Here is a 57671-nt window from a genome sequence, read left to right on the forward strand (position 1 = left end):
ATTTCGCCAGCAATCTGTCGCAGTCCAAAATATTGCCACCGACCCATTATGGCAAGATTACCGCCATTTGCTTGTGCCTCATGGTCTACTGGCCTGTTGGTCACCGCCTATCCTCTCCAGCCAAGGGGCCGTCATTGGCATATTAGCCTTTTATTACAAACAGATACGAGGCCCGAGTAAATTTCATCGCCAGTTGGTCAAGTTAATTGCCAATCTGTGTTCCCTAGCCATGGAGCGGGAACTATCACGCAAACAAATTCAACATCTTGCTTTTTATGATTCACTGACCGGGTTACCAAACCGCAGCCAGTTTCTGGTTTATGCCAAACAAGCCATCGCCCAGGCCGCAGAAATGCATCACTCACTGGCGGTATTGGTGATTAATCTTGACCGTTTTAAACAGGTTAATGACTCGCTCGGCCATGCAGCTGGCGATGAACTGCTCGCTGCCATTGCCCTGCGATTGCGCGACAGTCTGCCCAAAAATGACATTATTGGCCGCCTGTCGGGTGATGAGTTTATTATCATTCTCTCGGCATGCAGCATGCAACGAACCACGGTGAGAGTGGAAAGGATGCTCAGCCTGTTGTCCCAACCATGTCAAATAGCCAACATGAATATCATTCCCTCAGCCAGTGTGGGCATCAGCTTGTATCCCGAAAATGGCATGGAGATGGATACATTGATAAATCATGCTGATATCGCCATGCATAAAGCGAAAGATAAAGGACGCGGCCATTTCAGTTTCTTTAGTGTGGAAATGAATATCCTCAATCAACAGCATCAAGATATGGAAGATGCCCTGCGCCATGCATTCCATATTGGCTCCCTTGAGTTATTTTATCAGCCGCAAGTGATGCTAAAGGATGGCCATCTGTATGGTGTCGAGGCCCTGAGCCGTTGGAATCACCCCATTCTGGGCAGTATCCCGCCGCAGCGTTTTATTCCTATTGCCGAAGAGAGTGGCCTTATCAATGAACTGGCGCTCTGGGCAATTGAGACCGCCTGTCGCCAGTTAGCGGACTGGCGTTTACGCGGTATTGATGTCCCGTCAGTATCCGTCAATTTATCCCCCACCAATTTCCATAACCCGGGCTTAGCTGACATGATTTTGCATATTTTGCGGCAATATCATTTACCGCCGCAGGATCTGACATTGGAAATTACTGAAGATATTTTGATTGAAAACAACCCCACAATTTTCACCACCATCGAAAAAGTTCATCGCCTCGGCGTTCGGCTCTCAATGGATGATTTTGGCACCGGTTATTCCAGTCTTAGCTATCTGCGCCGCCTGGATCTGGATGAAATCAAACTGGATAAAAGTTTTGTCCATGACCTTGAATATGATGAAACCAGCCGCGCTCTGAGTGAAGCGGTGATTCGCATTGGCGAAAGCTTGCAACTGTCAGTGATTGTCGAAGGGGTGGAAAATGAAGCTCAGCGCACATTATTAAGCCGGCAAGGCTATCTGGTGGGCCAGGGATTCCTGTTTTCTGCACCATTATCCGCGGCCAAACTGGAGGAATGGTTAGAAAATCACATGACAAGTATCTGATGAATAAAAAGAGATAAACCATGAATTGTAGTAATCTATCGCCAGACTTAAACACTAATAAGTGACGTTGTCACTATCGTTAGGTTGGCGGCAGTCAACCTTTTCATCTGTCAGCAAATTCTTTATCCTTGCTGCCTTTGTCATCTGGATGTTGTTTTGTTGTTATGCAAAAATTTCTTTTCCTGCTGTTAATCCTGATTTTACTTGGCCCTCTGGGCATCGACCTGTACCTACCGGCGATCCCCGCCATCGCCAAGGGCCTCAATAGTAGCGAATCATTGATTCAATCCACTATCGCCCTGTTTATTCTGGTACTCGGTATTGGTCAACTTATTGCGGGGCCGTTGGTTGATAAATATGGCCGTAAACCCATTGCTATCCTCGGCCTCATCCTTTACATGCTGGGTGCGGCCATGGCTGCATTAGCGCTTAGCCCGGCCATGTTTGTCAGCTCCCGGTTATTACAAGGTGTGGCGGTCTGCTGCACGGCGGTGGTGGCATTCAGTGGCGTACGTGACCGCCTTAATGGCAATGAAGCGGCTCGCGCCTTTGGTTTTCTCAATGGCACATTGAACATCGTACCGGCGTTGGCTCCCTTATTGGGCGGTTTACTGGCCGAAGCTTTCGGTTGGCGCGCCCCATTCTGGTTCCTGGCACTGTATGGGCTGATAGTGCTTATTCTGATCATTGTTTTCCTACCGGAAACGCGCCCGGCAGATACACAACCGGTGAAGAGTTTGCCCATAAAAAACTATCTGCGAATTTTGCGTGATGACCGCTTTTTGATTTTCTCCCTGGTCAATGCCGGGGCCATGGGTATGGCTCTGACTTATGTCTCGCTGGCACCTAATGTCCTGATGGTCGGCGCGGGGCTGAGCCCGCTACAATTCTCATTGGTGTTTGGCGCGAATGGCTTTTGGATTATGGCCGTGAGCTTCTTCGCCAATAGAATTATCCAAAAAGTGGGCCGCCCAGCCTGCCTGATGACCGGCAGTGTATTGATGGCCATTGGCTGTTTCGCGCTATTATATGGCCTGCAATTAGCGCCCGCTGTGCAGCAACACTGGCTGGTTTACATGTTGCCAGTCGCCAGTGCTTGTGCCGGTTTAGCCTTTATGATGGGGCCGGCGACCAGCTACGCGCTGGAGCCTTATGCCAATGAAGCCGGTGTGGCCTCGGCCTTGGTAGGATTTGTGCAAATGGCAGGCGGTGCCGGGTTGGGTCTGTTGGCGATGGCTTTGCCGATTGCCCCTAAATTGTCACTGGCCATCGTGATGCTGGCCGGTTGTTTACTGGCCTGGCAGGCGCGTCGTGCCAGCAAACATGTACGCGGTAAGCTACAGAAAATAAACTAAAATCTCACTCTGTGCGCTTGGTCACGACACTGACTCTGGCGGCCAGCGCACACATCAATTCATACCCAACAGTGCCGGCGGCTTGCGCCACATTATCGATAGGCACATTTTCGCCCCATATCTCGACTTTACTGCCAATCTGCGCCGGTGGGCAGGGGGTTAAATCGACCGTCAGCATGTCCATTGAAATGGACCCTACGGTGTGGGTCAAAACGCCGTCTACCATTATCGGGGTTCCACTGGGCGCCAGACGGGGGTAGCCATCGGCATAACCGCAAGCCACCACACCAATGCGCTGCGAACTATTAGCACGATAGCGGCTACCATAGCCCACACCTTGCCCTGCAGATAAGGATTGCACCGCAATAATTTCACTGTGCAACCGCATCACTGGCCGTAAGCCCAGCCCGGCAATATCAGCCGTATCGCCACTGGGCGACGCGCCATAGAGAATAATCCCCGGGCGCACCCAGTCGTGATGGCTTTGCGGATAACGCAAGAGTGCCGCCGAGTTGGCAAAGCAACGAGCCGCTGGAATATGGCCACTGGCCTGTTGAATCTGAGCATATTGTTCATCGGCACCAATAACATTATCCGCATTAGCAAAGTGGCTCATTAAGGTCACTTCGGCCACATTGCTCAAACTTTTTGCCCATTGCCACACGGCCTGCGCCTGACCAATAGGAAAACCTAAACGATTCATACCGCTATTGAGTTTCAAGTAAATATTCAGCGGAGCCGTCAGGCGAGCGGTTTTAATCGCCTCCAGTTGCCAATCGCTGTGGACAGCAGTGGTCAGGCGGTAGTGATCCAACAGCACTAAATCTTGTGGCTGAAAAAATCCCTCAAGCAATAAAATAGGCCCTTTCCAGCCCTGTTCTCGCAGCAGGATGGCTTCGTGTAAATCCAATAAGGCGAATCCATCGGTTGCCGCCAACCCCGGCCAAACCCGCGCTAATCCATGACCATAGGCATTAGCTTTAACGACCGACCAGATTTTAGCGGTGCCGGCACGTTGACGAACAAGACTCAAATTATGGTGTAGCGCAGATAAATCTAACGTGGCAGATATTGGGCGAGGCATGCTTATTCCTTCCAAAGCCGTAGTCAGTCAGGCACAACCGATTGCCGCTTTCTCATCGGGTTGTGCAGCACGAATAAAGGTGTTAACGCACAGGATGAATGTCGTGTAATCGCGTCACATTCAGTGGCCGAAAACCGACGCGATAGCGTGACACTGCCAGGTCATCCGCCAAGATAGCCGGTCGCCTGCCATACATTATATCGGCCAATAATTGGCCGGAACCGCAGGCCATGGTCCAGCCCAAAGTGCCATGACCGGTATTGAGATAAAGGTTTTTAAGTGAAGTGCGGCCCACAATCGGTGTGCCATCCGGTGTCATCGGGCGCAAGCCGGCCCAAAACGTGGCCTGGCTGATATTGCCGCCATGGGGATACAAATCCCCCACCACCATTTCCAAGGTTTCTCGGCGCGCTTGTTCCAGTTGCAGGTTGAACCCGACAATTTCTGCCATGCCGCCAACCCGAATGCGGTCATCAAAACGAGTGATGGCAATCTTATAAGTTTCATCCAGCACCGTGGAAAATGGCGCAGAAGCCGGATCAGTGATGGGAATAGTGAGGGAATAACCTTTTAGTGGATAAACCGGAATAGACACCAACCCCGCCAACAAGGCGGTAGAATAAGCGCCAAAAGCCACCACATAAGCATCGGCTTTAATAATATCATCGCCACACAATACACCCGCGATGTTATCCCCCTCCACCAGCAGTTTATCCACTGAGCGATTGAACATAAATTTCACCCCAGCCTGCTCAGCCATTTTTGCCAGCCGTTCAGTAAACAGCTTGCAGTCCCCAGTTTCATCATTAGGTAGACGCAAACCACCGGTGAGTTTATGTGCAACTTTTGCCAATGCGGGTTCCACGGTGGCTAATTGACTCGCAGTTAATAGTGAATACGGCACGCCAGCATCATCTAATACCGCAATATCTTTGGCGGCATTATCAAATTGCTGTTCAGTGCGGAATAATTGCAGTGTCCCCCCCTGACGCCCTTCATATTGAATGCCAGTATCTTCGCGCAAGTCTTTTAAACAATCACGGCTGTACTCAGCCAGCCGCACCATGCGACTTTTATTAAGCATATAGTGGGATGTGTCGCAGTTTCTTAGCATTTGCCACATCCAGCGCAACTGGGCGGCACTGCCATCAAGATGAATAGCCAACGGCGCATGGCGCTGGAACATCCATTTGATGGCTTTCAATGGCACACCGGGGGCCGCCCAAGGGGCCGCGTAGCCGGGAGATATCTGGCCCGCGTTACCGGCGCTGGTTTCCTGAGCCGGGCCATCCTGCCGGTCAATCACCGTGACATCATGGCCATCTTTCGCTAAGTACCAAGCACTGGCTACCCCCACCACACCACTACCTAAAATGACCACGCGCATATCATCCCCCCACACCCAATATGCATCAAAAGCATAATATTCTGTTGACAGAAAATTAACCCAGCAGAAAAAACTGTCCAACAGATTAATTATAGACTGTGACTTTATTCACAATTAATTTACGTCTTAATGACTTTTCACTTCAATAGTGGGAAAGAAATAGCGATAAAATGCTATTTTTAGCCGGTTATCCAAAGGAATAACTGAAAAAACCGCTCATTATCGCTATTAACAGCATTAATAATCAGCATATTGTGCAAGATGGTTTTATTGGTTTTATATTCCGTAAAATTAGTATTTATTCAGAATAATAATCCGATTAAATCTTTTTTAAGATTATTGATTCTGTTGCTTAGAAATAATCTAAATTAAAGTATATCAGCGCCATCTTAATGCCGGTGATATCAAAGATGGCGGATATTCATTGACATAAGGTCTTGCCATGCCTCAATTTGTTCATATTGAGCTAGGATTATTGAAGTGACCAGTATTTTGCAGGGTTATAAAACCGTGAGGATGCGCTAATGACAACTTCAACATCGAAACACACCGCGCAAGATAAGCGCCTGACTGACGGCCCGGACTGGACATTTGAATTGTTACAGGTCTATCTGGATCAAATAGACCGGGTGGCAAAACATTACCGGCTCGACACCTATCCGCACCAGATAGAGGTCATCACCTCAGAACAAATGATGGATGCCTATTCAAGTATTGGCATGCCAATCAATTATACCCATTGGTCATTTGGTAAGAAGTTTATTGAAACCGAGCAAAAATATAAACAAGGCCAACAGGGATTAGCCTATGAGATTGTGATTAACTCCAATCCTTGTATTGCTTATTTAATGGAAGAAAACACCATTACGATGCAAGCCTTGGTGATGGCTCACGCCTGCTACGGTCATAATTCTTTCTTTAAGAATAACTATTTATTCCGTGCCTGGACGGATGCCAGCTCGATTGTTGATTATTTGTTATTTGCCCGTCATTACATCAGTGAATGCGAAGAGCGCTATGGGGTGGAAGAAGTTGAGCGCCTACTGGATTCTTGCCATGCGCTGATGAATTATGGCGTTGACCGCTATAAACGCCCGCAAAAAATTTCATTGGTTGAGGAAACTGCGCGTCAAAAAAGCCGAGAGGAATATCTGCAAAGTCAGGTCAATTCATTGTGGAAAACATTGCCACGTAAAGACCGGGAAGAAGTGCAAGCCCAAGCTCAGCGCTATCCAAGTGAGCCACAAGAAAACCTGCTCTACTTTATGGAGAAGAATGCGCCGCTGTTAGAATCCTGGCAGCGAGAAGTGCTGCGGATCGTGCGTAAAGTGAGCCAATATTTTTATCCGCAGAAACAAACCCAAGTAATGAATGAAGGCTGGGCCACTTTCTGGCACTACACTATTTTGAACCATCTGTATGACGAGGGGCGGGTCAGTGATCGGTTTATGATGGAATTCCTGCATAGCCACACCAATGTTGTGTATCAACCGCCGTATAACAGCCCCTATTACAGTGGTATTAACCCTTATGCCCTTGGGTTTGCCATGTTCCAAGATATCAAACGTATCTGTCAATCGCCTACCGAGGAGGACTATTACTGGTTCCCAGATATTGCCGGGAAAGATTGGCTGGACACCTTGCACTTTGCCATGCGCGACTTTAAAGACGAAAGTTTCATTAGTCAGTTCTTATCACCGAAAGTGATGCGCGATTTCCGACTCTTTACCGTGTTGGATGATGATAAGAATAACTACCTGGAAATTTCAGCTATTCATAATGAAGAAGGCTATCGTGCTATCCGCAATGAATTATCTGCTCAATATAATTTGAGTAATCACGAGCCTAATATCCAGGTCTGGAATGTTGACCTGCGAGGAGACCGCTCTCTGACGCTGCGCTATATTCCTCATGACCGGGCACCACTGGATAAAAGTCGCCAGCAAGTGATGAAACATATTCATCGGCTTTGGGGATTTGATATTCATATGGAGCAACTCAATGATGATGGCACGATTGAACTGCTCGACAGCATTCCACCCAGAGTGAATAAACTTTAATACCGGCACGATACTTCGCTGATATTGAACTAAAAAGGGGCACTTAGGCCCCTTTTCTTACTTTACGTCACCGTCTAACGGCGCGCTTCAGCCAAGTCGCTTGGCATAGTGCCCTGCATGCTGTGCCAGATTGCGCCGCTCTCTTTACCATAGGTGCGTAGGCAATCTACCACTTGGTCATGGGCTTTCTCATCACACAGCACCGACAACCGACTATAAAACGTCAATGCCAACTTACGCGCTTCTGGATTTGAGAAATAATACCGCCCGACACGTGTATAAAGCCCTTTCAATCCATTGAGGATCAGGCCGTAGATAGGGTTACCTGAAGCAAAAGCCAAACCACGGAAAATACCGTAATCCAGTGCCGTGAAAGACTCGGCGCTATCATCAACCGTTTGCGCTTGAGCCAGAATTTCCTGCGCCTTTTCCGGATGATTGCGAATAGCCGTGCGGACAAAGATGGTGGCGATATTCGTTCGGACAGCCAGTAAGTTGTCTATCAACTGTGGCACGCTGTCGTGGTCAAGCCGCGCCAGTGTTTCCAAAATATTAAGACCAGATGTCTCCCAAAAGTTGTTTACTTTCGTCGGTTTACCGTGCTGAATAGTGAGCCAGCCATCGCGGGCTAACCGTTGCAGCACTTCACGCAATGTTGTGCGGGTCACTCCAATCAGCTCTGAAAGTTCACGCTCCGCGGGCAAAATTGTGCCTGGAGGGAAGCGATTATTCCAAATACTTTCAATAATATACTCTTCCGCGAAACCGGCAGGACTTTGCGCCTTTATAACCATATTTTTTGACGTTCCGTAGCGATACATATCAGCAATTTAGTGCGCTCATCATACCAGACGACTGAATGCTGATATAGCGCCAGAGTCGAACAAATGGTGAAAGCAGTCATAAAGTTGCAAAAATTGCACAGATGGAATGATGAACAGATTATACATATTGCTTTTAGGCGAATAACGTAAAGTAAAATATAACTTTGGGCAGTAATAACATCATAATAATTTACTAAGGAGACCGTAACTCACGATGGATATGACCATTAGACAAGCTGTGCTTAGGAATTTTCTGGGTGGCTCACCCGATTGGTACAAACTGGCCATTATAGGATTTCTCGTCATTAATCCATTGATATTCTTCTTTGTCAGCCCTTTCGTTGCTGGTTGGATGCTGGTTATTGAGTTTATCTTTACATTGGCAATGGCACTGAAATGTTATCCCCTACAACCTGGCGGTTTATTGGCTATTCAGGCCGTCGCTATCGGCATGACCAGCCCGAATCAGGTCGCAGAAGAGATAGCGAATAACCTTGAAGTCCTGTTGCTGCTGATATTTATGGTCGCTGGCATCTACTTTATGAAGCAGCTACTGCTGTTTATTTTTACCAAGCTGCTGTTGAGTATCCGCTCAAAAGTCATGCTTTCATTGGCTTTCTGTGTGGCAGCTGCTTTCCTTTCAGCCTTCCTCGACGCGCTGACAGTTATCGCCGTGGTCATTAGCGTGTCCGTCGGTTTCTATACTATTTATCATCATGTGGCATCAAATCATGCGGATAAAGATATCAATGATGACAGTTGGATAGATAGCCAGGAAAATCGCAAAACACTGGAACAATTCAGAGCATTTTTGCGCAGTCTGATGATGCATGCCGGTGTAGGGACGGCCTTGGGGGGGGTGATGACCATGGTAGGGGAGCCGCAAAACCTGATTATCGCCAAAAGTACGGGTTGGCATTTTGGTGATTTCTTCCTGCGGATGCTGCCCGTTACCCTACCGGTGCTGTGCTGCGGGCTATTGGTTTGCCTACTGGTGGAGCATTTTAAGCTATTTGGCTATGGTGCGCCGCTGCCCGAGCGCGTCCGTCAAGTTTTAACCGAGTATGACCAACAAGCCAGCGCAAAGCGCAGCCGGCAGGAGAAAGTCAAACTGCTGGTTCAAGCGCTGATTGGGGTTTGGCTGGTGCTCGCCTTGGCATTGCATTTGGCCGAAGTCGGTTTGGTCGGGTTGTCAGTGATAATCCTCGCCACCTCATTGTGCGGCATTACCAATGAGCATGCGCTCGGCAAGGCGTTTCAGGAAGCATTGCCTTTCACCGCCCTACTTACCGTGTTTTTTGCTGTGGTCGCAGTAATTATCGAACAAAGTTTATTCACCCCCATTATCCAATTTGTGTTGCAATCTTCGCCATCAGCCCAGTTATCCCTGTTTTATCTGTTTAATGGCCTGCTCTCTTCGGTGTCTGATAATGTTTTTGTCGGCACCGTGTACATCAATGAAGCACGAAAAGCCTTTGAACTGGGTGTTATCTCACTGCAACAGTTTGAATTATTAGCCGTCGCTATCAATACCGGGACGAACCTGCCCTCGGTTGCTACCCCAAATGGGCAAGCCGCGTTCTTATTCCTATTAACCTCTGCACTTGCCCCGTTAATTCGTCTATCCTATGGGCGCATGGTCTACATGGCATTGCCTTATACTCTGGTGATGACCGGGGTTGGCCTGCTCGGCGTTGAATACTTGTTAGTGCCGATGACGGAGTGGATGATGCAAAATGGCTGGATAAGTTTGCCTCATATCGCTGCGGGGGTTAGCATTACACACTGATTGCTTGCATTATAGTCTGCGCCAGCCCGGCACTCTTTCTCTCACGATGAGGTTAAGATGGCTGGCAAAACAAACCAATATCTCACCCCAAGCAAAATTGCTGCGCGTGGTGGTGGCAAGACGCGAGAAATAACTGATTTTTGCCTAATTTTACCCTTGGGTAGCTGGCAGCCAAGATGAATTGGTTTACACTGCCAGTACAATTGCTTACTGCATGGAAAATAAAGATATGTTGCAATTTCTTAACCGCTGCTCTAAAGGGCGCGGTGCTTGGCTATTAATGGCCCTGACTGCACTTGTATTAGAATTGGTGGCGCTCTATTTTCAACACGTGATGCTGTTACAGCCTTGTGTTATGTGTATTTATGAACGTGCCGCATTATTCGGGATTCTGGGTGCATCACTGCTGGGCGCTATCGCACCTAAATCCCCCTTGCGCTATCTGGCTATTCTTATCTGGATTTACAGCGCCTGGAGAGGTGTTCAGTTAGCTTGGGTACACACAATGCTACAATTACATCCATCGCCATTCACAACCTGCGATTTCTTTGTGAGCTTCCCCGCATGGTTGCCACTCGACAAATGGATGCCGGCCATTTTTGTTGCCAGTGGCGATTGCTCGGTAAAACAGTGGGAATTCCTGTCGCTGGAGATGCCACAGTGGTTAGTGGGTATCTTTGCCGCTTACCTGCTGATGGCCGTATTAGTGCTTATCAGCCAGTTTGTTAAGCCGAAAAGACGTGATTTGTTTAGCCGATAACTTTCATACATATCTTTATCTATTTAAGGCGCCTAAATATGGCGCCTTTTTTATCTTCATAAAAACCAAAAGGCTGCCATTTGGCAGCCTCATTTCACCCTCATCAAGAAACTATGCTTTGGTATGAGTGCAAATATATTGGCTGACTTGCTCACCATCAACAATCGCCAGACGAATTGGCATGGTAGAGATGTTAAGAGCAGCAATAACCTGTTCTTGGTTATTGGCCTTCTGGAAGATTAATGACTCTCCCTGCCCTTCAGGATTAACTTTAACAAACTGAAAGACTGACTTATCAATGGTCAGTTGCTGATTCGGCCCATCCAATACCGCGGAAAGGCTCCCCCCCTCTTTCAATTCGCAGTCAAGATTAATTAATGACGCCCCTGCGGCCTGAACCTGATGTGAAACACTAGCTAAAGTAGCGGAGATGCCGATGATGACAGCGGCTAAAGTTGAATATTTCATTTTTAAGTTTCTTGGTTAAATTTCGCCGTCAGTATGCCATATCTGACTTATTAATGGTGACGAGTTATCTGGCCCACTGTGGTTTATTCAAAATATGGTCTTGCCAGTCAATGACCTCACTCTCCCGCACTGCAATGTGACGAACCGAAATCCGCTCACCATGCATGGCGGATTTTGAGCCCGTCAGTAATGGGTGCCAATGAGGTAAATCATGACCTTCACCAATTAAACGATAAGCACAGGTCGGCGGTAACCAATCAAAAGTCACCAAGTTTTCGCGGGTTAACTTGATGCAATCTTCTTCTAATTCAAAACGGCGCTCATAATGACGACATTGACAGGTTTTAATATTAAGCTGATCGCAAGCCACATTAGTGAAATAGATCTCATCAGTGTCTTCATCAATCAATTTATTCAAACAACATTGCCCGCATCCGTCGCACAGAGATTCCCATTCGCTATCAGACATTTCAGCGAGTGTTTTTTGTTGCCAAAAAGGAAGTTGTGACATGGCGGTATCCGGTATAGTTAATAAACGTAGGGTTAAATGAGCGGGTCGTTATAGACGCTTTAGCTACCAGATGCAAGTTTTGCCGCCTGAATAACAACACAAGCGGCATAGATTGGCTTAGATTATACGGGTGTTCAACGTCTTACCATTCAGCATAATTTTTAGCATATCGCCGGAGATAATCGGCCCCACCCCCTGCGGCGTGCCGGTCAAAACAACATCGCCGGCGCGCAACGTAAAGAAGCGGCTAATGTAACTTATCAATGGAATGATAGGCGTAATCATATCGCGGGTATTGCCCTGCTGACGGATTTCATCATTAATGGTTAGAGATAAATCGACCTGTTGGGCATCACCAAATTCAGCGACCGGTATAAAACCCGAAATCGGGCACGAACCATCAAATGCCTTGGACTTTTCCCATGGCTGGCCCGCTTTCTTCAACCCGGATTGTAATTCACGCAATGTTAAATCCAATGCCACACCATAGCCCGCAATAGCGCGAGCAACACGGTCTTCACTGGCTTGTTTTAACGGCGTACCAATCAAAACAGCCAATTCAACCTCATGGTGCACCGCACCAAACTCTTTAGGAATCGAAACCGGTTGGCGAATATCACACAGAGCCGTTTCAGGTTTAATAAACAACACCGGCTCGGGTGAGGCGGCCCCCCCCATTTCTTTAATATGTTCGGCATAGTTACTGCCCACGCAAACTACTTTATTCACTGGAAAATCCAGTAAAGCCCCTTGCCAGTCTCTATGTTGATACATACTGCCTCTCTTGAATTGACATCCTGATAGACACTGCACCGCGGCCAACACCAAGCGACTTGACCACAGAAATTATTGCCCCATGCTATTGACCATCATACTGTCTGCCATCATACCAATGCTGATAGCGAAATAGTAAGAGCGGTTCCAGTGCATAATGGCTCTAAAGTTATCATAAACCAGAAACGCGCGCCCTTGCACATCATCGGGCACGATAACCCAAGCACGCCAGTCAGGATTAGCCGCATTACCCTTAGCTACAACACCGAGTTGCTGCCACTGCGCGACTGTTTTGGCTTGGCTATCTTTCAAACCGGCAAGAGCAAGATTGAAGTTCACTGGCAACTGAGCTTCCTGACCCCAACCGACACCCGGTTGCCAACCCTCAGTAGACAGATAGTTAGCGGTGGAAGCAAATACATCATCAATATTATGCCAAATATCGACCTTCCCATCACCATCACCGTCCGCACCATAGGTGAGGAAAGAGCTCGGCATAAACTGGCTTTGCCCCATGGCTCCGGCCCATGATCCTTTCAATTGCGGGTCATCAACGCGACCTTGCTGAATAATCTCCAGCGCCGCCATCAACTCTTGGGTGAAAAACGCCTCTCGCCGCCCTTCAAATGCCAATGTCGACAAAGCAGAAATCACATCCTCTTTACCTTGAATCTGACCAAAACTGCTTTCCATCCCCCACAGCGCCACAATGTAGCGCTCCGGTACCCCATAGCGCGCGGTGACTTGGGATAACTGGGGTTGGTAGCGCCGATAAATTTCTTGGCCCTGCGCTATTTTAGTCGGCGTCAAAACTTTGGCGAGGTAATCATCCAATGTGACTTTCTTTTCTAACTGATTACGATCAGATTGGACGACTCTATCAACAAAATGAATATTTGCGAAAGCAATATCCAAGGTGGCATCACTGATACCCTTCGCGCGGGCTTGGGCTTTCAATTGTGCAACATACGCCGCAAATTGTGCGGGATCCCGCCCCTGCTCGGATAACATTTTTTTGCTGTGATTCACCGGGGATGGGCCTGCTGCAGATTGCGCTGCAGCAGTCAGAGCAGGTATCGGCGCTGCGGTATTCTTATTGGCACATCCCATCAATATCACCGCCGCCATGGTGACTGTCATCATTGATAATTTCATCGACGCGCTCCTTTATAAAATGATAGCCAGTGAGGAAGTTGGGCGCTTAAAATCAGTCGAGTGTCACACTGTGACATCCCGCTCTTTATCATGATGGCTGCCATCAAGCTATTTTGATACTGCATCGGCGCTAGGCTTTCGTTGCACCCAAATGCATTTTCAATAAACTTTCTGGTGGCGGTGGCACTTGCAGGTAAAAACCCTGTTCAACAAGTGCGTTCTTCACTTTCTCGATATCCGCTGTCGCTAAACTTTTGCGCTCATTGAGTGCAAGCAGCATCGCAAATTGTGGTTTGCCAAAACTGGCCAGTAGCTCGGCAGGCACTCGCGAAAAATCATCTTTCTTTTCAATATAAAGATAGGTCTGATCGCGTTTCGAACTTCTGTAAATAGCACAAAGCATATAAAGGACTCTAGTCGAAAAATTCAATAACCATAGCTGGCGATGATAACACGCTCAGCTATGTTACATCGCTGAGATATCAATAGATGGGGATATCGATGCCGATATGGTCAGCGCAAGGGTCTGGAACTAAGTAGGAATTGCTAGCATTGTCTGTGCGTGGGCGTTGCTGTTGTTGCTGCTGCTGGCATTTCTGCTGCTTTTCATTTTCACGCCTTACGGCTTCAGCATCTATGCGCGCTTTTTCTGCATCCAATTGCCGTTGCCACGATTGAGCGTCAACACCGGTCGAACCCAGTGCCTTGCGTTTTTCCAAATAATCTTTAGAAACCTTACTATTGTTTGGCGCTTCAGCGTGATAACTAAAGTCAGCCCCGGCTTTGAGTGGGGTTGATAGGGTAATAACACAGATAAATGATAGCGAGATGAAATTCCTTTTCATCATTAATTTCCTTTAGATTGATTAATGCAGAAAACACAAATTATCACAAAATGATTATCATTCTCAATATTGAATTACTAAAAATCGCTCTAATTCACGTCGTTTTTAGTAAAAAAATAATCCCCGTACACTTTATGACTCATTCGTTTTGCCGATATGCTGCGCAGATTTACACATTACTGAGTGGGATTTCTCCGAAATAATATTGTGAGATATTTCACTACGTAAATAATAACAACATTCCTCCCCTGCGATTTCACCCTCATAAAAGCGATAATATGGTCGCGCATTCCTCTATTTTATAAAAAACAACTTCGCTTGATAAAAAAATGGCCACATTTGATAGAAATGAGTGCCTTTTATGGGCAGCACTAAACGGGTATTAAGTCAGTCTCATTGTTGAAAAAACAAACAATTCAATTACAGTAGTGATATTAGCCAAATATAGACAGGCCAGGGCTAGCGAATAAGCTGAAGTTATGCTGTAATTTCTTGCAAGATTGACGTCAATGCAGCGTTGGGATTTCAATATATTGATACGGATAGATTTCTTTTTATATTACCTATAACATGCTTGGTAAGATCAGAATATTGTACCCCGAATGATATTGCGGGGATTAAACGCAGCTGAAACTGAGTCAGGATAGATGTCACAATCGCCAATTGAGTTAAAAGGCAGTAGTTTTACCCTATCGGTCATTCATTTACATGATTCCCGACCGGAGGTAATCCGTCAGGCATTACAGGAAAAGGTAGAGCAAGCGCCCGCTTTCCTGAAAAACGCCCCTGTTGTGATTAACGTTGCAACGTTACCTAACGGTGCTAACTGGAAAGATCTCCAACAGGCTGTCAGCTCAGCGGGTCTGCGTATTGTTGGCATCAGTGGTTGTCAGGATGAACGTCAAAAACGGGCAATAGCACGGGCAGGTTTACCGTTACTGAGCGAAGGGAAAGGCCAGAAAATGGCCCCAGAGCCCATTATCAGCCCGCCGGAAAATGTTCCTACCAAGACACGAATCATCAACACGCCTGTCCGTTCTGGCCAACAGATTTATGCCCGTAATTGTGATTTGATTGTTATCAGCAGTGTCAGCGCCGGCGCTGAATTAATTGCCGACGGCAATATTCATATCTATGGAATGATGCGAGGTCGTGCGCTAGCAGGTGCATCAGGTGATGCTCAATGCCAGATTTTTTGCACGCATCTGGGTGCTGAGCTAGTCTCTATCGCAGGGCAATACTGGTTGAGTGATCAAATCCCCAGTGATTATTTTGGTCAAGCTGCGCGGTTGCATCTGCTGAATAACGCATTAACTATACAACCTTTAAATTAAGCCCTTTTGACAAGGAATCCATTTCATGGCACGCATTATTGTTGTTACATCGGGTAAAGGGGGCGTTGGCAAGACCACATCAAGCGCGGCTATCGCAACCGGCTTGGCCCAAAAAGGTAAAAAAACCGTGGTTATCGATTTCGATATCGGTCTGCGGAACCTAGACTTGATTATGGGTTGTGAACGCCGAGTGGTTTATGATTTTGTTAATGTCATTCAAGGTGACGCCACTTTGAACCAAGCATTAATAAAAGATAAGCGCACAGATAATCTGTATATTCTGCCCGCTTCTCAAACTCGGGATAAAGACGCCCTGACTAAAGAGGGTGTTGAAAAGATTTTAAACGATCTTGGCGAAATGAATTTCGAGTTCGTGGTGTGTGACTCACCCGCAGGTATCGAAAGCGGTGCTTTGATGGCGTTGTATTTTGCTGACGAAGCGGTCATTACGACAAACCCTGAAGTTTCATCTGTTCGTGACTCTGACCGTATCCTTGGGATATTGTCATCCAAGTCACGCCGTGCTGAAAATGGCCAGGAACCGATTAAAGAACATCTGCTGTTGACCCGCTACAATCCAGGGCGTGTTAATCGCGGCGATATGCTTAGCATGGAAGATGTCCTCGACATTCTGAGGATCCCACTGGTTGGCGTTATTCCAGAAGATCAGTCCGTACTGCGCGCGTCGAACCAAGGCGAGCCGGTGATCCTGGACAAAGAGTCAGATGCTGGTAAAGCTTATGACGATACCGTTGACCGTTTGCTAGGAGAAGAACGTCCCTTCCGCTTCATCGAAGAAGAGAAGAAGGGCTTCCTGAAACGCCTTTTTGGGGGATAAACCATGGCTTTGTTAGACTTTTTTCTGTCCCGCAAAAAACCGACAGCCAATATAGCCAAGGAACGGCTGCAAATTATCGTCGCAGAGCGCCGTCGTGGGGACAGTGAGCCCCATTACTTGCCTGACTTGAAACGCGATATTTTGGCGGTTATTTGTAAATACATCCAGATTGACCCTGAAATGCTGCATGTTCAATTTGAGCAAAAAGGGGATGATATTTCGGTGCTAGAACTTAACGTGACATTACCGGAAACGGAAGAAACGCCTAAATGATTTCTTCGCGATAACTATCCCCTGTATTTATTTACAGGGGAAATTTCTTTTTTTGGCTGTATATATAGCCAGGCTTATTTTTGTTAGATATACACCCGCCAGAGCTAATAATCTTTAACCCTATTTCTGCTATTCATAAACGGGTTATCAATTAAAATTCAAATACCCAGAGTGAAGTTCCCCCCACCCTGAATATCAATTAATATTGTTGTAAAATTTCAGCCAATGGCGCAGATAATAAATCACCACGCCAGCCACTTAATAATTCAGGCTCACTCTCTGTGGATTTCAGTTTCCAATGCCAACTGAGTAATTGGTTTATTTGGCGACGTGACGCCAGTAACTCGCTACTTAACCCACTACGCTCACTGACGGACATAATGAGTGCTTTAATATCTTTAAAGACTTTCTTGTAACTCGGTTGATCAATCAGATTAATAACCGGCGGAGGCAATTGTTCGTCCGCAACAGCATTACCTTCAGCCACCAATGCCAGCAAAGTGCGGCCATGATAGCGAATTTCTTGCCCACTTAAACCCAAAGAATCCAGCTCACCCAACGAGGTTGGCTGATAACGGGCAACTTGCCATAAGTTCTCTTCGCGGACAACAAAGTTTACCGCCAGGTCGCGTTCACGAGCCTGACGCAAACGCCATGCAGCCAACTTTTGCAAACAAGCCAACTGATGGCCGCGTAACTGCCAAGCATTGGTGATTTCACGGTAGGCTAATTCTGGATCGAGTATTTCACTACGCCGGCGACACAGTAGCTCACACTCATCTTTTGCCGCGTCCATACGCCCTGCGGCTTCAGTTGCTGCCACTAATTTAGCCGCCAGCGGTAACAGGTAAAATACATCCGCAGCCGCGTAATCACACTGTTTTTCACTGAGTGGCCGGGCAATCCAGTCCGTGCGAGATTCGCTTTTATCTAATTCGATACCTTCAAACTCATTCACCAGCATGGCAAAACCACAAGATAATGTACGGCCAGTAAATGCAGCCAATACTTGTGTATCAATCATAGGGGTGGGCATTTGCTCAAAGGCATTCAAGAATACTTCCAGATCTTCGCTACCGGCATGGAGATATTTCACCACATTCAGGTCTTGTAGCAACTCACGGAAAGGTTGCCACTGGGTGATGGGCAACGGGTCAATCAGTGAAAGTTGCTCACCGTCATACAGTTGAATCAGGCCCAACTGAGGATAGTAAGTGCGGGTTCTAACAAACTCGGTATCCAGTGCAACGTGGGCATGGGTTCGAGCTTGTTCGCAAACCTGCTGCAAGGCACTGTCGGTCGTGATCAACTGATAATTCAAAACGTGATTCTCTATATAGTCGTTAGTTCTATGGCAAACACAACAACGCCGGTGATAACCGGCGTTGTTGATGATGATTGAGTGATTCCCTCGTTAAGCTAAGCGGCGTTTTGCTCACTCGACTTAGTCTTAATCTGCTCGTCACGCAGTTCCCTGCGCAAAATTTTGCCAACATTCGATTTCGGCAATTCGTCACGGAACTCTACTATTTTCGGTACTTTATACCCTGTTAGGTAGCGGCGGCAATGGGTTAGCAGCTCTTCCTGCGTCAATGAGGCATCTTTTTTCACGACAAACAATTTTACTGTCTCACCGGAGACCTCATTAGGCACGCCAACAGCCGCAGACTCCAGCACTTTCGCATGCAACGCCACCACATCTTCAATCTCATTAGGGTAGACGTTAAAACCCGAGACCAAAATCATATCCTTTTTACGGTCAACAATGCGCAAGAAACCTTGTTCGTCTAGCGTCGCGATATCACCCGTTGCCAGCCAACCCTCTTTCAGCACTTCATCGGTCGCATCTGGCCGCTGCCAATAGCCTACCATAACTTGTGGCCCACGCACCCATAGTTCGCCCGGCTGCCCCAACGCAACATCGTGCCCCTCATCATCAACTAGCCGAACATCCGTTGAAGGGACGGGTAGGCCAATACTGCCACTGTAATGTTTCAAATCATAAGGATTGCCGGTCACTAAAGGCGAACATTCGGTCAAACCATAGCCTTCCAGCAAATGCTTGCCGGTCAGCTTTTCCCACTTCTCCGCTACCGCCTTTTGTACTGGCATACCACCGCCGACTGAGAGCCGCAATGATGAGAAGTCTAACTTGGTGAATTCCTCATTATTTAACAGCGCATTAAATAACGTATTGACCCCCGTCATCGCCGTGAACGGATAGCGGCTGAGTTCTTTCACCATCCCTGGAATATCACGCGGGTTAGTGATTAATAAGCTGCGCCCGCCTAGCTCGATAAACAGCAGGCAGTTCATGGTCAACGCAAAAATATGATAGAGCGGCAGCGCCGTCACGACCAATTCATGGCCCGGCTGTAACAATGGCGCATAAGCCGCCTTAGCTTGTTCCAGATTCGACTGCATATTGCGGTGAGTGAGCATTGCGCCTTTCGCCACGCCGGTGGTGCCGCCAGTATATTGCAAGAATGCCATATCGGTATTGATGACATCCGGCTTCACATACTGCATGCGCCGGCCTTTCTGTAATGCGGTGCGAAATGAAATGGCATCAGGTAAATAGTATTTCGGCACCAAGCGCTTAATATATTTCACCACGAAATTGACCAGTGTACCTTTGGCAGTCGACAATTGGTCACCCATGCGGGTCAAAATAACGTGCTTAACTTGGGTTTTAAAAACGACTTTTTCCAGTGTGTGGGCAAAGTTAGAAACAATAACAATAGCCGCAGCCCCACTATCATTGAGCTGATGCTCCAACTCTCGCGGCGTATACAGTGGGTTAACATTCACCACAACCATACCTGCACGCAAAATACCAAACAAGGCGATAGGATATTGCAGCAGGTTGGGCATCATTAATGCCACGCGGTCGCCTTTTTGTAACCCCAGACCTTGCTGGAGATAGGCGGCGAAAGCACGGCTACGCTCCTCCAGCTTACGGAAGGTCATCACCTCCCCCATATTGATAAACGCAGGTTGGTCCGCATAGCGCAATGCTGCGTTTTCAAACATTTCCACCAAAGAAGAATAGCGATCCGGGTCAATTTCTGCGGGCACATCTGCCGGATATCGTTTTAGCCATACTTTTTCCAAGGTAGCGCTCCTGAATTATTATTGGTCGCCAATATATAAAAGCCAACGAACTTACATCAGAACTTTAACAATATTTTAACTCAGCGTACCAGTTTGCTTTTAAACAATTTTGAGGTTGAGATATAGGTCACTATTTTCTGCTGCTGAGACACCACAATCAGGCCATCTGGCAAATATTCACAAGTCGCGGTTAATAAAATCAATTTATCATCGTTTTTTATGATGTTATTTAAGATAACCATTTGATTGTAATAAAAAGGGCGCTGAATTCAGCGCCCTTATCTTCGTCACGGGTAAGTTTATGCTGCCAACCCACTATTCCGTCACAATAGTTTGTATCTGTGCCGGCCCCGGACTGTACCATCCCCCCCATTCCGGGCCCCACATGCCCGGATAGTGGTAACCCCAAGGGCCCATCACCGGTGGCATGATAACTTGCTGTTCAAGATGCCAGCGCTTATAACCTGTCGCATTCATCACCACAAAGTCATAAGGAGTCCTGCCAATCTTCCCGGCTTCAACTCCGGTAATCGGCCCGACAACCGTGACAAGATGCCCTCGGAAATCGACGGGATCCAGGAAACCATTCACATAAGCAATGACTCGCCCCTGTGAAGGCTCACCCAAAATGGGTCTAGCACCTGAATCTAGCGGCACACTGGCGATTTCCAGCCGGGTACGATGAGCCTCATTAGTAACATTAATGACTGAGCCACCAAAACGCGCTTCCTGACCAATAAATACCTTAGGATCAGTGCGCACCAAATTTAGATTTTGCTGCGGTGTAGCGGTTGTCCCCTGAATCGCGGGAGGGATGGTGACACAACCGGAAAGCAGCAAAACACCCAACCCCAGCCCGGCAGACAGCCATTTACGGCTTCTGTTTTTTATAGATTGAGTTGCTGACGTATTTGTCGTCATAGCATGCTGCTCCTTATCATATCTAAAGCTATGTTAATATTTTAGACGCTAAACAGGATGATAAGTTGCGCTACCTTAAATAATTCGCGTGGTGGGAAGGCGGGTATGCCCTTAATTTTTCAAGTCACCCCGCCATCAACCCATTCTAGCGGCCCGGCAGTTTTTTCCAGGTCACTTCATTGCGCAGATACACCGGCTCAGCATTTTCCACACTGACCACCTGCCCGGCTATCCAGGAAGATAATGCCAGTGGCAACATATCTTCGGCATGTGGCAAGGTTATTTGGCCGTCAGTCAGCACAATGTGGCTGTCGCTAATCAAATCAGGGTAGGTCTGCCAGCCAGTGCCCACTGTGGCCCAAGTGCCGCTCAACACCTGAGCGCGCACCAATGCTTGCGCTGGGGTCATCACAGCTTCAGTGGCTTCTCCCAGCCAATGCCCGGCATCATCGCGAGCAAACTCCCCCCAATAGACTTCGCCCATACGAGCATCTATCGCCGCTAATACCCGGGAAGCACCCATTAGGCGAAATGCCCCCTGAGCCATGGTTTGCAAGGTGGAAACACCAATCATCGGCAAGTCAGCACCCAATGCCAGCCCCTGACCAATCCCGATACCAATGCGCACCCCGGTAAAACTGCCAGGGCCGCGGCCAAAAGCAAGGGCATCGAGTTGTTGTAGTGACAGGCCCGACTCCGCTAGCACTTGCTGCACCATCGGTAAAATTCGTTGAGTGTGTTCTCGTGGGCAAAGTTCAAATAGCGCCTGAACTTCGCCGTTGTTCCAGAGTGCGACAGAGCAAGCTTCTGTTGCGGTATCTATCGCTAAAATTCGCGTGGACATGCCAACCTCGGCAGGAAAAGAGTATGAATTCAACACAGGGCGCGCATGATAGCACACCCTTCCTGGCTTTTCCCTCAATCACGCTGCTTGAGAAAAGCGATGGCTTTCGCCAGATCGCGGGTTCGTGGTGCAGGTGGCAAACTATTGAGGAACATCGCGCCATACGGGCGCATGACGAGCCGATTATCACAGATGACCAGCACGCCGCGGTCGTCAATGTCACGAATCAAGCGCCCCACCCCTTGTTTCAGAGTAATCACGGCATCCGGCAATTGCACATCATTGAACGGATCACCGCCGCGCAGACGGCAATCTTCAATACGCGCTTTCAACAACGGGTCATCTGGCGATGTAAATGGCAGTTTATCAATAATGACACAAGAGAGAGCATCGCCGCGCACATCAACTCCTTCCCAAAAACTGCTCGTCGCCACCAGCAGTGCATTACCGGCCGCCACAAACTGTGCCAAGAGCTGGCCTTTGCTGGTTTCCCCTTGCACTAACACCGGCAAGGTCATGCTGGCACGGAACTCTTCCGCCAGCCCGCGCATCATCTGGTGAGAAGTACATAAGAAGAAACAGCGCCCTTGGTTGGCATCAATTAACGGTTTTAGCATCACCGCCAGTTTACGTGCGGCCCCCGGCTCATTGGCGGTGGGCAAATTACGCGGCACACACAGCAATGCTTGATTGGCATAGTCAAATGGGCTGGGCAGTAACAGCGTTTGGGCATTGGTCAGCCCCAGCCGTGAGGTGAAATGTGACAACTGGTCATTCACCGATAAAGTCGCGGAGGTGAAGATCCAGCTGCCGGGCTTTTCTTCAATTAATTCGCGAAAACGGTCAGAAACCGAAAGTGGCGTGAGGGCCAAGACAAAATGGCGTGAATTGCATTCATACCAATAACTGTAACCCGGGGTGCTGACATCTTTTAATCGCTTAAGACGATTACGATATACCGTGGCTCTTTCAAAGGCTGCATCCAGCATGGCACTGCGCCCAAGTGACAGTTTCATCACGTCGTAACACAACTCCAGGGCATCATCGAGCAATAACAATGCCCGCTGAATCGCGGGCTGCTCCATCACATCACGCAAATTACCGCGATAGCCCGGATCCCCCAGAACTAAACGAAAATCTTGCGCACTTTGTGTCAGCCGGTCGGCACTTTTTTGTAACTGAGCCGAGTCCCGCACTTCAGTGCGATAAGCAATAATGATGTCTTTCGCCAGATCCATTAACTGCCTGCTGGTCAGTTGTTGGCCAAAATATTGGCTGGCAATATCAGGTATTTGATGGGCTTCATCGAAAATCATCACATCGGCGCTGGGGATTAGCTCAGCAAATCCGCTCTCTTTCACCACCATATCCGCCAGGAATAAATGGTGGTTAACCACCACCACGTCAGCGTCCATCGCCCGGCGGCGGGCTTTCACCACGAAACAATCTTTATACAGCGGGCAATCACTGCCCAGACAGTTATCATTGGTGCTGGTCACTAACGGCCAGACAAAACTGTCTTCCGCCACCTCACCGCAGGTACTGATATCCCCATCAACGGTTTCAGCTGACCAACCACGTAGGCGGACTAAATCCACTAATGTTTCACTGGCTAACTCCCCACCGGCCAGAGATTGCTGCTCCAGTCGCTCCAGACAGAGATAATTCGAGCGCCCTTTGAGCAACGCCAGTTTTCCTTTATATTTTAAGGCGGTAGCAACAGTGGGCAAATCACGGGAATAGAGCTGGTCCTGTAATGCCTTGGAACCGGTCGAGATAATCACTTTGCAATCAGCCCGTAAAGCCGGGGCCAAATAAGCAAATGTTTTGCCCGTCCCGGTACCGGCCTCGACGACCAGTTGCTGTTTGGTAGCAATAGATTCACTGATGGCCGCCGCCATTTGGCGCTGCGACTCTCGGGGGTTAAAACCTGTAATGGCCTGCGCTAATGCGCCGTCTGTTGCAAAATCGTCTGTCACGCGTTCTCTTCCGGGCGAAATCAGCGGTGATTATGCCAAGCCTCAGGCCGCGCGACCACACATTCTCGCGGCAAGCTATGTTACTCTAACGACGAAGCTAACATTGGCATTCACATAAGGGAGTGAAAATGAGTATTGAGCGAATTAATCCAGAAAAGCGTTGGTCCGACGCAGTGGTATTCAACAACACAATTTATTATACCAGCGTACCGGAAAATCTGGAGGCAGATGCCACGGCCCAGACCGCCAATACATTGGCGGCCATTGATATGATGCTGAATCAGCTCGGCTCAGATAAAAGCCGCATTTTGGATGCCACTATTTTTCTGGCAGATAAAGCGGATTTCGCGGCGATGAATGCAGCTTGGGATGCCTGGGTAGTTGATGGTAGCGCGCCGGTGCGCTGTACCGTCGAGGCTAAGTTGATGAATCCAAATTATAAAGTTGAAATCAAAATCATTGCGGCGCTGTAGTTATCAGAAAAAAGTTATCTACCGCCTAAAATAATAAGGGTAGCCATTGGGCCACCCTTAGTCGAATGTACTGAATACTGTTTCGCCCAGGACGAGGGGGTCAAGACAACTTGATCATCACCATGCCGGCCAACAGTAAAATCAGGCCAATCCAGCCTTTGTAGTTCAGGCGCTGGTTGAACAAAATCCACCCTGCGGCCACGGTTGCGGCAATACCAAACCCGCCCCACAAAGCGTAAGCCACTGATAATTCAATACCTTTTACGGCTTGCGCCAAAGCACTGAATGCCCCTAATACTGAAAACAGTGATAATATCCCCAACCACACTCGGCGAAAACCATCTGACATTTTCAGCAAAATATTGGCGATGATTTCCAAGATGACGGCCAAAACCAGGAAAGCAATATGGTAAAACTCAAGCTGTTGCATGATGCTCACCTGAATGGCGACTTGGGCTGTTTGGTTTCTTCGGTTTACGTGTTCCTGATTTCACTAGCATTATGCCGCCGACCAATGTCACTAAACCGGCAATTTTGAGGGGTGATAAACTCTCATCAAACCACAGCACACTAAAAACAGTAATAATCAGGATACCGATCCCTTCCCACAGAGCATAAGCCACACCTAATGCGACTTTCTTGACCGCCAGGGCCAGCAATATATAGGAGCCGGTTATCATTATATACATCACGATGTGGCCGGCCATCTCGCCACTGACACTGGCGTATTTCATGGACAATGTACCGATAATTTCAGCAACAATCGCCAGACCTAAAAATATCCAATAAATCATCATTCTTCTCCTAACACGCATAAACGCACGCTAAGGTCTATTTGTTACGGTTACCAATTCGCTCGACACATCCCACAGGATTTTGTATTGCAGGTTGGCCGTAAGAAATAGAAACTCACTTGGCGTATAAACTTTTATACCTTAAATCATTCGCGTTGCAGGAAGGCGGCAAGGGTGATAATCCCGTGGAACTTACTGGGTAAGTGATGCGGGTTATTGCACGCAGCCAGCGCAGATGCAGCTTGAAATATGACAGGTATGCTTAAAACGGAAGAAGAAAGACGCTATAGCTCGCTGCACCAGTGATGCTCACTGGCCAGAATGGCTGACAGGAAGAGTTGGCAGGTAGAGTGTTTGAAAGTAATTCCATTAATTTTCATCATAATATATCTCTTTTTTTTAGCCACACGCGCTTTAGCCACATTCTTGTATGCCAAACCCAGTGTGATACGCCTAAAACCCTCATCAAATTGGAATAATTAACTGCTCTATTTTTACCATAGCCAATTTTATAAAGCAAACTATCAATTATATAAATAGTTTATAAAAAGAGATTAAAAAATAATGAGTTAGTATTGCTAAAAAAACAAAACCCCTGCATAGCAAGGGTTTTATGTTGAGTGAAAAACACCCGGTTCTCCCATCAGTTCAGGGAGTTACACCAACTTATGCTGTAGCACCCGCCACCGCTTGTTTGGCGAGTTCAGTAATGCGCGCGTAATCACCTTTTTCCAGCGCATCAGCAGGAACCAACCATGAACCGCCGATACACAACACGCTTTTCAGCGTCAGATAATCGCGATAGTTGTTCGGCGTGATTCCGCCCGTTGGGCAGAAACGCACTTGAGAGAATGGGCCGCCAATGGCTTGCAAGGCTTTCACACCGCCATTTGCCTCAGCGGGGAAGAATTTAAACTCACGCAGGCCATAACTCATGCCCAGCATCAGTTCTGAAACAGTGCTTATCCCCGGGATCAACGGAATTGAGCCCGCGGTCGCGGCTTTGAGCAGTTCATCTGTCAGCCCCGGGCTAATCGCAAATTGAGCACCCGCATCAACGACATCCGCCAGTTGCTGAGGATTAAGGACCGTCCCCGCCCCTACAATCGCCTCAGGAACTTCTTTCGCAATGGCACGGATAGCCTCAACAGCACAAGGGGTGCGCAACGTCACTTCCAGCACCCGAACACCACCAGCCACCAGGGCTTTTGCCAGCGGCACCGCTTGCTCGAGCTTGTTAATCACGATCACCGGGACAACAGGGCCTGCGGTCATGATCTGTTCTGCGCTCGTTTTCCAGCTTTTCATCAGTTGTTATCTCCACTTATGCCGATTGGCATGTACTCACCCGAAGGTGCCAGTTGAAATATGGCAGGCAGAATATTCCCGCCGGCCATAAAGAATCACCCTGCGAGCCAGCTAACGGCTCTTTATTATTGCGCCTAAGTGAGGCGCTGTTATCAAACAATAAATAATTTATATCCTGAATAATTCGAGTTGCATGAAGGCGGCAACTAAGCAAACCCCTAGCAGCTTACACAAGTAAGCGACTGGGGTGAGCGAAGGCAGCCAACACGCATGCCGCTTGAAGTATGGCGGCTATTTATTCGAATTCATTCCATGAACGGCCGTCGCGCGTAATCATGGCAACAGACGCCACCGGCCCCCAAGTCCCAGACTGATAAGGCTTCGGTGCCTCATTATCAGCAGCCCATGCATCCATGATGGAGTCGACCCACTTCCAGGCTTCCTCAACCTCATCACGGCGCACAAACAGCGCCTGGATGCCGCGCATTGTCTCCAATAACAGCCGTTCGTAGGCATCCGCAATATGCTGTTCGTTAAAGGTTTTGGAGAAACTGAGGTCAAGCTTGGTAGTTTGTAAGCGGTGTTTATGCTCCAGACCCGGCACTTTATTCAGCACTTCAATTTCGATACCCTCATCCGGTTGCAGACGAATGGTCAGCTTGTTTTGTGGCAATTGTTGATAAGATTCACGGAACAAATTCAGTGCGGGATTTTTAAAGTACACCACCACTTCAGAGCATTTGCTTGGCAGACGTTTACCGGTTCTCAGATAGAACGGCACACCGGCCCAGCGCCAGTCATCGATATCCACTCGGATAGAAACGAATGTTTCGGTGTTGCTGCTTTTATTCGCCCCTTCCTCTTCCAGATAACCCGGAACTTTATTACCCTGCACAAAACCAGCCGTATACTGGCCGCGAACCGTGGTTTCTCGCACATTGGTGTGATCAATACGGCGCAGCGAGCGCAGCACTTTCACTTTTTCATCACGGATACGGTCGGTACTCAAATCTGCCGGCGGTGACATGGCAATCATGGTCAGGATTTGCAGTAAGTGGTTTTGAATCATATCGCGCATCTGACCGGCTTGATCAAAATAGCCCCAGCGCCCTTCAATCCCCACTTCTTCCGCAACGGTTATCTGTACATGATCAATCGTGCGGTTATCCCAGTTTGAGGCAAATAGTGAGTTGGCAAAACGCAGAGCCAGCAGGTTCAGCACCGTCTCTTTACCTAAATAATGGTCAATACGATAAACCTGACACTCATTGAAATACTCAGCGACCTGATCGTTAATCACTCGCGAAGAGGCTAAATCTTTCCCCAGCGGTTTTTCCATCACGACGCGGGCAGGCTCTTTATTCAGCCCCGCTTGACCCAAACCTTTGCAAATTGCGCCGAAAGTATTCGGCGGCATCGCAAAGTAGTTAATCGTAGTGCGATTTTTTTGATCCAGCATTTTGCCCAGTTTGGCAAAGTGCTTGCTGTCATTGACGTCTAAATTACAGAAGTCGAGACGAGAACTGAGCTTTTGCCACAATTCATCATCCAGCTTCTCTTTCATAAAGGTATCGAGGGCTTCCTTTACCACGGCTGTGTACGCGTCTTTATCCCAGTCGGCACGGCCTACACCGATAATCCGAGTATCAGGGTGGATGTGACCCGCTTTCTCTAATTGGTAAAGGGAAGGCAACAGTTTCCGGCGAGCCAAGTCTCCCTTAGCGCCGAAAATCACCAGATCACACGCCTGTGCTGCCTGGGCTGTATTAGTTACCGCCATGTTATTCTCCTCGTTGCAGGATATTTGTAATTTTCTTACATTACTAATGTACTCTCTTTGACTATAGCCAGTAAACCCAGATAAAAGCGGGCCAGAAAGGTTAAAAAATACGCGATAGAGTGGCAGGCCGCGTCAAATCAGGCCGCGTAACTTTAAAATGTAATTTTATGACGTTTTTGACAACTATTTACCATTATGAAAATTAGACACAGGTCATATTCTGGTGAAAAAGAGTCATTTCAGACCAGATGCCTCTGCCAACGGGTTCCAGCTCGTAGTATATTTTCATTAAACCGGCATAGATTTCTCCTTTAAATGAAATCGGTAAAACCCATGGGTGACTCTCGTTATATGAATACGCTGGAAAATATCCAAAATAATCTGGACCTTCTGAGCAAATCGGAAAGGAAAGTCGCCGAGGTTATCCTCGCCGCCCCACAAACTGCTATCCACTCCAGCATCGCCACCCTCGCCAAATTGGCGAACGTGAGCGAGCCCACGGTAAACCGCTTTTGCCGTCGATTAGACACTAAAGGTTTCCCTGATTTTAAACTGCATTTGGCACAAAGTCTGGCTAATGGCACACCTTATGTGAACCGCAATGTTGAAGAGGATGATAGTGTAGCCGCTTACACTGGCAAAATATTTGAATCAACCATGGCCAGTTTGGATATGGTGAAAAATAATTTAGATATTGCAGCCATTAATCGGGCCGTGGATTTATTGACACAAGCGAAGAAAATATCATTCTTTGGCCTTGGTGCATCAGCGGCAGTAGCGCATGATGCCATGAATAAATTCTTCCGCTTCAACATCCCGGTAATTTATTTCGATGATATTGTTATGCAACGCATGAGCTGCATGAATTCCAATGAGGGGGATGTCGTGGTATTGATATCTCACACTGGGCGGACAAAAAGCCTGGTTGAGCTGGCACAGCTCGCCCGTGAAAACGATGCCACAGTGATTGCCATTACCTCACGCGATACACCATTGGCCAATGAAGCCACATTGCCTCTGTTGTTAGATGTGCCGGAAGATACTGATATGTATATGCCGATGGTGTCGCGTATTGCTCAATTGACCTTAATTGATGTGTTGGCGACCGGCTTTACCCTGCGGCGCGGGGACAAATTCAGGGATAACCTAAAGCGGGTTAAAGATGCATTAAAAGAATCGCGCTTCGATAAAGGCTCGCCACGGGTCAACAGTGGCGAATAATGTCGGAAAGTGAATTGTGTCAAAAAGTAAATGGTCGCGAGAACAGAAGTCGCTTTGTTTTGTGTTAGCGCATCTTCTGCCATGAGAATTTGGCGTATTATTGAAAAATAATATCAGTCTGACACCCATAACACTGGGTGCAAGACGTGGTTAACAGCTCGCTTTGTCATGTAGTCATTGGTGTAAAGACGCAACCCACTTGGGCCATTTTATGCATCAATTGTTTTACAGTCGCAAGCGGATAACATAAATGACACTATGTTGTTGTAAAACATGGTTGTCACTACGATGTCACCGTAAAATTTGTAGCTTAATTACATTTTACTATCGGATTTATTATCCGCTGTTTTAACAACACCATGCTTCATCAGTCAACGGAGTAAGAGATGTCCAGACGGCTCAGAAGGACCAAGATTGTTACTACACTGGGGCCGGCTACTGACCGCGACAATAATCTGGAAAAGATTATTGCTGCGGGTGCTAACGTAGTCCGCCTGAATTTTTCCCATGGTAGTGCTGAAGATCATGAATTACGGGCCAACAAAGTCCGTGAAATTGCCGCCAGATTGGGGCGCCATGTAGCTATTCTTGGCGATTTGCAAGGTCCTAAGATCCGGGTATCTACTTTTAAGGAAGGCAAGGTTTTCCTTAACGTGCACGATAAATTCCTGCTAGATGCCAATATGGCAAAAGGCGAAGGCGATAAAGACAAAGTTGGTATCGATTATAAAGGCTTGCCAGCAGATGTCGTTCCCGGTGATATCCTGTTACTGGACGATGGCCGCGTGCAGCTAAAAGTTATTGAAGTTCAGGGCATGAAAGTGTTCACCGAAGTCACTGTCGGCGGCCCCCTGTCCAATAACAAAGGGATTAATAAGTTAGGGGGTGGCCTGTCGGCCGAAGCCCTGACTGAGAAAGATAAAGCCGACATTATCACTGCTGCCAAAATTGGTGTCGATTTCCTGGCCGTATCTTTCCCACGTACCGGTGAAGATTTGCATTACGCACGTCGTTTGGCCCGTGATGCTGGTTGCAATGCGCAGATTGTCGCAAAAGTTGAACGTGCCGAAGCGGTAGCAACAGACGAAGCCATGGACGATATCATTCTGGCTTCTGACGTGGTGATGGTGGCGCGTGGTGATCTCGGTGTTGAAATTGGCGACCCTGAGTTAGTCGGTATTCAGAAAAAGCTGATTCGCCGTGCCCGTCAGCTAAACCGTGCGGTTATCACGGCCACCCAGATGATGGAGTCAATGATAACGAACCCAATGCCAACGCGTGCTGAAGTCATGGACGTGGCTAACGCCGTACTCGATGGTACGGATGCGGTCATGTTGTCAGCCGAAACAGCAGCGGGTCAGTACCCGGCCGAAACAGTTGCGGCCATGGCGCGGGTGTGCTTGGGAGCGGAAAAAATCCCGAGCATCAATGTGTCCAAACACCGCCTTGATGTGCAGTTCGACAATGTCGAAGAAGCCATTGCGATGTCGACCATGTATGCGGCAAACCATCTGAAGGGCATCACTGCCATTCTTGCCATGACTGAATCAGGCCGTACGGCATTGATGATGTCCCGCATCAGTTCCGGTTTGCCGATTTTTGCTATGTCGCGCCATGACCATACCTTGAATCTGACGGCTATCTATCGCGGGGTAACACCAGTTTATTGTGATACTCATACCGATGGCATTCTTGCAGCAACTGAAGCAGTCAATAGATTGAAAGATAAAGGTTTCTTGGTGTCTGGTGACTTGGTTATTGTCACACAGGGTGATGTTATGGGGACGATTGGTACCACCAATACCAGCCGCATTATCCGTGTTGAGTAATATGATGTAGCCAAAAACCAAAAAGCCCGCGAATCAACCGCGGGCTTTTTTATTATTCTCGCTTATAGATCTTTGCGAACATACGGCTCCAGCTCGCCTTCTTTGCGCGTTTTGAGCAGTTTTAGAATCCAGGTATACTGTTCTGGATTCGGCTTAACCAACAATTCAACTTCTTCATTCATACGGCGCGCAATATAAGCGTCATCGGCATCTGCTAAATCATCCATTGGTGGACGAATATAGATATCAAGGCGATGCTCACGGTAATTGTAAACCGGGAACATCGGCACAATCGCCGCACGACAAACTTTCATCAACCGCCCAACCGCCGGTAATGTCGCCTTGTAAGTCGCGAAGAAATCAACAAATTCACTTTGCTCGGGGCCATAGTCCTCATCCGGCAAATAATACCCCCAGAACCCCTGACGCACAGAGCTGATAAAGGGTTTTATCCCACTTTCACGAGCATGGATTCGCCCACCAAACCGCAAGCGCGCACTGTTCCATAAATAATCCACTAATGGATTGCGTTGATGGTGGAACATGCCGGCGACCGGCTTGCCCTGCTCGGCTAACAACATGGCCGGAATATCAATCGACCAAGCATGGGGCACCAATAAAATAACATTGCGCTCTTGCTGTTGTAGCCCATCCAAGACCTCCAACCCATGCCAATGAACACGAGATAATACTTTTTTCGGATCACGGAAACACAGCTCAGCCATCATCATTAACGGCTGCGCGGCGGTCGCAAACATTTGATCGATAATATGTTCGCGCTCAGTTTCTGGCAGTTCGGGCATACAATAAAGAAGATTGATACGGGCACGGCGACGGGCACTTTTGGCAAATTTACCGGCCAGACGCCCCACTCCGGCTAATAATGGATCACGGAATTTCGCTGGGACGAAGGCCATCGCTGCCATTGCTCCAGCCCCTAACCACACGCCCCAAAAACAGGGATGTAGAAAAGATTTTTTAAATACCGGAATAAAACCAGCTGCGTCGTTTTTCTCTTTGTGCATCGGGAACTCTTGGAATGGGCGGTGAAAGAATAATATACCGCGGGGTATAAACGCGCCGGTAGCGTAAATTTAGGGCTACCGGCGAGCTATTAATCCAGTTGCAACTGCGGAATGACCTGCTTCGCAATAGCCAGATAGTCGCTGCGATCTTTACCACTTAACCCTTCTGAACGCGGTAATTTGGCGGTCAACGGGTTAACAGCTTGCTGGTTCATCCAAAACTCATAGTGCAGATGCGGCCCAGTAGAACGGCCGGTGTTGCCTGACAACGCAATGCGGTCACCACGTTTCACTTTTTGCCCTGGTTTCACCAATAACTTTTTCAAATGCATATAACGTGTGGTGTATTGGCGGCCATGGCGGATAGCAACATAGTTACCTGCGGCCCCACTGCGTTTCGCGATAACCACTTCGCCATCACCTACCGCAAGCACCGGCGTCCCGACTGGCATAGAGAAATCGACACCTTTGTGCGGTGCAATACGCCCAGTGACCGGGTTAAGACGCCGAGGATTGAAGTTAGACGAAACACGGAATTGTTTTATGGTGGGGAAACGCAAGAAACCGCGTGCCAGACCCGCACCTTGGCGGTCATAAAACTTACCGTCATCAGCACGAATGGCGTAATAATCTTTGCCGCCAGAGCGCATGCGCACCCCGACCAGTTGGCTTTGCTCACTGCGGCCATCCAGTATTTCGCGCGACATTAACACCGAGAACTGATCGCCTTTACGCAGTTTGGCAAAATCCAACTGCCATTGTAATGCTTTGGTCACCGCGCGAATCTCAGCGCCGGTCAAACCAGCTTTTTTCGCACTGGTCACAAAACTACCATCAAGCTGGCCGGTGAGGACCGTATTGCTCCACTCACCTTTCTGTAACTCTTTTGTTTCTTTGAAATTATTGCCAACACGGTCATAGGTGCGAGTTTCCCGACGAGAAACTTCCCAGGTCAGGCGCTGCAAATCACCCGCGTCATTCACTGTCCAGGAGATTTGTTGCCCAATCTTTAGATTGCGCAAATCGCGATTTTGTGTCGCCAACAGAGAAACATCAGAAATATCAATGCCATATTGCGTCAAGATGCTACTGAGGGTATCCCCGGTTGAGACAACATACTCATGAACGCCTGGCTCACTAACATCTTTGGCATCTAATTCGTCTTGTGGAATTTCATCATCTGGCGCGGGTTGGTCAATAGGTTCACTGGCTTCAGGCAATAAAATACGCGTTTGGCTGGTATCCAATACCACGCTCTTGGCGACAGGTTCATGCTCCGGATGATAAACAAAAGGCCGCCAAACAGCTGCGGCCAATGTCATGACAGTCAACGACCCCAGCATGATGCGGTGGGGTCGAGGGAGATTGTTATACGCCAAAGTGATAGTTCGGACTATCTGCTGCACTTATGAGTATCCTTTTAATCTTACTTCAAGCAGCTCACGTATTGGTTCGACAACTGAGACATAAAGTTCACATAGCTGTCCTTGCCTAATACTATGCCACTCCCCAAGGGATCCAATGTGCCTGAACGCACGTCTGTTCCTTTGGCGACAGCATTAATGACGGCCGGCCTGAATTGTGGCTCAGCAAAAACGCATACCGCTTTGTGCTCAACCAACTGTGTTCGAATTTGATGTAAACGCTGCGCACCAGGCTGAATTTCAGGATTGACTGTAAAATGCCCTAATGGGCTCAAGCCAAAGTGTTTTTCAAAGTAGCCATAAGCATCATGAAAAACGAAATATCCCTTACCTTGGGCAGGCTCTAGCATAGTAGCAATATTTTTTTCATTTTGCGCTAGTTGATCCTCGAATCGGCGCAGGTTTGCATCTAATTTGTCCTTATTTTGTGGCATAAGTTCCAATAATCTATCGTGAATAGCAATTGCAGATTGTTTGGCGATGACGGGGGACAACCAAATATGCATGTTATACTCGCCGTGATGGTGCTCATCACTGTGATTATCTTTAGCATGATCATGGTCATGCCCTTCATTCTCCCCATCATGTTCATCATGTTCGTCGCCTTTTATCAATAGAGGCATGACAGAGGGCAACTGAGCTAGGGCAATCTTTTTATTATCAGTGACTTGCGTCAATGGTTTCGATAAAAAGGCTTCCATTTCCGGCCCAACCCAAATAACCAGGTCAGCGCTGCGTAACCGCTGGACATCTGACGGGCGCAGGGCATAATCATGTGGCGATGCACCATCAGGTAACAAAACCTCGGTTGGCAGCACACCATCGGCGATGGCTGAGGCAATAAAACCCAGCGGGCGCACTGATGTCACCACCGCAGCAGAGGCAATACTCACGGGGTTGGCGATTAAAATTGCGCTGGCCAGCATAGCCCGCTGTAGCCATTTATTTTTATGTAACATAATGCGAATTCTCGACGTTTTGATGAGTTGAGCGTAATATTATAACATTCAATCGGTTCTGCAAACGTAATCATCATGTCCACATTGGTCACTCTCGATAAGATATCTGTCACTTTTGGTCAGCGGCGGATACTAAATGATATTTCCCTTTCTCTGCGTCCGGGAAGAATTCTCACCCTGCTTGGGCCAAATGGCGCAGGTAAATCAACACTGGTGCGCGTGGTATTGGGGCTCATTACCCCCACCAGCGGTACTCTGCTGCGTGAGCCGGGTTTGCGTATCGGCTATGTGCCACAAAAACTGCATCTGGATGCCACCTTGCCGCTGACAGTGAGCCGCTTTATGCGGCTGAAGCCAGGCGTCAAAAAAGCTGATATTTTGCCTGCACTTAAGCGGGTGCATGCTGCGCATCTAATAGACCAACCCATGCAGAAATTGTCCGGTGGCGAAAACCAACGCGTCCTTTTGGCCCGCGCCCTATTAAATCGACCACAGCTATTAGTATTAGATGAGCCAACGCAAGGTGTTGATGTTAATGGGCAACTGGCTCTGTATGACTTGATTGAACAGTTACGCAGAGAGCTAGGCTGTGCCGTCTTGATGGTTTCCCATGACCTGCATTTAGTGATGGCCAAAACTGACGAAGTCTTATGCCTTAACCAGCATATTTGCTGTTCTGGTGCGCCCGAGGTGGTGTCAACTCATCCGGAGTTTATCGCCATGTTTGGCAATCGTGGCGCTGAGCAATTAGCCGTTTATCGTCATCACCATAATCATCGTCACGATTTGCATGGAAAGATTATTTTGAAAAATAGTGGGAGTCGTGACGCATGATTGAATTACTGTTGCCTGGCTGGTTAGCCGGTGTGTTGCTGGCAACTGCGGCGGGGCCCCTGGGGTCATTTGTGGTCTGGCGCAGAATGTCCTATTTTGGCGACACACTCGCCCATGCATCATTATTGGGTGTGGCATTCGGTTTACTATTAGATGTGAACCCATTCTATGCCGTGATAGTGATGACTATGGTGTTAGCGCTTATTCTGGTGTGGTTGGAGCGCCGCCCGCAATTAGCCGTCGACACCCTGCTCGGGATCATGGCTCACAGTGCGCTGTCTTTAGGTTTAGTGGTCGTTAGCCTCATGCATAATGTCCGGGTCGATTTAATGGCCTACCTGTTTGGCGATCTACTTTCCGTCACACTGAGTGATATTGGGCTAATTGCAGTCGGCGTCACCGTCGTGTTGGGGATATTATGTTGGCAATGGCGAGCATTGTTATCTATGACTATCAGCCCAGAGTTGGCCCACGTGGATGGGGTTAATTTAGAGCGCGTTCGGATGTTACTGATGCTCGTCACGGCCCTTACAATAGGGTTGTCGATGAAGTTTGTCGGCGCGCTGATTATCACTTCCCTATTAATAATCCCAGCCGCCGCTGCACGTCGCTTTGCCCGGACGCCAGAACAAATGGCCGCTATTGCCATCGGTATTGGTATTATTGCGGTCACCGGGGGGTTAACCTTCTCCGCTTTCTATGATACCCCCGCAGGCCCTTCCGTCGTGCTCTGCGCCGCGGTGATGTTCATCCTGAGCCTGTCACAAAAAGCACGCGCATAATAACGTAAAAAATGGGGTTGATATTGTTGAACCCCATTGCAAATTCCCTCTATTTATTCTCCGATTTACGTCATTAATAATCATTAATTCTGTTTTTAATATTCCAATTAGTGTGATCAACCACAAATACAATAAATAGCCAGTGCAATACCCTGCATGATACATCAAGTAGCAAGCAATAATAACGGTATGCAGATTCTTTCTCGTCTCTGCATCGGCTTTATACACGCTAAATTTACGCAGCATCACTATTGCACAGAGGCGACCTATCATGGATAGATCAACCCCCACCAGTTTACTTCAGCAACCCAAACCGTTCTTTATGATCTTTTTTGTCGAGTTGTGGGAAAGGTTCGGCTATTACGGTGTTCAGGGGATTCTTGCTGTTTTCTTTGTCAAACAATTAGGGTTCTCGCAGGAACAAGCATTTGTGACTTTTGGCGCTTTTGCTGCCTTGGTTTACGGCTTGATTTCAATTGGTGGATACGTTGGCGACCATCTATTGGGCACCAAGCGCACCATGGTTTTAGGCGCAATAGTGCTGGCTATCGGCTATTTCGCCACCGGTCTCTCACTGTATCAACCCAACTTAATCTTCTTCGCACTCGGTACCATCGCCGTGGGTAACGGGTTGTTTAAAGCCAACCCAGCCAGCTTATTATCGAAATGTTATCCACCTAAAGACCCCCGTCTGGACGGGGCTTTTACACTGTTTTATATGTCGATCAACATCGGCTCTTTACTGTCATTATCATTGGCACCGGTTATTGCTGAGCACTTCGGCTACACCATTACCTATTACTTATGCGGTATTGGTTTAATTTTTGCCCTGCTGGTCTACTTCTGCTGCCGCCATATGGTGCGCAATATTGGCTCTGAACCTGATGCTAAGCCCTTAAATTGGCGCAATCTATTTTTGGTGCTGGCCGGCACGGCGGTGATGATATGTGTCTGCGCCTGGTTGATGAACCATATAATTATTGCCAATCTGGTGCTGATCGTCTTATCGCTAATTGTGGTGTTTATCTTTTTTAAAGAAGCAGTTAAGCAAGACCCACTGGGGCGTAATAAAATGTTTGTGGCTTTTATTCTGATGATTGAAGCCATCGTGTTTTATGTGCTGTATGCACAGATGCCCACCTCATTAAACTTCTTCGCTATCAATAATGTTCACCATGAAATTCTTGGGTTCAATATCAACCCAGTCAGCTTCCAAGCATTGAACCCATTCTGGGTGGTGGTCGCCAGCCCGATTTTAGCCTCAATTTATACTCGTTTGGGCAGCCAGAATCGTGACTTATCCATGCCCGCAAAATTTACTTTAGGCATGTTTTTATGTTCACTTGGTTTCCTGACCGCAGCTGCAGCCGGAATGTGGTTTGCTGATGCTCAGGGTCTGACATCCCCTTGGTTTATTGTTCTGGTGTATTTATTCCAGAGTTTAGGGGAGTTGATGATAAGCGCCCTCGGTTTAGCCATGGTGGCGGCATTAGTACCACAATATTTGATGGGGTTTATTCTAGGGATGTGGTTCCTGACACAAGCGGCATCATTCCTGATTGGAGGCTATGTCGCGACCTTTACTGCCACCCCTGAGGGGATAACTGACCCGCTAGCAACATTACCTATCTACACTGACGTATTTGGCAAAATAGGCATGGTTACACTGGCCATTGCTTTGGTGATGGCGTTATTGATCCCCTGGCTTAACCGAATGATCAATACCCCGAGCGCTGAAAAAAACGTTGTTTGAAAATCACTTTTATCAGGGCTGGCCTGAGCGCCGCCCTGCATGAAAGAAAGCTTACTCTTCGCGAGTGATACCAAAGTGTTTATAAGCATGATGGGTGGCAATGCGCCCGCGGGGAGTCCGCTGGATAAATCCTTGTTGGATCAAATACGGTTCCAGCACATCTTCAATAGTTTCCCGCTCTTCACCAATCGCCGCTGCCAAGTTATCCAACCCCACTGGGCCACCCATAAACTTATCGATAACGGCCAGCAGCAGTTTGCGATCCATAAAATCGAAACCTTCGGCATCGACATTCAGCATATCCAGTGCTTGCATCGCCACATCACCGTTAATCGCACCATCCGCCCTGACCTCAGCGAAGTCGCGCACGCGGCGCAGCAAACGGTTGGTAATTCGTGGAGTTCCTCGCGAACGACGCGCTAACTGGTGCGCCCCTTCAGGGGTTAGCTCCAGACCCAGACATTGCGCGCTGCGCGCCACAATATGTTCTAAATCCGCAACTTGATAAAACTCAAGGCGTTGAACAATACCGAATCGGTCACGTAGTGGGGAGGTCAATGAGCCCGCCCGGGTGGTGGCACCAATCAGGGTAAAAGGTGGTAAATCAAGTTTGATTGAACGTGCCGCCGGGCCTTCACCAATCATGATATCCAGTTGGTAATCTTCCATCGCCGGGTAAAGAATCTCTTCCACCACGGGTGACAGACGGTGGATTTCATCAATAAACAGCACATCGTGGGGTTCGAGGTTGGTGAGCATCGCCGCTAAATCGCCGGCTTTTTCCAACACCGGGCCAGAGGTTGTCCGCAAATTCACGCCCATCTCATTGGCAACAATGTTTGCCAATGTGGTCTTCCCCAGCCCCGGAGGGCCAAATATCAGCACATGATCCAGCGCATCACCCCGCTGTTTCGCCGCCTGAATGAAGATTTCCATTTGCTCGCGGACATGGGGTTGCCCGACATATTCAGCCAATAGTTTCGGGCGGATAGCCCTATCAATACTCTCTTCATCACTGATAATACCCGCAGAGATCAGGCGGTCTGCTTCAATCATCTTCCGTCCCTATTCATTCTATAATGCAGCACGCAAAGCATCACGGATCAGGGTTTCACAATCCGCCCCCGGTTTAGCAATCTTACTCACTAATCGGCTGGCTTCTTGTGGTTTGTACCCTAAAGCCACGAGTGCGGATGCCGCTTCTGCTTCGATATCAGCATCTGATGTTTGTGGAGCACTGGCGGGTAGCTGGATATCACCGGTATTATTGAACAGATCGCCATTTAGACCTTTAAAGCGGTCTTTCATTTCAACAACTAACCGCTCAGCCGTTTTCTTGCCGACCCCCGGTAATTTCACCAACGTGGTGATATCTTCACGTTCTACCGCGGCTACAAATTGTTGTGCCGACATGCCAGAGAGAATAGCCAGTGCCAGCTTGGGCCCCACACCATTAACTTTGATCAACTCACGAAATAGCGCCCGCTCCTGCTTATCATTAAAGCCATAGAGCAATTGAGCATCTTCACGCACCACAAACTGGGTGAAAATAATGGCTTCCTGCCCCAATTCTGGCAGCTCATAAAAACAGGTCATCGGCAATTGGACTTCATAGCCGACGCCGTTTGTTTCCAGCAGCACCAATGGGGGCTGTTTTTCCAGAATGATACCTCTGAGGCGCCCTATCACGTTGACTCTCTCCTCGTTTGCCCACATTAGGCAATAAAACATTAATGGCTGTTTATAACATAAAAAAGGCTGGATGGATATCCAGCCTATCATAACAGTTAACCTGCTCGTATTAAAATGCAAATCACCGGATCCTACCGCGTGCCAACGTCATTTGATCATTGCCCAACCGCACAGTATTTTGACTAAGATGACAATGGGTTATTGCTATCGCCAGGGCATCTGCTGCATCAGCTTGGGGGTTCGCTGGGAGTTTCAGCAGTGAGCGCACCATATGTTGCACCTGACTTTTTTCAGCCGCGCCGGTTCCTACCACAGTCTGCTTAACCTGACGGGCGGCATATTCAGACACCGGTAAATTCAGATTGACCGCCGCGACAATAGCCGCGCCGCGCGCCTGCCCCAGCTTTAATGCCGAATCGGGGTTTTTGGCCATAAAGACTTGTTCTATAGCAAAAAAATCGGGTTGAAATTGTGTGATGATTTCAGTGACACCAGCATAAATCAATTTTAGGCGGGTAGGCATATCGTCAACAACAGTACGAATACAGCCGCTGCCCAGATAGGTGAGCTGACGACCTTGCTGGCGGATAACGCCATAACCGGTGACACGAGAACCGGGATCGATACCTAATACGATCGCCATACCAGTTTATTTACCTTGTTACTGCATTGTTTTAGAAACGAACGTTTTTTATCAGTCACATCGCGTTTATCAATGATGCCGGATAACAACAGCGCCATATCTGCAAAACATATATAGCACCTTAAAAACGCTGGCCACAAAAAGTGGCCAGTAGACACTTAAAGAGTAGATGAATCAAGGCGAAATTACAGTGTTGCCGCCACTTCATCAGAGATTTCACCATTATGGTAAACCTCTTGCACGTCATCAGAATCTTCTAGCATATCAATCAAGCGCAACAATTTTGGCGCTGTTTCAGCATCCAAATCGGCTTTAGTTGATGGGATAAGCGAGACTTCCGCGCCTTCAGCGACCAAACCGGCAGCATCCAATGCATCTTTCACGGCACCCAGAGATTCCCAGGCAGTAAATACATCAATAGCGCCATCATCATAGACGACGATATCATCAGCACCCGCTTCCAATGCCGCATCCATCACTGCATCTTCTTCCAAGCCCGGTGCATAGGAAATAACACCTTTTTTGGTGAATAGATAAGCAACAGACCCATCAGTCCCCAAATTACCACCGGTTTTGGTGAATGCATGGCGGACTTCAGATACAGTACGGTTACGATTATCACTTAAGCATTCGACCATCACCGCCGTGCCGCCTGGGCCATAGCCTTCGTAAATGATGGTTTCCATGTTGTTATCTTCATCACCACCCACACCACGGGCAATCGCGCGGTTCAGGGTGTCGCGCGTCATATTATTAGACAACGCTTTATCGATAGCCGCACGTAACCGGGGGTTCGCACCAGGATCACCACCGCCCAGACGTGCAGCAGTCACTAGCTCACGGATAATTTTAGTAAAAATCTTACCGCGTTTGGCATCCTGTGCCGCTTTGCGGTGTTTTGTGTTGGCCCATTTACTATGACCTGCCATAAATAAGAATCTCCAAAATAGTCTAACTAGACTGAATAAAGAACATACTCTTCAATCGCTTGCTGATTACTCCAGGACTTGGTCAATGCAGCGGCATCCACTGCATCTACCCACTGGTAAGCAAGATGCTCGGTAATCACCACATCCCGCTCCTCAGGCAACGCCAGACAGAACCAATGTTCTTTATTGCGCGTAACACCCGGCGCATAGCGACGGCGCAAATGCACAAAGAGTTCAAATTCTACACAGCGCTGGCAGTCGAACAGCGCTAGGTTTTCACCCAGTATATCTATGCCGACCTCTTCCTTTACTTCGCGCTGCGCAGTTTGCAACGGGGTTTCACCCTCTTCCAGACTGCCGGTGACCGACTGCCAAAAATCAGGATCATCACGCCGTTGCAACATCAGCACCCGACCACTTTTTCTGGCGTAGATAACCGCCAATATTGATTCGGGGCGTTTATAATTCATTACTGATTCTCGGCTTCCGTGCTATCTGTTGCCCCTTTTTTCGCCACCACGCTGATAGACAGCTCTTGCAGTGAAGCAGGATTAGCAAAACTTGGCGCGTCAGTCATCAGACAGGCCGCAGCAGTGGTTTTCGGGAAGGCAATAACATCGCGGATGTTATCTGTACCGGTCAACAACATAACCAGACGGTCCAGACCAAAAGCCAAACCAGCATGTGGCGGGGTGCCGTATTTCAATGCGTCGAGCAGGAAGCCAAATTTCTCGCGCTGTTCGTGTTCATTAATGCCCAGAATCCCAAACACTTGCTGCTGCATTTCCGTGCGGTGAATACGTACCGAACCGCCCCCCACTTCATAGCCGTTGATGACCATATCGTAAGCATTGGCAATAGCCGTGGCCGGTGCCGCCGCTAGCTGCTCCGGGCTCATGTCTTTCGGCGCGGTAAACGGATGATGCATGGCGGTCAGGCCGCCCTCGCTGTCATCTTCGAACATCGGGAAGTCAACAACCCATAGCGGTGCCCAGCGGTTCAATTGAGTCAATTGCAGGTCGCGGCCCACTTTCAAGCGCAGTGCGCCCATGGCGTCAGTGACAACTTTGTCGCTATCTGCGCCAAAGAACAGGATATCGCCGCTCTCAGCCTGAGTGCGCACCAGAATCGCTTCCAGCACTTCTGCACTGAGGAATTTCGCGATAGGGCTTTGCACCCCCTCAATACCGGCGGCGCGGTCATTGACTTTCAACCATGCCAGGCCTTTCGCGCCATAGATGCTGACAAACTGGCCGTACTCATCAATTTGTTTGCGAGTTACCTGCGCGCCACCCGGAACACGCAGTGCTGCAACGCGGCCTTTAGCATCATTAGCCGGGCCAGAAAACACTTTAAACTCAACAGTTTTAACCAGATCCGCGACATCCACCAATTCCAGCGGGTTACGCAGGTCTGGCTTATCGGAACCGTAACGGCGCATGGCTTCAGCAAAGGTCATCACCGGGAAATCGCCCAGTGAAACGCCTTTGGTTTCCTGCCACAACTCACGCACCAGTTTCTCCATCACTTCACGCACTTGGTCGGCGGTCATGAAAGAAGTTTCAACATCTATCTGGGTGAATTCCGGCTGGCGGTCAGCCCGCAAGTCTTCATCACGGAAGCATTTTACAATCTGATAGTAACGGTCAAAACCGGACATCATCAGCAGCTGTTTAAATAACTGCGGTGACTGCGGCAATGCATAAAACTTGCCTTTATGTACCCGGCTTGGCACCAGATAGTCACGCGCCCCTTCCGGGGTCGCTTTGGTCAGCATCGGGGTTTCAATATCCAGGAAACCATGGCTGTCCATAAAGCGGCGGACAAAACTGGTGATTTTCGCACGGGTTTTCAGGCGGTCGGCCATTTCAGGGCGGCGCAGGTCCAGATAACGATATTTCAGACGCTGCTCTTCGCTATTGGTCTGATTAGAGTCCAGCGGCAGCGGTTCAGAGCGGTTGATGATGTTCAGTGCATGGGCAAAGATTTCCACTTCACCGGTAGACATATCTTTATTGATTTGGCTGTCAGGACGCGCGCGCACAGTGCCGGTAATCTGGATACAGAACTCGTTACGCAGTTCAGAGGCTTGTTCGTAAGCGGCTTTATGGTCGGGGTCGAAGAATACCTGAACAATGCCTGCGCGGTCGCGCATATCAATAAAAATCAGGCCACCGAGGTCACGACGACGGTTAACCCAACCACAAAGTGTCACTTCTTGGCCTACATGGGACAGATTCAACTGCCCGCAATACTCAGTACGCATACAATATCCTTTTACTCAGCCGATGCCGCACGCGTTATGCACTGCCCGTGCGGCTGTTTTCTGATGAGCCCTGTTTTGAGCCTCAGCTACTACTGTCTGGTTTACTCTTATTATCTGGTGTGGTCTTACTGCCCGACTTGAAGTCTGCTGCGGGCCAACCGGTGCCTTTCAATTAAAAGCCGGCCGCAGAGTTCAGTTTCGCTAACGCGGGCTGATGATACGCAGGACACTGAACCCTTGGCGCATCGGAAAATTTCTGCACTCGCTCTCATTGAGAATTACAAGCGCTACACGCCCATTTCATCCAAAAAAATCATATAACGGCAAAGGTATTTTGGATTAAAGGGTGTTGAAAAAAGGGAGCCATTATAAAGGAAATTCGTGGCGTAGATAAGAGCGAACGCACAGCTCAGGCACGACAAAATCCCTTTCAGTGATGTTTTAACACATCATTTAACAAAATTATCCCCTCACAGGGACTGGCCGATAACATATCTTGGCATAAACTGGGCAGCATATTGAGTCTGTTATCTGGGCTTTCCCCACCGTTCTCGAGGTATAACGCCATGAAACTTGATGCAAAAACCACCGCATTGGTTCTGATTGACTTGCAACAGGGGATTTTGCCCTTTGCCAAAGGCCCATACAGTGCAGCGCAGGTCATCGCGACCAATGCCAACCTAGCGCAGCAGTTTCGCAAGCTCGCTGCTGCGGTGGTTTTCGTCCGCGTGGGTTGGTCAGATTCATTTGCTGAAGCGCTGAAACAACCGGTTGACCAGCCAAGCCCTAGTCCGGCGGGTGGTTTACCCGCCTCATGGTGGACATTTCCTGACGAACTTGCCGTCGCGGAAAGTGATATTAAAGTGATAAAACATCAGTGGGGGGCGTTTTACGGTACCGATTTGGATTTACAACTACGCCGGCGCGGGATCAAAACCATCGTGTTGGCGGGGATTGCCACCAATATTGGTGTCGAATCCACGGCGCGCGCAGCCTGGGAACACGGCTATGAGCTAGTGATTGCCGAAGATGGTTGCAGCACCGCAAGTGCCGAAATGCAGCAATTCGCGATGAAAAACATCTTCCCACGGATATCTCGGGTGCGCAGTAGCGCAGAGATTCTTGCCGCCCTTAGCGAGTCACGATAAATTCTGCCGCGAGAATTGAGGTCACAGCCAGACTGCAAATGAATGCATCCCGATGAGCTGATCTCAGTCAGTGATTCGGGGCGTGAATGCGGCCAATAGCGCTATCGCATCAAATAAGCAGGGTAAAAAATGTATATTGGACTGCCGCAATGGCAACACCCAACCTGGAACAAGTTGGGTATCAAGGACTTGGCTGATTACAGTCGCCACTTTAACTGTGTTGAAGGGAATACCACTTTCTATGCCCTACCCCGGCTAGAAATAGTACAGCGCTGGCGCGATATGACCCCCGAAACATTTCGCTTCTGTTTTAAATTCCCGGCCACTATCAGTCATCAAGCCGCCCTGCGCGACTGTGATAAAGACCTACAGGCTTTTTATCAATGCCTCGCCCCTCTGCATGACCGTATTGGCCAATTATGGCTACAGTTACCAGCCGCCTTTGGGCCAAATGAGCTGAACCACTTATGGCAATTTATTGATAAATTACCGGCAGGTTTTCATTATGGCGTGGAAGTCCGCCACCCGGCGTTTTTTGCCAAAGGTGAGGCTGAGCGCGCACTCAATCAGGGCTTACACCGGCGCGCCGTCAATCGTGTGATGCTCGATAGCCGCCCGATTCATGCAGCCAAGCCTCTCACCGCCGCGGTTCGTGATGCGCAAAGTAAGAAACCGCGCCTGCCAGTCCATGCCATCGTCACCGGCAGTCAGCCATTTGTGCGCTTTATCGGCGGCGACCAATTAGCGGATAATTTAGCGCTGTTTTCGCCCTGGTTACACAAGCTACCGCTGTGGGAGCAACAATATCAACCCTATGTTTTCATTCACACACCAGATAACAGTGACTCACCACAGCAGGCACAAAAAATTTGGCAACAATTAGCCGCCGTTATTCCTGCCTTACCCCCGCCGCCTGATTGGCCGGAGCAAGACGCGCTGTTTTAATCTTATTTGGGCATTTTTCACTCGAATACATTGTTGCCCGTCAGCAAGAGTTCCGACTTTTCGCAAGCTCATCTTTCCAAACACTAAACTGAGTGCGAAGAAATGTGATTCCCACCATTTTTCTAGCGACAGTAACCGATCCGGCGGTTATCATTATTGAGCCAGTCTATGGTTGGGCAATGGAGTTGAAAATGGTTAGCTCGCTTTATGTCGTGTTGGGCGCACTGTTATTGATCAAGCTTTCATTTGATGTGGTTAAATTGAGAAATCAGTACCGAGTCGCTTACGGCGACGGGGGTTTTTATGAATTACAAACCGCCATCCGCGTACATGGTAACGCCGTAGAATACATTCCTATTGCTGTCATTTTACTCATTATGATGGAAATGAACGGTGCTGAGACGTGGATGATCCACATTTGTGGCTTGATGCTGATAGTTGGCCGCCTACTGCATTACTATGGTCTTCGCCATCGCGAAATTCGCTGGCGCCGCTCGGGAATGAGCGCCACCTATGTTTCTTTGGTTTTGATGATTATTGCTAATATTTACTATTTGCCTTGGGATCAGATTTTCAGTCTGACCTGATAGGCCAGTTTGTGTTGTTTGACGATTTCTGTCAGCCAAACGGCCGGAACACTGTTTGTCCGGGCGGTTAACCACCGCCTTCATGCTTCGCTATCTGCCGTTCGCACGCGCTTTATCGCGCTTATCTATTCTGTTTTCTGTTATAATACGCAGCTTAAATTTCTTGTTCCTTTCATTTCTGACTGAATGCCAATGACCGTCATGCCAAATCGCGACTCTCAATCTCTAAATAATGCGCAGCCCGCCCAATCAAAGGCGGTAGCACCACAGCGTGATAGCCTGTTTGCTGCCCCTATTGCCCAATTAGGGGACTGGACTTTTGACGAAAAAGTCGCTGAAGTTTTTCCTGATATGATCCAGCGTTCGGTGCCCGGTTATTCCAACATCATCTCAATGATAGGAATGTTGGCGGAACGTTTTGTGCAACCCAATAGCCAGATTTACGATCTGGGCTGCTCGCTCGGTGCCGCAACACTGTCAATGCGCCGTAATATTAAAGCTGAAGGCTGCAAAATCATTGCCGTGGATAACTCGCCGGCCATGGTTGAACGCTGCCGCCGTCATATCGATGCTTTCCGTGCCGACACGCCGGTGGAGGTGGTGGAATCTGATATTTTAGATATCCAACTCGAAAATGCCTCCATGGTGGTGCTCAATTTCACCTTGCAATTTCTTGAACCCGCCGACCGCCAGCGCCTGCTTAATCAGGTATATCAGGGGTTGCGTCCGGGGGGGGCCTTAGTGTTATCGGAGAAATTCAACTTTGAAGATAATAACGTTGGCGAATTACTCTTCAATATGCACCACGATTTTAAGCGCGCAAATGGATACAGCGAGCTAGAAATTAGCCAGAAGCGCAGCATGCTGGAGAATGTCATGTTGACTGATTCGGTTGAAACGCATAAAAACCGCCTGCGTCAGGCCGGTTTTGAGCATGCCGAAGTCTGGTTTCAATGTTTTAATTTTGGTTCGCTAATTGCCCTGAAAGCGGGAGAGGCTCAATGATTGAATTTGGCGATTTTTACCGGCTCATTGCCAAAGGCCCGTTAAGCCCATGGTTAGATACCCTGCCCGCGCAACTCAGTGCCTGGCAGCGCGAATCCTTACACGGTAAGTTTAAAACCTGGTTCAATGCCGTTGAACATTTGCCGCAACTCACGCCAACATCACTAGAGTTACGCGATGGCGTACGGGCAGAAATGTCCCCACCGATCAGTGCCGGTCAGCGTGAGGGCATGGAAAATATGTTGCGCGCCCTAATGCCATGGCGCAAAGGCCCTTTTTCGTTATATGGCTTAGATATTGATACCGAGTGGCGCTCCGACTGGAAATGGCAGCGGGTATTGCCGCATATTAGCCCACTTGCGGGCCGCACGATTCTTGATGTCGGCTGCGGCAGCGGATATCACCTATGGCGCATGATTGGCGAGGGCGCTCATCTGGCAGTGGGCATCGACCCGATGCAGCTATTTTTATGCCAGTTTGAAGCTATTCGCAAGTTGCTAGGGGGTGACCAACGCGCCCATGTACTGCCGCTGGGTATCGAGCAACTGCCAGAACTGGCCGCCTTTGATACTGTATTTTCGATGGGCGTGCTGTATCACCGGCGCTCACCATTGGACCACCTCTATCAGCTCAAAAATCAGCTGGTCAATGAGGGGGAACTGGTACTTGAAACTTTAGTGGTCGAGGGTGATAGCCAGCAAGTATTGGTGCCCGGCGATCGTTATGCCCAGATGCGGAATGTCTATTTTATTCCGTCAGCCCCGGCGCTAAAAGCCTGGTTAGAAAAATGCGGTTTTGTTGATGTCAGCATTGCCGATATGGCCGTGACCACCACGGATGAACAGCGCCGTACCGACTGGATGACCAGCGAGTCATTGGCTGAATTTCTCGACCCCAATGACCCCAGTAGCACGGTTGAGGGTTATCCGGCCCCCCTCAGAGCCGTATTGATTGCCCGTAAACCATAAAAAAAATCCCGGTCTGAATGGCTGGGATTTTAATAATATCATTATGTTAACAATATATAGGCTACGCGGATTGAGAGAGCGGCGCGCCCATTACCAACAAACTTTTCATTGCTTCAACCACCTCACCATCCACACAATAATGAGCAAATTCATCCACATCACTGTCGGCACACATGGTCACGCCAGCTTTGCGGTATTTCATGGTTGAAAGCACCGTTCGGCCCGCAGAGCTATGAAGCTCACGGATCCCGGCATCAATAAATTTCTGCATATTGGTCAAACGCACCCCAGCCCCGGCCATAATAATCGGCCCTTGCCCCTGAGTTGCCGCCACTAAATCTTTCAATAATGCCAATCCCAGCTCAGCATTCTGCTGCTGACCCGAGGTTAAAATCCGCGCCACATTCAGGTCAGCCAATTGCTGTAAGGCAACCATCGGGTTCTGACACATATCAAATGCGCGATGGAAAGTGACAGCCAATGGGCCGCTGATAGCCATGATTTCGCGCATCCGCGGCATATCAATGTGACCATCGATATCCAACACCCCCACCACCACTCCCGCAAAACCCATATCACGGATGCGGGCAATATCATTTTTAATGATCGCGAAATCATTATGGCTGTAACAAAAATCGCCACCGCGTGGGCGGACAATGGGGTGAACCGGAATGGTCACTGTTTCTCTGGCTTGCATTAATGCACCGATACTCGGCGTAAGCCCGCCCTCGGACTGACCGCAGCATAATTCAATCCGGTCGGCTCCTGCCTTTTCTGCTATCTGCGCACAATCGACGCTATAGCAACAAATTTCCAATTTAGTCATTCTCTCCCCCCGTTTGACGGATGCCACTGCGGCAGTTATACCCTTGGCTCTTGATGTTGCAGCGACGTTAACAGCACGCACTTATCCAAACCACTGACCTAATTCAGTTCTCTAGGACGGGTGGACTGGCCAACGCGCGACCACATCAATAGCGTTGAATATATAGACCCAAATTATTTTTGAGCATATAAGTGAAAATTAAATAATTCTGCTGTTAATAAATAAAATGCCGAATAACGTTCTCGAGCTAAAAAAAATTGAATCGAACGCACCAAAGCATTCACTATGGCACTCATTTTGAATCTATGAGTAGATGTCAGTCACAGTGATAACGATAAGTGATAGTCGGTATTGAAATAAATAACCCAAATACGTTAGTCATCACGCTCGCTGGCCACAATTTGTCGCAAAGTGTAAGGGTGAAATTTAAGGGTTATTTCGCCATCACTGACCGCCAAGGTCGGATTAGCCAAGCGCTCATGTTGCCCATGTGGAGAGCTGAACTTAGTGGTCACCCCAGCTGGCAATGTTGCAGGCAATAAGGCACGGGCGCGCTGCATCAGGGTTTGCGGGTCTCCGGGCAGAACCAGTTCAATGTGCTCCCATCCTTCATGTGGATAATGTGTTTTTCCGGGATAAGGTAATTCGATGCAGTCTATCTCCCATGGCCCCACCACCAGTGCAGGTGTTAAATCGAACAGGCAAATTGGCCGGCCATTAATAAATGTTTCGGACAGCAAATGACCACATTGTTGTAGCCCACGACGCCAACGTTGCGCAGTTTCAGTTTGATGACAACGCAATGAAATATGATCGGCACTGAATTGGGTTAAATCCAAATTTAATTTAGCCGCGAAAATAACCAGCTTTTGTTCAAAGCGCGGCAAGTCTGTTAATAAGTCCAGTAATTCGGTGATATTTTTCAGGCGGCACATTTATCCTCCGAGCAAACGGTTATTTCGGGCATTAAAGCGACCATAATCTACAGTTATTAGTGTCAATCGGCCATAATTAATCTAACTGTTTTATGTTGCCATCACGACCATTGCTAATAAAATAATCCGTTGATTCATTTGCAACAGTAACCACGGGCCGAATGCTGACGGCGCGGGGCAAATATGATATAAATCCTGCCATCTTGTGACTCATGCTCAGCCAAAACAGCCTGGTGCTTATGCGCGGTAGTTTTTTGGCCCTGTTTGAATTAACTGGCACAGAGATGCTCGTGTGCGTCACTCATGTGTTTTTCGTGCGTAATTAAGGTAACCCGGTGAATATTCAGGCTCTTCTCTCAGATAAAGTCAGCCAGGCGCTGATTGCAGCAGGTGCTCCAGCAGGAAGCGAACCTCAGGTTCGCCAATCTGCCAAAGCTCAATTTGGCGATTATCAAGCTAACGGCGTCATGGCCATAGCCAAAAAACTTGGCATGCAACCCAGGCAACTGGCAGAAAAAGTCATTGAACAGCTTGAGCTTGACGGTATTGCTAGCAAAGTAGAAATTGCCGGCCCCGGTTTTATTAATATTTTCCTTGATAGCCAATGGGTTGCCAGTAAAGTTGAAGAAGCGCTGAAAGCCCCTAAATTGGGCGTGCAGCCGGTTGAGCCACAAACCATCGTCATTGACTACTCCGCACCTAACGTCGCAAAGCAAATGCACGTCGGCCACTTGCGTTCGACCATCATCGGTGATGCCGCGGCACGGACCTTAGAATTCTTAGGCCACCATGTTATTCGCGCCAACCACGTCGGCGACTGGGGCACCCAGTTTGGTATGCTGATCGCCTACCTGGAAAAAATGCAAAACGAAAATGCCAGCGACATGGGCTTATCGGATTTGGAGCTTTTCTATCAGCAAGCCAAGAAAACCTATGATGAAGATGAAGAATTTGCCCAACGCGCCCGCGCTTATGTCGTGAAATTACAAAGCGGTGATGAATATTGCCGTCAGATGTGGCGCAAATTGGTGGATATCACCATGGCGCAAAACCAGATTGCATACGACCGCCTGAATGTGACACTGACCAAAGACGACGTGATGGGTGAAAGCCTGTATAACGCCATGTTGCCAGGGATTGTGGCTGACCTGAAAGCCAAAGGGCTGGCCGTTGAAAGTGATGGCGCGACGGTGGTCTATCTCGACGAATACAAAAATAAAGATGGTGAACCCATGGGCGTCATCATCCAGAAAAAGGATGGCGGCTATCTCTACACCACCACTGACATCGCCTGTGCCAAATACCGCTATGAAACCTTGGGCGCAGACCGCGTGCTGTATTACATCGATAGCCGTCAACACCAGCATCTGATGCAGGCTTGGACTATCGTGCGCAAAGCTGGCTATGTCCCTGAATCGGTACCACTAGAGCACCATATGTTCGGCATGATGCTGGGCAAAGATGGCAAGCCCTTTAAGACCCGCTCGGGCGGCACGGTAAAACTGTCTGATTTGCTGGATGAAGCAATTGAACGCGCCGGTAAATTGATTGCCGAGAAGAACCCCGACATGCCCGCGGATGAGCTTAAACAAGTGGTTGAAGCCGTGGGTATTGGTGCGGTGAAATATGCAGATTTGTCGAAAAGCCGCACCACCGACTATATCTTCGACTGGGACAATATGCTGGCACTGGATGGCAATACGGCACCGTATATGCAATATGCTTATACCCGGGTGGTTTCCGTATTTAAGCGCGCAGGAATCGATGAAAATAGTCTGACACTGCCACTGGTCTTGACGCAAGAGCGCGAAGCGGCACTTGCAACCCGCCTGTTGCAGTTCGAAGAAGTCATCACCAGCGTGGCCCGCGAGGGGACACCGCACGTGATGTGCTCGTATCTGTATGACTTGGCCGGCCTGTTCTCCAGCTTCTATGAGCATTGCCCTATTCTCAATGCTGAGAGTGAGCAGAGCCGCCAGAGCCGCCTGAAATTGGCCATGCTGACTGCTAAAACCCTGAAACAAGGGCTGGATACCTTAGGTATTCAAACGGTTGAGCGCATGTAGTTTTTATTGGCAGCAAAAAGGCCCCGCGGGGCCTTTTTTATTGCTGAAAATCAGTTCGTGCGGCGGGCAAAATCACGTAATTTAAAGCCAAGTAAGCTGAGTGCCGCAAAATAGGCAATCACTCCAGCAACTACCACGCCAGCAAGCCGTAGCAGGCGATAAGCCATACCGCCAACATCCCAAGCGGGCATCACCCACAACATCCCCAGCAACACCACGGACATCACCACCACCCCAATGACTAATTTAGTGAGAAATATCGCCCACCCCGGCTGTGGTTGGAAAATGTCTTGCTTACGTAATTGCCAATATAACAAGCTAGCATTCAGGCAAGCCCCTAAACCAATCGACAGTGATAAACCGGCATGTTTAAGTGGCCCAATGAAGATCAAGTTCATTATCTGGGTGATTATCAGCGTAATAATGGCGATTTTAACCGGGGTTTTAATGTTTTGACGTGAGTAAAACCCAGGGGCCAGCACTTTCACCACGATGAGCCCCATTAAACCGACGGAATAGGCCACCAGCGCCCGTTGCGTCATCATGGCATCAAAGGCGCTAAATTTGCCGTATTGGAATAACGAAACCACCAAAGGTTTGGCTAAAATGCCCAAGGCCACAGCACTTGGCAACGCCAGTAAGAAACAGAGCCGCAGCCCCCAATCCATCAATTTCGAGTATTCATCATGGTTACCGCTGGAGAAACTCTTTGCCAATGACGGTAACAAGATAGTGCCTAAGGCCACCCCGAGAACACCGGATGGAAACTCCATCAAGCGGTCAGCATAATACATCCACGACACGGAACCGGAGACTAGGAATGATGCAAAAATAGTATTGATAATCAGCGATATTTGGCTAACGGATACCCCGAGGATCGCCGGCCCCATTTGGCGCATAACCCGCCAGACCCCAGCATCATGCAGGGATAAGCGCGGTAACACCAACATGCCTATCTTTTTCAGATGCGGAAGCTGATAGCCCAATTGCAGCACACCGCCGACGACGACAGCCCAAGCCAGCGCCATCACCGGGGGGTTAAAATAAGGGGCGGCGAATAGCGCAAAACCTATCATGCTGATGTTCAAAAAAGTCGGAGCAAAGGCCGGAATAGAGAAACGGTTCCAAGTATTAAGAACCGCACCCACCATCGATGCCAACGAAATCAGCAAGATATAAGGGAAAGTTACCCGCAGTAATGCGGAAGTGAGTGCAAACTTGTCGGGTGTGTCAGTGAAGCCGGGCGCAGTAATAAAAATCACCCAAGGGGCAGCCAACATCCCCAATAGCGTGACCACCGCCAGAATCAGAGTTAATAAGCCGGAAACATACGCCACAAATGTTCGGGTTGCTTCCTCACCTTGCTGGCTTTTATATTCGGCCAGAATCGGCACAAAAGCCTGTGAAAATGCCCCTTCAGCAAAGATACGCCGCAATAAATTTGGTAATTTGAATGCCACAAAAAAGGCATCCGTTGCCATACCTGCGCCAAAAACCCGCGCCACAATCGCATCACGCGCAAAACCCAACACGCGGGAAAACATCGTCATAGAACTGACAGCAGCCAGTGATTTCAGTAAATTCATAGGTTTTTCTAATGGACTTGGATGACAAAACTGGCGCTAGTCTACGTAATCAATGCCGAATAGCCACTGATAGATGTAACAAATTAATGGCCAGTTATTATTTACGCTTATATTGCTATGGTTGCAAAATGCGCTCAATCATCCGTTGGGCATAAATAGCATGCTCACCAGAGATTTGCGGCGCGGTTTGATTACTGATTGCGGTAATAAAGTGATGAACTGCGCCACTAAATCCCCGCTGTTCCAATGTGGTTTGCCAACCCGGTGCGGGGAGACTTATCACCTGCCCCTCTGACTCCTGCTGCCACTGGCGCATATCGGTAATCTGGTAGCAAGCTCCGGGGCTAACGGCTTGTATACTTTCGCGCTGAGTGCCGGCGTCGCGGTGCATACTGGTGGTTATCTGGCAATCACCCGCCTGGAAATGGTGTTCAGCATAGAGCATTTGCCCCTGCGCATTGGCTTGTATCGCACCGCTCATCAGCTGTGCTGCATCCCCTCCGAGCCACAGTGCGGTGTCCACCACATGCAGATAATCATCAAGCAGCGTAAAACGAACATCATATGGCCCAACCCCATTCTGGCGATGTTTTTCCATACGCAGGGAAGCCGGTTGAATCATTTTTTGCTTAAGCTGCTGATACAAAGGCGCAAAACGGCGATTAAAACCCACCATAAGAGCCAAGCGCTGTTTCGCAGCCAAGGCGATTAATTGCTCAGATTGCGCGATGGTCTCAGCGAGCGGTTTATCCACATAAACATGGACACCGGCTTGCAGTAACTCACTGACCACCTGAAAATGGCTGGCAGTGCTGCTGTGAACAAAAATGGCGTCACATTGCGCAGCTAAGCTATCCAGCCGTGAGAAATAACGCATGCGGTAGCTGTCGCACACCGGTTGTGCTTTTAGCTGATTAGGGGAAAACGCCCCCACCAGCTGCCAGTCCATCTCTTGAGTCAAGATGGGTAAATAAGCCTTTTGCGCAATGCCGCCCAGACCCACAATGCCGACGCGCAGTTTTTTATCACCCCCGAGCTTTTTCATAATGTCCTTAATTAGTCATCCAGCTGTAGCATCACTTCATCCAGGCGGCGAGTCAGGGTAATGACTTGCTGTTCAAGCTGAGCCACGCGAGCCTCAAGAGCACTGGTGCCGCCGTCGGCACTGTCTTCAACTGACAACGTGGGCGCAATCTCGCCACTGAATAGATGCATAAAGCGGCTTTCACGTTTCCCCGGTTCGCGAGCTAAGCGCACCACAAATGGCCCATCCTCGCGTAAGGATAACTGCGTCAGAACCTCTTCAGTTTCAGCTACATCAGCAAATTCATACAGGCGATTGGTGCGGGTGCGCAACTCGCCGGGCGTCTGCGCACCGCGCAGCAATAAAGTGGTGATCACCGCCAGTTCAGCCGGGGAAAACTTAAGATTACCAAACTCAGAATTACAAAAACGATGTTCGTACTTCATTACCCGGTTACCACTTTGAGTTCGGATAAGGTGCTTTTTCAGTAGGAAATCCAGTGTCTGTTGCACTTCTGATTCAGCCAACTCCATCACCGGTTCGCGGTTGGTTTTCTGATTGCAGGCGATTGTGACACCATTGAGTGACATCGGATATTGCTCCGGCGTCGTCACTTGTTTTTCCAGTAAACAGCCAATAACTCGGGCTTCTTGAGCATTTAAACTGTGTTTCATCCTGACCTCAGCGCGTTGGTGTCCATTCTTTGTTAGTCAAAGCCGTCAGCACGTGATCGCGCCATTGACCATCAATCAGTAAATAATCTTTCGCGTAGCCCTCGCGCTCAAACCCAAGGCGCTCAAGCAAATTGCCACTGCGATGATTATGCGGCATATAGTTAGCCATAATACGGTGCATCCGCTCTTGGCGCTGCATGTAGCGATTCAGTGATTGTAGCGCTTCAAACATCAGGCCCTGCCCCTGCCAGCGCTCACCTAATGAATAGCCCAGAAAACAGGCATGAAATGATCCTCGCAGCACATTGCTAAAATTCGCCACACCGCGCACTTCTTTTTCTTCGGGATCTAACAAAATAAAATAATAGGCGCTGCCCTGTTTTTGCAGCTCCATAATCATTCCGAGCCTAGCCTGCCACCCGGAGGGCATGCAATGACTTTGATCTCGCACCGGCTCCCATGGTTTAAGAAATGCTTGATTTTCAGCGTAATACTCCGCCATACGGTAAGCATCGCGCTCATTAACCAGCCGCAGTGACATACGGTCTGTTGTTAGGCGTACTTTAGGTGTTGCTGAATGATAGCCGAACATCTGTTCCCCTTGGGCTATGCGCTGCACATAACTTAGCGCCAATCTCTGTGTTCAATATACCTGTTGTCTGGCGGCCAGGTAAAACCGCAAGTGGTGCTCTGTGCACACATCAATACCGCAAAGTTACGCCACTAAAGAGCTAAAAAACTATTTTATTATGAAATTGTCGGCGAGGTAACGTATTGACGATAAAAATATTATCAATCTATCCTCTATCGTTTCTGATAATTTAGGTACAAACTATAAGGGAGTTATTTATTCCCTCCTTGTTAAATTTCTGACGGTGAAGCATGGCTTTGGTATCACAAGCTCGCAGCTTGGGTAAGTATTTCTTATTGCTTGATAACTTATTAGTTGTGTTGGGTTTTTTCGTCGTATTCCCACTCATTTCTATCCGGTTTGTCGATCAATTGGGTTGGGCTGCAGTGCTGGTCGGCCTTGCCTTAGGGCTTAGACAATTAGTGCAGCAAGGGCTTGGTATCTTCGGCGGCGCGATTGCCGACCGCTTTGGTGCCAAACCCATGATAGTGACCGGCATGTTGATGCGGGCTGCGGGCTTTGCCCTCATGGCAATGGCTGACGAACCCTGGATACTTTGGTTAGCCTGCGCACTGTCTGGGCTGGGGGGCACCCTATTCGACCCGCCACGAACCGCCTTGGTTATCAAATTAACCCGCCCTCATGAGCGCGGCCGGTTCTATTCTCTATTGATGATGCAAGACAGTGCCGGGGCGGTGATTGGTGCATTAATCGGCAGTTGGTTACTGCAATATGACTTCCATTTCGTCTGCTGGACCGGCGCGGTTATCTTTATATTGGCGGCGGGCTGGAATATTTGGCTACTGCCCGCTTATCGAATCTCGACTGTGCGCGCCCCCATGAAAGAGGGGCTGATGCGGGTGCTACGTGACCGCCGTTTTGTCACCTATGTACTGACGCTAACCGGCTACTACATGTTGTCGGTGCAGGTCATGCTAATGCTGCCGATCGTGGTCAATGAGATTGCCGGCTCTCCCGCCGCGGTTAAATGGATGTATGCCATTGAAGCCGCACTCTCTTTGACTTTGCTGTACCCCATTGCCCGTTGGAGTGAAAAACGTTTTCGTCTTGAACAGCGCTTAATGTTTGGCTTGCTGATAATGACATTGAGCCTGTTCCCTGTCGGCTTGATTACCCATCTGCAAACCTTGTTTATGTTTATTTGTTTCTTCTATATGGGCTCCATCATCGCCGAACCCGCCCGTGAAACACTGAGTGCATCACTGGCCGATTCACGGGCGCGCGGCAGCTACATGGGCTTTAGCCGCCTGGGGCTGGCGCTGGGTGGGGCATTGGGCTATACCGGCGGTGGCTGGATGTATGATACCGGCCGAACTTTGGCAATGCCGGAGTTACCGTGGTTCTTATTAGGTATCATTGGGTTAATCACACTTATGGGGCTGTACTGGCAATTTAACCAACGCCGTATTGAATCAGCAATGTTAAGCGGCAGCTAACTATCACCCGCCGGAGCGGCCTAACTGCGGCGGGCTTTCATTGTGCCACCCTGCGCTCGGATTCAGGGTTATCTGATGGGCAATCAGCCCGCACGCGCGCACTATTCCTCATTCCCAACCGCAGTTGAACACCTGCGCTAAATAATACAAAACAACAGATTAACCGGTTAGAATTGTGTAAATTCTTCGGTTTAATCTGATGGCGACGAGGCTTTAATGAATAAATTAATGTGG

At 48.6% G+C, this 57671-nt stretch carries 55 protein-coding genes (2 of these 55 only partly in view); 22 read left to right on the forward strand and 33 right to left on the reverse strand.

Annotated features, from left to right (window positions below):
* On the forward strand, positions 1–1558 hold the 3' portion of the coding sequence (locus D5F51_RS09455; protein WP_129196357.1) for a sensor domain-containing protein. It extends 1040 nt beyond the left edge of the window; 1558 of the gene's 2598 nt are visible here — the last part of the coding sequence; its start codon lies off the left edge, out of view; it ends in the stop codon at positions 1556–1558.
* A gap of 164 nt (positions 1559–1722) precedes the next feature.
* A complete protein-coding gene (locus tag D5F51_RS09460; protein WP_129196359.1) occupies positions 1723–2913 on the forward strand; it encodes a multidrug effflux MFS transporter in 1191 nt (396 codons plus the stop codon).
* A gap of 4 nt (positions 2914–2917) precedes the next feature.
* Here the strand turns inward: D5F51_RS09460 and dadX are convergent, their stop codons facing one another.
* Both dadX and D5F51_RS09470 read right to left on the reverse strand, forming a co-directional pair.
* Positions 2918–3997: a catabolic alanine racemase DadX gene (gene dadX / locus D5F51_RS09465; RefSeq protein ID WP_129196361.1), complete on the reverse strand. Its 1080-nt coding sequence runs from the start codon at positions 3995–3997 to the stop codon at positions 2918–2920.
* Positions 3998–4079: 82 nt separating this feature from the next.
* Positions 4080–5384, reverse strand: a complete 1305-nt coding sequence (locus tag D5F51_RS09470; protein ID WP_129196363.1) for a D-amino acid dehydrogenase — start codon at positions 5382–5384, stop codon at positions 4080–4082.
* Between the two features lie 524 nt (positions 5385–5908).
* Here D5F51_RS09470 and D5F51_RS09475 point away from each other — a divergent pair.
* Complete coding sequence (locus tag D5F51_RS09475; protein WP_025378113.1) at positions 5909–7444, forward strand: SpoVR family protein; 1536 nt, start codon at positions 5909–5911, stop codon at positions 7442–7444.
* Between the two features lie 74 nt (positions 7445–7518).
* Here the strand turns inward: D5F51_RS09475 and fadR are convergent, their stop codons facing one another.
* A complete protein-coding gene (gene fadR / locus D5F51_RS09480; RefSeq protein ID WP_025378112.1) occupies positions 7519–8238 on the reverse strand; it encodes a fatty acid metabolism transcriptional regulator FadR in 720 nt (239 codons plus the stop codon).
* A 244-nt stretch (positions 8239–8482) separates the two neighbouring features.
* On the opposite strand from fadR, the gene nhaB reads away from it, so the two are divergent.
* Positions 8483–10057: a sodium/proton antiporter NhaB gene (nhaB, locus tag D5F51_RS09485; RefSeq protein ID WP_129196365.1), complete on the forward strand. Its 1575-nt coding sequence runs from the start codon at positions 8483–8485 to the stop codon at positions 10055–10057.
* Positions 10058–10286: 229 nt separating this feature from the next.
* A complete protein-coding gene (gene dsbB / locus D5F51_RS09490; RefSeq protein ID WP_129196367.1) occupies positions 10287–10817 on the forward strand; it encodes a disulfide bond formation protein DsbB in 531 nt (176 codons plus the stop codon).
* A gap of 111 nt (positions 10818–10928) precedes the next feature.
* Here the strand turns inward: dsbB and D5F51_RS09495 are convergent, their stop codons facing one another.
* The 6 genes from D5F51_RS09495 to D5F51_RS09520 form a co-directional block, all read right to left on the reverse strand.
* Positions 10929–11285, reverse strand: coding sequence for a hypothetical protein (locus D5F51_RS09495; RefSeq protein ID WP_129196369.1), 357 nt, complete (start codon positions 11283–11285; stop codon positions 10929–10931).
* 64 nt (positions 11286–11349) lie between these two features.
* Entirely contained in the window at positions 11350–11796 is a 447-nt protein-coding gene (locus tag D5F51_RS09500; RefSeq protein ID WP_025378107.1) for a YcgN family cysteine cluster protein, read from the reverse strand.
* 117 nt (positions 11797–11913) lie between these two features.
* Positions 11914–12570 carry a fumarylacetoacetate hydrolase family protein gene (locus D5F51_RS09505; RefSeq protein ID WP_087768782.1) on the reverse strand — a complete coding sequence of 219 codons (657 nt, stop codon included), beginning with the start codon at positions 12568–12570 and terminating at the stop codon, positions 11914–11916.
* Between the two features lie 72 nt (positions 12571–12642).
* Positions 12643–13725, reverse strand: a complete 1083-nt coding sequence (locus D5F51_RS09510) for a lytic murein transglycosylase (RefSeq protein WP_162301718.1) — start codon at positions 13723–13725, stop codon at positions 12643–12645.
* 130 nt (positions 13726–13855) lie between these two features.
* On the reverse strand, positions 13856–14128 hold the full coding sequence (locus D5F51_RS09515) for a YcgL domain-containing protein (protein ID WP_025378106.1): 273 nt from the start codon (positions 14126–14128) through the stop codon (positions 13856–13858).
* Positions 14129–14207: 79 nt separating this feature from the next.
* Entirely contained in the window at positions 14208–14570 is a 363-nt protein-coding gene (locus D5F51_RS09520; protein ID WP_162301838.1) for a hypothetical protein, read from the reverse strand.
* A 647-nt stretch (positions 14571–15217) separates the two neighbouring features.
* Between D5F51_RS09520 and minC the strand changes: the two genes are divergently transcribed.
* The 3 genes from minC to minE are packed head-to-tail and all read left to right on the forward strand — an operon-like array spanning position 15218 to position 17015.
* The gene (gene minC / locus D5F51_RS09525; protein WP_025378104.1) at positions 15218–15904 is read left to right on the forward strand and encodes a septum site-determining protein MinC; all 687 of its coding nucleotides are present in this window, start codon (positions 15218–15220) and stop codon (positions 15902–15904) included.
* Positions 15905–15929: 25 nt separating this feature from the next.
* A complete protein-coding gene (minD, locus tag D5F51_RS09530; protein WP_005163000.1) occupies positions 15930–16742 on the forward strand; it encodes a septum site-determining protein MinD in 813 nt (270 codons plus the stop codon).
* Positions 16743–16745: 3 nt separating this feature from the next.
* Positions 16746–17015, forward strand: a complete 270-nt coding sequence (minE, locus tag D5F51_RS09535; protein ID WP_002211180.1) for a cell division topological specificity factor MinE — start codon at positions 16746–16748, stop codon at positions 17013–17015.
* 199 nt (positions 17016–17214) lie between these two features.
* On the opposite strand, the gene rnd is transcribed toward minE, so the two are convergent.
* From rnd to yoaA, 5 genes are all read right to left on the reverse strand, one after another.
* Positions 17215–18336 (reverse strand): ribonuclease D, encoded by a 1122-nt coding sequence (gene rnd / locus D5F51_RS09540; RefSeq protein WP_129196373.1) that lies wholly within the window; start codon positions 18334–18336, stop codon positions 17215–17217.
* Positions 18337–18434: 98 nt separating this feature from the next.
* Positions 18435–20129, reverse strand: a complete 1695-nt coding sequence (gene fadD / locus D5F51_RS09545) for a long-chain-fatty-acid--CoA ligase FadD (protein ID WP_025378100.1) — start codon at positions 20127–20129, stop codon at positions 18435–18437.
* Between the two features lie 315 nt (positions 20130–20444).
* Positions 20445–21050: a Slp family lipoprotein gene (locus D5F51_RS09550; protein WP_087768779.1), complete on the reverse strand. Its 606-nt coding sequence runs from the start codon at positions 21048–21050 to the stop codon at positions 20445–20447.
* A gap of 145 nt (positions 21051–21195) precedes the next feature.
* Positions 21196–21894, reverse strand: coding sequence for a tRNA (adenosine(37)-N6)-threonylcarbamoyltransferase complex dimerization subunit type 1 TsaB (tsaB, locus tag D5F51_RS09555; protein ID WP_025378099.1), 699 nt, complete (start codon positions 21892–21894; stop codon positions 21196–21198).
* A gap of 74 nt (positions 21895–21968) precedes the next feature.
* Positions 21969–23873 (reverse strand): DNA repair helicase YoaA, encoded by a 1905-nt coding sequence (yoaA, locus tag D5F51_RS09560; protein WP_129196375.1) that lies wholly within the window; start codon positions 23871–23873, stop codon positions 21969–21971.
* A gap of 128 nt (positions 23874–24001) precedes the next feature.
* On the opposite strand from yoaA, the gene D5F51_RS09565 reads away from it, so the two are divergent.
* On the forward strand, positions 24002–24346 hold the full coding sequence (locus D5F51_RS09565) for a RidA family protein (RefSeq protein WP_025378097.1): 345 nt from the start codon (positions 24002–24004) through the stop codon (positions 24344–24346).
* A 100-nt stretch (positions 24347–24446) separates the two neighbouring features.
* On the opposite strand, the gene mdtI is transcribed toward D5F51_RS09565, so the two are convergent.
* From mdtI to zwf, 4 genes are all read right to left on the reverse strand, one after another.
* A complete protein-coding gene (gene mdtI / locus D5F51_RS09570; RefSeq protein WP_025378096.1) occupies positions 24447–24776 on the reverse strand; it encodes a multidrug/spermidine efflux SMR transporter subunit MdtI in 330 nt (109 codons plus the stop codon).
* On the reverse strand, positions 24763–25140 hold the full coding sequence (gene mdtJ / locus D5F51_RS09575) for a multidrug/spermidine efflux SMR transporter subunit MdtJ (RefSeq protein WP_025378095.1): 378 nt from the start codon (positions 25138–25140) through the stop codon (positions 24763–24765). The genes mdtI and mdtJ overlap by 14 nt, the downstream gene beginning before the upstream one ends.
* 666 nt (positions 25141–25806) lie before the next feature.
* On the reverse strand, positions 25807–26448 hold the full coding sequence (locus D5F51_RS09580) for a bifunctional 4-hydroxy-2-oxoglutarate aldolase/2-dehydro-3-deoxy-phosphogluconate aldolase (protein ID WP_129196377.1): 642 nt from the start codon (positions 26446–26448) through the stop codon (positions 25807–25809).
* 295 nt (positions 26449–26743) lie between these two features.
* Positions 26744–28228, reverse strand: coding sequence for a glucose-6-phosphate dehydrogenase (gene zwf, locus D5F51_RS09585; protein ID WP_129196379.1), 1485 nt, complete (start codon positions 28226–28228; stop codon positions 26744–26746).
* 351 nt (positions 28229–28579) lie between these two features.
* Between zwf and D5F51_RS09590 the strand changes: the two genes are divergently transcribed.
* Both D5F51_RS09590 and pyk read left to right on the forward strand, forming a co-directional pair.
* Positions 28580–29449 (forward strand): MurR/RpiR family transcriptional regulator, encoded by an 870-nt coding sequence (locus tag D5F51_RS09590; protein ID WP_129199294.1) that lies wholly within the window; start codon positions 28580–28582, stop codon positions 29447–29449.
* A 386-nt stretch (positions 29450–29835) separates the two neighbouring features.
* The gene (pyk, locus tag D5F51_RS09595; RefSeq protein ID WP_025378091.1) at positions 29836–31278 is read left to right on the forward strand and encodes a pyruvate kinase; all 1443 of its coding nucleotides are present in this window, start codon (positions 29836–29838) and stop codon (positions 31276–31278) included.
* A 62-nt stretch (positions 31279–31340) separates the two neighbouring features.
* On the opposite strand, the gene lpxM is transcribed toward pyk, so the two are convergent.
* From lpxM to znuA, 3 genes are all read right to left on the reverse strand, one after another.
* A complete protein-coding gene (gene lpxM / locus D5F51_RS09600; protein ID WP_129196381.1) occupies positions 31341–32303 on the reverse strand; it encodes a lauroyl-Kdo(2)-lipid IV(A) myristoyltransferase in 963 nt (320 codons plus the stop codon).
* A gap of 89 nt (positions 32304–32392) precedes the next feature.
* A complete protein-coding gene (gene mepM, locus D5F51_RS09605) occupies positions 32393–33709 on the reverse strand; it encodes a murein DD-endopeptidase MepM (RefSeq protein WP_025378089.1) in 1317 nt (438 codons plus the stop codon).
* A 20-nt stretch (positions 33710–33729) separates the two neighbouring features.
* Positions 33730–34686, reverse strand: a complete 957-nt coding sequence (gene znuA / locus D5F51_RS09610; protein ID WP_129196382.1) for a zinc ABC transporter substrate-binding protein ZnuA — start codon at positions 34684–34686, stop codon at positions 33730–33732.
* 75 nt (positions 34687–34761) lie between these two features.
* Between znuA and znuC the strand changes: the two genes are divergently transcribed.
* The 3 genes from znuC to dtpB all read left to right on the forward strand — a co-directional run bounded on the left by znuC (position 34762) and on the right by dtpB (position 38055).
* On the forward strand, positions 34762–35520 hold the full coding sequence (gene znuC, locus D5F51_RS09615) for a zinc ABC transporter ATP-binding protein ZnuC (RefSeq protein WP_087768776.1): 759 nt from the start codon (positions 34762–34764) through the stop codon (positions 35518–35520).
* Complete coding sequence (gene znuB / locus D5F51_RS09620) at positions 35517–36302, forward strand: zinc ABC transporter permease subunit ZnuB (RefSeq protein ID WP_129196384.1); 786 nt, start codon at positions 35517–35519, stop codon at positions 36300–36302. The genes znuC and znuB overlap by 4 nt, the downstream gene beginning before the upstream one ends.
* Positions 36303–36573: 271 nt before the next feature.
* Positions 36574–38055 carry a dipeptide/tripeptide permease DtpB gene (gene dtpB / locus D5F51_RS09625; RefSeq protein WP_129196386.1) on the forward strand — a complete coding sequence of 494 codons (1482 nt, stop codon included), beginning with the start codon at positions 36574–36576 and terminating at the stop codon, positions 38053–38055.
* 51 nt (positions 38056–38106) lie between these two features.
* On the opposite strand, the gene ruvB is transcribed toward dtpB, so the two are convergent.
* The 6 genes from ruvB to aspS form a co-directional block, all read right to left on the reverse strand.
* A complete protein-coding gene (gene ruvB / locus D5F51_RS09630) occupies positions 38107–39111 on the reverse strand; it encodes a Holliday junction branch migration DNA helicase RuvB (protein WP_025378086.1) in 1005 nt (334 codons plus the stop codon).
* Positions 39112–39129: 18 nt separating this feature from the next.
* Complete coding sequence (ruvA, locus tag D5F51_RS09635) at positions 39130–39744, reverse strand: Holliday junction branch migration protein RuvA (protein ID WP_025378085.1); 615 nt, start codon at positions 39742–39744, stop codon at positions 39130–39132.
* A 124-nt stretch (positions 39745–39868) separates the two neighbouring features.
* A complete protein-coding gene (ruvC, locus tag D5F51_RS09640) occupies positions 39869–40390 on the reverse strand; it encodes a crossover junction endodeoxyribonuclease RuvC (RefSeq protein ID WP_087768774.1) in 522 nt (173 codons plus the stop codon).
* A gap of 185 nt (positions 40391–40575) precedes the next feature.
* Entirely contained in the window at positions 40576–41319 is a 744-nt protein-coding gene (locus tag D5F51_RS09645) for a YebC/PmpR family DNA-binding transcriptional regulator (protein WP_025378084.1), read from the reverse strand.
* A gap of 26 nt (positions 41320–41345) precedes the next feature.
* Positions 41346–41789, reverse strand: coding sequence for a dihydroneopterin triphosphate diphosphatase (gene nudB / locus D5F51_RS09650; protein WP_129196388.1), 444 nt, complete (start codon positions 41787–41789; stop codon positions 41346–41348).
* Entirely contained in the window at positions 41789–43585 is a 1797-nt protein-coding gene (gene aspS / locus D5F51_RS09655; RefSeq protein WP_129196390.1) for an aspartate--tRNA ligase, read from the reverse strand. The genes nudB and aspS overlap by 1 nt, the downstream gene beginning before the upstream one ends.
* Before the next feature lie 566 nt (positions 43586–44151).
* Here aspS and D5F51_RS09665 point away from each other — a divergent pair.
* From D5F51_RS09665 to cmoB, 5 genes are all read left to right on the forward strand, one after another.
* Entirely contained in the window at positions 44152–44733 is a 582-nt protein-coding gene (locus D5F51_RS09665; RefSeq protein ID WP_025378082.1) for a hydrolase, read from the forward strand.
* 129 nt (positions 44734–44862) lie between these two features.
* Positions 44863–45678: a DUF72 domain-containing protein gene (locus tag D5F51_RS09670; protein ID WP_129196392.1), complete on the forward strand. Its 816-nt coding sequence runs from the start codon at positions 44863–44865 to the stop codon at positions 45676–45678.
* A gap of 191 nt (positions 45679–45869) precedes the next feature.
* The gene (locus tag D5F51_RS09675) at positions 45870–46265 is read left to right on the forward strand and encodes an MAPEG family protein (protein ID WP_025378080.1); all 396 of its coding nucleotides are present in this window, start codon (positions 45870–45872) and stop codon (positions 46263–46265) included.
* Between the two features lie 201 nt (positions 46266–46466).
* Positions 46467–47270, forward strand: a complete 804-nt coding sequence (gene cmoA / locus D5F51_RS09680) for a carboxy-S-adenosyl-L-methionine synthase CmoA (protein WP_129196394.1) — start codon at positions 46467–46469, stop codon at positions 47268–47270.
* Positions 47267–48238, forward strand: a complete 972-nt coding sequence (gene cmoB / locus D5F51_RS09685) for a tRNA 5-methoxyuridine(34)/uridine 5-oxyacetic acid(34) synthase CmoB (RefSeq protein WP_087768772.1) — start codon at positions 47267–47269, stop codon at positions 48236–48238. Before cmoA ends, cmoB begins: the two co-directional genes overlap by 4 nt.
* A 61-nt stretch (positions 48239–48299) precedes the next feature.
* On the opposite strand, the gene cutC is transcribed toward cmoB, so the two are convergent.
* Positions 48300–49064 (reverse strand): copper homeostasis protein CutC, encoded by a 765-nt coding sequence (gene cutC, locus D5F51_RS09690; protein WP_129196396.1) that lies wholly within the window; start codon positions 49062–49064, stop codon positions 48300–48302.
* A gap of 374 nt (positions 49065–49438) precedes the next feature.
* The gene (locus D5F51_RS09695) at positions 49439–49999 is read right to left on the reverse strand and encodes a VOC family protein (RefSeq protein ID WP_025378075.1); all 561 of its coding nucleotides are present in this window, start codon (positions 49997–49999) and stop codon (positions 49439–49441) included.
* A 335-nt stretch (positions 50000–50334) separates the two neighbouring features.
* Between D5F51_RS09695 and argS the strand changes: the two genes are divergently transcribed.
* A complete protein-coding gene (gene argS, locus D5F51_RS09700; RefSeq protein WP_129196398.1) occupies positions 50335–52065 on the forward strand; it encodes an arginine--tRNA ligase in 1731 nt (576 codons plus the stop codon).
* Between the two features lie 50 nt (positions 52066–52115).
* On the opposite strand, the gene murJ is transcribed toward argS, so the two are convergent.
* The 4 genes from murJ to rimJ form a co-directional block, all read right to left on the reverse strand.
* A complete protein-coding gene (gene murJ, locus D5F51_RS09705; protein WP_129196400.1) occupies positions 52116–53651 on the reverse strand; it encodes a murein biosynthesis integral membrane protein MurJ in 1536 nt (511 codons plus the stop codon).
* A gap of 115 nt (positions 53652–53766) precedes the next feature.
* The gene (locus D5F51_RS09710; protein ID WP_129196402.1) at positions 53767–54696 is read right to left on the reverse strand and encodes a Gfo/Idh/MocA family protein; all 930 of its coding nucleotides are present in this window, start codon (positions 54694–54696) and stop codon (positions 53767–53769) included.
* A gap of 11 nt (positions 54697–54707) precedes the next feature.
* Positions 54708–55349 (reverse strand): YceH family protein, encoded by a 642-nt coding sequence (locus D5F51_RS09715; RefSeq protein ID WP_129196404.1) that lies wholly within the window; start codon positions 55347–55349, stop codon positions 54708–54710.
* A 7-nt stretch (positions 55350–55356) separates the two neighbouring features.
* On the reverse strand, positions 55357–55941 hold the full coding sequence (gene rimJ / locus D5F51_RS09720) for a ribosomal protein S5-alanine N-acetyltransferase (protein WP_025378070.1): 585 nt from the start codon (positions 55939–55941) through the stop codon (positions 55357–55359).
* Positions 55942–56231: 290 nt separating this feature from the next.
* Between rimJ and mdtH the strand changes: the two genes are divergently transcribed.
* Together mdtH and D5F51_RS09730 are read left to right on the forward strand one after the other, a co-directional pair.
* Positions 56232–57437 (forward strand): multidrug efflux MFS transporter MdtH, encoded by a 1206-nt coding sequence (mdtH, locus tag D5F51_RS09725; RefSeq protein ID WP_129196406.1) that lies wholly within the window; start codon positions 56232–56234, stop codon positions 57435–57437.
* A 216-nt stretch (positions 57438–57653) separates the two neighbouring features.
* On the forward strand, positions 57654–57671 hold the start of the coding sequence (locus D5F51_RS09730; protein WP_025378069.1) for a lipoprotein. It continues 546 nt past the right edge of the window; the window shows 18 of its 564 coding nt (coding positions 1–18); its start codon is at positions 57654–57656; its stop codon lies off the right edge, out of view.

Origin of the sequence: Yersinia hibernica, from assembly GCF_004124235.1 — a bacterium.
GTDB lineage: Bacteria > Pseudomonadota > Gammaproteobacteria > Enterobacterales > Enterobacteriaceae > Yersinia > Yersinia hibernica.

What these genes read in the sequence shown, in the direction of transcription:
- D5F51_RS09460 (WP_129196359.1), top strand. Translation starts at nt 1,723, where the DNA reads ATGCAAAAATTTCTTTTCCTGCTGTTAATCCTGATTTTACTTGGCCCT.
- dadX (WP_129196361.1), bottom strand. Translation starts at nt 3,997, where the DNA reads ATGCCTCGCCCAATATCTGCCACGTTAGATTTATCTGCGCTACACCAT.
- D5F51_RS09470 (WP_129196363.1), bottom strand. Translation starts at nt 5,384, where the DNA reads ATGCGCGTGGTCATTTTAGGTAGTGGTGTGGTGGGGGTAGCCAGTGCT.
- D5F51_RS09475 (WP_025378113.1), top strand. Translation starts at nt 5,909, where the DNA reads ATGACAACTTCAACATCGAAACACACCGCGCAAGATAAGCGCCTGACT.
- fadR (WP_025378112.1), bottom strand. Translation starts at nt 8,238, where the DNA reads ATGGTTATAAAGGCGCAAAGTCCTGCCGGTTTCGCGGAAGAGTATATT.
- nhaB (WP_129196365.1), top strand. Translation starts at nt 8,483, where the DNA reads ATGGATATGACCATTAGACAAGCTGTGCTTAGGAATTTTCTGGGTGGC.
- dsbB (WP_129196367.1), top strand. Translation starts at nt 10,287, where the DNA reads ATGTTGCAATTTCTTAACCGCTGCTCTAAAGGGCGCGGTGCTTGGCTA.
- D5F51_RS09495 (WP_129196369.1), bottom strand. Translation starts at nt 11,285, where the DNA reads ATGAAATATTCAACTTTAGCCGCTGTCATCATCGGCATCTCCGCTACT.
- D5F51_RS09500 (WP_025378107.1), bottom strand. Translation starts at nt 11,796, where the DNA reads ATGTCACAACTTCCTTTTTGGCAACAAAAAACACTCGCTGAAATGTCT.
- D5F51_RS09505 (WP_087768782.1), bottom strand. Translation starts at nt 12,570, where the DNA reads ATGTATCAACATAGAGACTGGCAAGGGGCTTTACTGGATTTTCCAGTG.
- D5F51_RS09510 (WP_162301718.1), bottom strand. Translation starts at nt 13,725, where the DNA reads ATGAAATTATCAATGATGACAGTCACCATGGCGGCGGTGATATTGATG.
- D5F51_RS09515 (WP_025378106.1), bottom strand. Translation starts at nt 14,128, where the DNA reads ATGCTTTGTGCTATTTACAGAAGTTCGAAACGCGATCAGACCTATCTT.
- D5F51_RS09520 (WP_162301838.1), bottom strand. Translation starts at nt 14,570, where the DNA reads ATGAAAAGGAATTTCATCTCGCTATCATTTATCTGTGTTATTACCCTA.
- minC (WP_025378104.1), top strand. Translation starts at nt 15,218, where the DNA reads ATGTCACAATCGCCAATTGAGTTAAAAGGCAGTAGTTTTACCCTATCG.
- minD (WP_005163000.1), top strand. Translation starts at nt 15,930, where the DNA reads ATGGCACGCATTATTGTTGTTACATCGGGTAAAGGGGGCGTTGGCAAG.
- minE (WP_002211180.1), top strand. Translation starts at nt 16,746, where the DNA reads ATGGCTTTGTTAGACTTTTTTCTGTCCCGCAAAAAACCGACAGCCAAT.
- D5F51_RS09550 (WP_087768779.1), bottom strand. Translation starts at nt 21,050, where the DNA reads ATGACGACAAATACGTCAGCAACTCAATCTATAAAAAACAGAAGCCGT.
- tsaB (WP_025378099.1), bottom strand. Translation starts at nt 21,894, where the DNA reads ATGTCCACGCGAATTTTAGCGATAGATACCGCAACAGAAGCTTGCTCT.
- D5F51_RS09565 (WP_025378097.1), top strand. Translation starts at nt 24,002, where the DNA reads ATGAGTATTGAGCGAATTAATCCAGAAAAGCGTTGGTCCGACGCAGTG.
- mdtI (WP_025378096.1), bottom strand. Translation starts at nt 24,776, where the DNA reads ATGCAACAGCTTGAGTTTTACCATATTGCTTTCCTGGTTTTGGCCGTC.
- mdtJ (WP_025378095.1), bottom strand. Translation starts at nt 25,140, where the DNA reads ATGATTTATTGGATATTTTTAGGTCTGGCGATTGTTGCTGAAATTATC.
- D5F51_RS09580 (WP_129196377.1), bottom strand. Translation starts at nt 26,448, where the DNA reads ATGAAAAGCTGGAAAACGAGCGCAGAACAGATCATGACCGCAGGCCCT.
- zwf (WP_129196379.1), bottom strand. Translation starts at nt 28,228, where the DNA reads ATGGCGGTAACTAATACAGCCCAGGCAGCACAGGCGTGTGATCTGGTG.
- D5F51_RS09590 (WP_129199294.1), top strand. Translation starts at nt 28,580, where the DNA reads ATGAATACGCTGGAAAATATCCAAAATAATCTGGACCTTCTGAGCAAA.
- pyk (WP_025378091.1), top strand. Translation starts at nt 29,836, where the DNA reads ATGTCCAGACGGCTCAGAAGGACCAAGATTGTTACTACACTGGGGCCG.
- lpxM (WP_129196381.1), bottom strand. Translation starts at nt 32,303, where the DNA reads ATGCACAAAGAGAAAAACGACGCAGCTGGTTTTATTCCGGTATTTAAA.
- znuA (WP_129196382.1), bottom strand. Translation starts at nt 34,686, where the DNA reads ATGTTACATAAAAATAAATGGCTACAGCGGGCTATGCTGGCCAGCGCA.
- znuC (WP_087768776.1), top strand. Translation starts at nt 34,762, where the DNA reads ATGTCCACATTGGTCACTCTCGATAAGATATCTGTCACTTTTGGTCAG.
- znuB (WP_129196384.1), top strand. Translation starts at nt 35,517, where the DNA reads ATGATTGAATTACTGTTGCCTGGCTGGTTAGCCGGTGTGTTGCTGGCA.
- dtpB (WP_129196386.1), top strand. Translation starts at nt 36,574, where the DNA reads ATGGATAGATCAACCCCCACCAGTTTACTTCAGCAACCCAAACCGTTC.
- ruvB (WP_025378086.1), bottom strand. Translation starts at nt 39,111, where the DNA reads ATGATTGAAGCAGACCGCCTGATCTCTGCGGGTATTATCAGTGATGAA.
- ruvC (WP_087768774.1), bottom strand. Translation starts at nt 40,390, where the DNA reads ATGGCGATCGTATTAGGTATCGATCCCGGTTCTCGTGTCACCGGTTAT.
- D5F51_RS09645 (WP_025378084.1), bottom strand. Translation starts at nt 41,319, where the DNA reads ATGGCAGGTCATAGTAAATGGGCCAACACAAAACACCGCAAAGCGGCA.
- nudB (WP_129196388.1), bottom strand. Translation starts at nt 41,789, where the DNA reads ATGAATTATAAACGCCCCGAATCAATATTGGCGGTTATCTACGCCAGA.
- aspS (WP_129196390.1), bottom strand. Translation starts at nt 43,585, where the DNA reads ATGCGTACTGAGTATTGCGGGCAGTTGAATCTGTCCCATGTAGGCCAA.
- D5F51_RS09665 (WP_025378082.1), top strand. Translation starts at nt 44,152, where the DNA reads ATGAAACTTGATGCAAAAACCACCGCATTGGTTCTGATTGACTTGCAA.
- D5F51_RS09670 (WP_129196392.1), top strand. Translation starts at nt 44,863, where the DNA reads ATGTATATTGGACTGCCGCAATGGCAACACCCAACCTGGAACAAGTTG.
- D5F51_RS09675 (WP_025378080.1), top strand. Translation starts at nt 45,870, where the DNA reads ATGGTTAGCTCGCTTTATGTCGTGTTGGGCGCACTGTTATTGATCAAG.
- cmoA (WP_129196394.1), top strand. Translation starts at nt 46,467, where the DNA reads ATGCCAAATCGCGACTCTCAATCTCTAAATAATGCGCAGCCCGCCCAA.
- cmoB (WP_087768772.1), top strand. Translation starts at nt 47,267, where the DNA reads ATGATTGAATTTGGCGATTTTTACCGGCTCATTGCCAAAGGCCCGTTA.
- cutC (WP_129196396.1), bottom strand. Translation starts at nt 49,064, where the DNA reads ATGACTAAATTGGAAATTTGTTGCTATAGCGTCGATTGTGCGCAGATA.
- D5F51_RS09695 (WP_025378075.1), bottom strand. Translation starts at nt 49,999, where the DNA reads ATGTGCCGCCTGAAAAATATCACCGAATTACTGGACTTATTAACAGAC.
- murJ (WP_129196400.1), bottom strand. Translation starts at nt 53,651, where the DNA reads ATGAATTTACTGAAATCACTGGCTGCTGTCAGTTCTATGACGATGTTT.
- D5F51_RS09710 (WP_129196402.1), bottom strand. Translation starts at nt 54,696, where the DNA reads ATGAAAAAGCTCGGGGGTGATAAAAAACTGCGCGTCGGCATTGTGGGT.
- D5F51_RS09715 (WP_129196404.1), bottom strand. Translation starts at nt 55,349, where the DNA reads ATGAAACACAGTTTAAATGCTCAAGAAGCCCGAGTTATTGGCTGTTTA.
- rimJ (WP_025378070.1), bottom strand. Translation starts at nt 55,941, where the DNA reads ATGTTCGGCTATCATTCAGCAACACCTAAAGTACGCCTAACAACAGAC.
- mdtH (WP_129196406.1), top strand. Translation starts at nt 56,232, where the DNA reads ATGGCTTTGGTATCACAAGCTCGCAGCTTGGGTAAGTATTTCTTATTG.